Origin of the sequence: Vibrio sp. Y51_MX_L26 (assembly GCF_024181935.1) — a bacterium.
GTDB lineage: Bacteria > Pseudomonadota > Gammaproteobacteria > Enterobacterales > Vibrionaceae > Vibrio > Vibrio diabolicus.
Map to the genome: position 1 here is coordinate 165,583 of NZ_JAMZAS010000002.1, position 57,671 is coordinate 223,253.

52 protein-coding genes and 1 tRNA gene (2 of these 53 only partly in view) are annotated in these 57,671 nt (G+C 44.5%); 43 read left to right on the forward strand and 10 right to left on the reverse strand.

What is annotated here, in order from left to right:
* The 21 genes from aspS to NL645_RS07000 form a co-directional block, all read left to right on the forward strand.
* Positions 1–1,709, forward strand: partial view of an aspartate--tRNA ligase gene (aspS, locus tag NL645_RS06900; protein WP_253651466.1) — the 3' portion only. 70 nt of this gene lie to the left of the window's left edge; only the last 1,709 of its 1,779 coding nucleotides appear in the window; the start codon falls outside the window, past its left edge; its stop codon occupies positions 1,707–1,709.
* A gap of 142 nt (positions 1,710–1,851) precedes the next feature.
* Positions 1,852–2,598 carry a YebC/PmpR family DNA-binding transcriptional regulator gene (locus NL645_RS06905; RefSeq protein WP_012841981.1) on the forward strand — a complete coding sequence of 249 codons (747 nt, stop codon included), beginning with the start codon at positions 1,852–1,854 and terminating at the stop codon, positions 2,596–2,598.
* A 91-nt stretch (positions 2,599–2,689) separates the two neighbouring features.
* Complete coding sequence (gene ruvC / locus NL645_RS06910) at positions 2,690–3,211, forward strand: crossover junction endodeoxyribonuclease RuvC (protein ID WP_012841980.1); 522 nt, start codon at positions 2,690–2,692, stop codon at positions 3,209–3,211.
* A gap of 67 nt (positions 3,212–3,278) precedes the next feature.
* Positions 3,279–3,890 (forward strand): Holliday junction branch migration protein RuvA, encoded by a 612-nt coding sequence (gene ruvA, locus NL645_RS06915; RefSeq protein ID WP_005390750.1) that lies wholly within the window; start codon positions 3,279–3,281, stop codon positions 3,888–3,890.
* Between the two features lie 287 nt (positions 3,891–4,177).
* Positions 4,178–5,182, forward strand: coding sequence for a Holliday junction branch migration DNA helicase RuvB (ruvB, locus tag NL645_RS06920; protein WP_164666256.1), 1,005 nt, complete (start codon positions 4,178–4,180; stop codon positions 5,180–5,182).
* A 461-nt stretch (positions 5,183–5,643) separates the two neighbouring features.
* Positions 5,644–7,230: a cytochrome ubiquinol oxidase subunit I gene (gene cydA / locus NL645_RS06925; protein ID WP_012841977.1), complete on the forward strand. Its 1,587-nt coding sequence runs from the start codon at positions 5,644–5,646 to the stop codon at positions 7,228–7,230.
* A 17-nt stretch (positions 7,231–7,247) separates the two neighbouring features.
* Positions 7,248–8,384: a cytochrome d ubiquinol oxidase subunit II gene (gene cydB / locus NL645_RS06930; RefSeq protein WP_253651467.1), complete on the forward strand. Its 1,137-nt coding sequence runs from the start codon at positions 7,248–7,250 to the stop codon at positions 8,382–8,384.
* A gap of 12 nt (positions 8,385–8,396) precedes the next feature.
* Entirely contained in the window at positions 8,397–8,504 is a 108-nt protein-coding gene (gene cydX, locus NL645_RS06935; protein ID WP_000270284.1) for a cytochrome bd-I oxidase subunit CydX, read from the forward strand.
* Positions 8,497–8,799 carry a cyd operon protein YbgE gene (ybgE, locus tag NL645_RS06940; protein WP_041852976.1) on the forward strand — a complete coding sequence of 101 codons (303 nt, stop codon included), beginning with the start codon at positions 8,497–8,499 and terminating at the stop codon, positions 8,797–8,799. Before cydX ends, ybgE begins: the two co-directional genes overlap by 8 nt.
* A 172-nt stretch (positions 8,800–8,971) precedes the next feature.
* Entirely contained in the window at positions 8,972–9,391 is a 420-nt protein-coding gene (gene ybgC / locus NL645_RS06945; RefSeq protein ID WP_243327126.1) for a tol-pal system-associated acyl-CoA thioesterase, read from the forward strand.
* Positions 9,381–10,079, forward strand: coding sequence for a protein TolQ (gene tolQ / locus NL645_RS06950; protein WP_005378301.1), 699 nt, complete (start codon positions 9,381–9,383; stop codon positions 10,077–10,079). Before ybgC ends, tolQ begins: the two co-directional genes overlap by 11 nt.
* Positions 10,080–10,082: 3 nt before the next feature.
* Positions 10,083–10,526, forward strand: a complete 444-nt coding sequence (locus NL645_RS06955; protein ID WP_253651468.1) for an ExbD/TolR family protein — start codon at positions 10,083–10,085, stop codon at positions 10,524–10,526.
* Positions 10,527–10,539: 13 nt separating this feature from the next.
* On the forward strand, positions 10,540–11,607 hold the full coding sequence (tolA, locus tag NL645_RS06960; RefSeq protein WP_253651469.1) for a cell envelope integrity protein TolA: 1,068 nt from the start codon (positions 10,540–10,542) through the stop codon (positions 11,605–11,607).
* 12 nt (positions 11,608–11,619) lie between these two features.
* Positions 11,620–12,972 carry a Tol-Pal system beta propeller repeat protein TolB gene (gene tolB / locus NL645_RS06965; RefSeq protein ID WP_005390758.1) on the forward strand — a complete coding sequence of 451 codons (1,353 nt, stop codon included), beginning with the start codon at positions 11,620–11,622 and terminating at the stop codon, positions 12,970–12,972.
* 30 nt (positions 12,973–13,002) lie between these two features.
* Positions 13,003–13,527: a peptidoglycan-associated lipoprotein Pal gene (gene pal / locus NL645_RS06970; protein ID WP_005378293.1), complete on the forward strand. Its 525-nt coding sequence runs from the start codon at positions 13,003–13,005 to the stop codon at positions 13,525–13,527.
* Between the two features lie 15 nt (positions 13,528–13,542).
* A complete protein-coding gene (ybgF, locus tag NL645_RS06975) occupies positions 13,543–14,295 on the forward strand; it encodes a tol-pal system protein YbgF (RefSeq protein WP_047008561.1) in 753 nt (250 codons plus the stop codon).
* A 253-nt stretch (positions 14,296–14,548) separates the two neighbouring features.
* A complete protein-coding gene (gene nadA / locus NL645_RS06980; protein WP_005390762.1) occupies positions 14,549–15,610 on the forward strand; it encodes a quinolinate synthase NadA in 1,062 nt (353 codons plus the stop codon).
* 118 nt (positions 15,611–15,728) lie between these two features.
* The gene (locus tag NL645_RS06985) at positions 15,729–16,772 is read left to right on the forward strand and encodes a potassium channel family protein (RefSeq protein ID WP_253651470.1); all 1,044 of its coding nucleotides are present in this window, start codon (positions 15,729–15,731) and stop codon (positions 16,770–16,772) included.
* Positions 16,772–17,188 (forward strand): DUF350 domain-containing protein, encoded by a 417-nt coding sequence (locus NL645_RS06990; RefSeq protein ID WP_005390766.1) that lies wholly within the window; start codon positions 16,772–16,774, stop codon positions 17,186–17,188. Before NL645_RS06985 ends, NL645_RS06990 begins: the two co-directional genes overlap by 1 nt.
* Before the next feature lie 8 nt (positions 17,189–17,196).
* On the forward strand, positions 17,197–17,766 hold the full coding sequence (locus NL645_RS06995) for a DUF1190 domain-containing protein (protein WP_005390768.1): 570 nt from the start codon (positions 17,197–17,199) through the stop codon (positions 17,764–17,766).
* Positions 17,767–17,774: 8 nt separating this feature from the next.
* Positions 17,775–18,941 carry a glutathionylspermidine synthase family protein gene (locus NL645_RS07000; RefSeq protein WP_253651471.1) on the forward strand — a complete coding sequence of 389 codons (1,167 nt, stop codon included), beginning with the start codon at positions 17,775–17,777 and terminating at the stop codon, positions 18,939–18,941.
* Positions 18,942–19,014: 73 nt separating this feature from the next.
* Here NL645_RS07000 and NL645_RS07005 read toward each other — a convergent pair whose 3' ends face one another.
* Entirely contained in the window at positions 19,015–19,626 is a 612-nt protein-coding gene (locus NL645_RS07005) for a YecA family protein (RefSeq protein WP_005390772.1), read from the reverse strand.
* Positions 19,627–19,679: 53 nt separating this feature from the next.
* Here NL645_RS07005 and NL645_RS07010 point away from each other — a divergent pair, with 53 nt between their 5' ends.
* The 4 genes from NL645_RS07010 to NL645_RS07025 all read left to right on the forward strand — a co-directional run bounded on the left by NL645_RS07010 (position 19,680) and on the right by NL645_RS07025 (position 25,097).
* A complete protein-coding gene (locus NL645_RS07010) occupies positions 19,680–22,100 on the forward strand; it encodes an ATP-binding protein (protein ID WP_199803844.1) in 2,421 nt (806 codons plus the stop codon).
* Positions 22,101–22,618: 518 nt separating this feature from the next.
* On the forward strand, positions 22,619–23,068 hold the full coding sequence (locus NL645_RS07015; RefSeq protein ID WP_047008566.1) for an L-alanine exporter AlaE: 450 nt from the start codon (positions 22,619–22,621) through the stop codon (positions 23,066–23,068).
* 144 nt (positions 23,069–23,212) lie between these two features.
* A tRNA-Ser gene (locus tag NL645_RS07020) sits at positions 23,213–23,300 on the forward strand.
* 93 nt (positions 23,301–23,393) lie between these two features.
* Positions 23,394–25,097, forward strand: coding sequence for a site-specific integrase (locus NL645_RS07025; RefSeq protein WP_253651472.1), 1,704 nt, complete (start codon positions 23,394–23,396; stop codon positions 25,095–25,097).
* Positions 25,098–25,224: 127 nt separating this feature from the next.
* On the opposite strand, the gene NL645_RS07030 is transcribed toward NL645_RS07025, so the two are convergent.
* Complete coding sequence (locus NL645_RS07030; protein ID WP_229615910.1) at positions 25,225–26,163, reverse strand: hypothetical protein; 939 nt, start codon at positions 26,161–26,163, stop codon at positions 25,225–25,227.
* 191 nt (positions 26,164–26,354) lie between these two features.
* Positions 26,355–26,909: a recombinase family protein gene (locus NL645_RS07035; RefSeq protein ID WP_140184647.1), complete on the reverse strand. Its 555-nt coding sequence runs from the start codon at positions 26,907–26,909 to the stop codon at positions 26,355–26,357.
* Positions 26,910–27,140: 231 nt separating this feature from the next.
* Between NL645_RS07035 and NL645_RS07040 the strand changes: the two genes are divergently transcribed.
* From NL645_RS07040 to NL645_RS07060, 5 genes are all read left to right on the forward strand, one after another.
* The gene (locus tag NL645_RS07040) at positions 27,141–27,797 is read left to right on the forward strand and encodes a hypothetical protein (RefSeq protein ID WP_140318798.1); all 657 of its coding nucleotides are present in this window, start codon (positions 27,141–27,143) and stop codon (positions 27,795–27,797) included.
* 582 nt (positions 27,798–28,379) lie between these two features.
* Positions 28,380–30,017 carry a methyl-accepting chemotaxis protein gene (locus NL645_RS07045; protein ID WP_253651473.1) on the forward strand — a complete coding sequence of 546 codons (1,638 nt, stop codon included), beginning with the start codon at positions 28,380–28,382 and terminating at the stop codon, positions 30,015–30,017.
* A 463-nt stretch (positions 30,018–30,480) separates the two neighbouring features.
* Entirely contained in the window at positions 30,481–31,620 is a 1,140-nt protein-coding gene (locus NL645_RS07050) for an efflux RND transporter periplasmic adaptor subunit (protein ID WP_253651474.1), read from the forward strand.
* 2 nt (positions 31,621–31,622) lie between these two features.
* The gene (locus tag NL645_RS07055; RefSeq protein ID WP_046874752.1) at positions 31,623–34,784 is read left to right on the forward strand and encodes an efflux RND transporter permease subunit; all 3,162 of its coding nucleotides are present in this window, start codon (positions 31,623–31,625) and stop codon (positions 34,782–34,784) included.
* Positions 34,785–34,976: 192 nt separating this feature from the next.
* Positions 34,977–35,432 (forward strand): MarR family winged helix-turn-helix transcriptional regulator, encoded by a 456-nt coding sequence (locus NL645_RS07060; RefSeq protein ID WP_253651475.1) that lies wholly within the window; start codon positions 34,977–34,979, stop codon positions 35,430–35,432.
* Between the two features lie 46 nt (positions 35,433–35,478).
* Here NL645_RS07060 and NL645_RS07065 read toward each other — a convergent pair whose 3' ends face one another.
* Positions 35,479–36,435 (reverse strand): AEC family transporter, encoded by a 957-nt coding sequence (locus NL645_RS07065; protein ID WP_176320335.1) that lies wholly within the window; start codon positions 36,433–36,435, stop codon positions 35,479–35,481.
* A gap of 600 nt (positions 36,436–37,035) precedes the next feature.
* Between NL645_RS07065 and trpS the strand changes: the two genes are divergently transcribed.
* Positions 37,036–38,058: a tryptophan--tRNA ligase gene (gene trpS / locus NL645_RS07070; protein WP_253651476.1), complete on the forward strand. Its 1,023-nt coding sequence runs from the start codon at positions 37,036–37,038 to the stop codon at positions 38,056–38,058.
* 90 nt (positions 38,059–38,148) lie between these two features.
* On the opposite strand, the gene NL645_RS07075 is transcribed toward trpS, so the two are convergent.
* Both NL645_RS07075 and NL645_RS07080 read right to left on the reverse strand, forming a co-directional pair.
* Positions 38,149–39,105: an ATP-dependent dsDNA exonuclease gene (locus tag NL645_RS07075; protein ID WP_253651477.1), complete on the reverse strand. Its 957-nt coding sequence runs from the start codon at positions 39,103–39,105 to the stop codon at positions 38,149–38,151.
* Positions 39,102–40,430, reverse strand: coding sequence for a sphingomyelin phosphodiesterase (locus tag NL645_RS07080; RefSeq protein ID WP_253651478.1), 1,329 nt, complete (start codon positions 40,428–40,430; stop codon positions 39,102–39,104). Before NL645_RS07080 ends, NL645_RS07075 begins: the two co-directional genes overlap by 4 nt.
* A gap of 293 nt (positions 40,431–40,723) precedes the next feature.
* Between NL645_RS07080 and NL645_RS07085 the strand changes: the two genes are divergently transcribed.
* Together NL645_RS07085 and NL645_RS07090 are read left to right on the forward strand one after the other, a co-directional pair.
* A complete protein-coding gene (locus NL645_RS07085) occupies positions 40,724–40,990 on the forward strand; it encodes a hypothetical protein (protein WP_203342264.1) in 267 nt (88 codons plus the stop codon).
* Between the two features lie 155 nt (positions 40,991–41,145).
* Positions 41,146–42,774, forward strand: coding sequence for a methyl-accepting chemotaxis protein (locus tag NL645_RS07090; RefSeq protein WP_253651479.1), 1,629 nt, complete (start codon positions 41,146–41,148; stop codon positions 42,772–42,774).
* Positions 42,775–42,904: 130 nt separating this feature from the next.
* Here the strand turns inward: NL645_RS07090 and NL645_RS07095 are convergent, their stop codons facing one another.
* Both NL645_RS07095 and NL645_RS07100 read right to left on the reverse strand, forming a co-directional pair.
* Complete coding sequence (locus tag NL645_RS07095) at positions 42,905–43,675, reverse strand: tRNA isopentenyl-2-thiomethyl-A-37 hydroxylase MiaE (protein WP_104969257.1); 771 nt, start codon at positions 43,673–43,675, stop codon at positions 42,905–42,907.
* Between the two features lie 97 nt (positions 43,676–43,772).
* Entirely contained in the window at positions 43,773–44,537 is a 765-nt protein-coding gene (locus NL645_RS07100) for a hypothetical protein (RefSeq protein WP_006742886.1), read from the reverse strand.
* 313 nt (positions 44,538–44,850) lie between these two features.
* On the opposite strand from NL645_RS07100, the gene cysB reads away from it, so the two are divergent.
* Both cysB and NL645_RS07110 read left to right on the forward strand, forming a co-directional pair.
* Positions 44,851–45,825 carry an HTH-type transcriptional regulator CysB gene (cysB, locus tag NL645_RS07105; protein ID WP_006742885.1) on the forward strand — a complete coding sequence of 325 codons (975 nt, stop codon included), beginning with the start codon at positions 44,851–44,853 and terminating at the stop codon, positions 45,823–45,825.
* A gap of 53 nt (positions 45,826–45,878) precedes the next feature.
* A complete protein-coding gene (locus NL645_RS07110) occupies positions 45,879–47,075 on the forward strand; it encodes a methyltransferase (RefSeq protein WP_134646911.1) in 1,197 nt (398 codons plus the stop codon).
* Positions 47,076–47,168: 93 nt separating this feature from the next.
* Here the strand turns inward: NL645_RS07110 and ald are convergent, their stop codons facing one another.
* A complete protein-coding gene (gene ald / locus NL645_RS07115; protein ID WP_005378241.1) occupies positions 47,169–48,293 on the reverse strand; it encodes an alanine dehydrogenase in 1,125 nt (374 codons plus the stop codon).
* A gap of 156 nt (positions 48,294–48,449) precedes the next feature.
* Between ald and lrp the strand changes: the two genes are divergently transcribed.
* The 8 genes from lrp (at position 48,450) to NL645_RS23095 (ending at position 57,239) form a co-directional block, all read left to right on the forward strand.
* Complete coding sequence (gene lrp, locus NL645_RS07120) at positions 48,450–48,944, forward strand: leucine-responsive transcriptional regulator Lrp (RefSeq protein ID WP_005378234.1); 495 nt, start codon at positions 48,450–48,452, stop codon at positions 48,942–48,944.
* 152 nt (positions 48,945–49,096) lie between these two features.
* Positions 49,097–52,150: a DNA translocase FtsK 4TM domain-containing protein gene (locus NL645_RS07125; RefSeq protein WP_253651480.1), complete on the forward strand. Its 3,054-nt coding sequence runs from the start codon at positions 49,097–49,099 to the stop codon at positions 52,148–52,150.
* Positions 52,151–52,224: 74 nt separating this feature from the next.
* Positions 52,225–52,851, forward strand: a complete 627-nt coding sequence (gene lolA, locus NL645_RS07130; RefSeq protein ID WP_226421767.1) for an outer membrane lipoprotein chaperone LolA — start codon at positions 52,225–52,227, stop codon at positions 52,849–52,851.
* A complete protein-coding gene (locus tag NL645_RS07135) occupies positions 52,852–54,207 on the forward strand; it encodes a replication-associated recombination protein A (protein ID WP_275540438.1) in 1,356 nt (451 codons plus the stop codon).
* Between the two features lie 91 nt (positions 54,208–54,298).
* On the forward strand, positions 54,299–55,606 hold the full coding sequence (gene serS / locus NL645_RS07140; protein ID WP_253651481.1) for a serine--tRNA ligase: 1,308 nt from the start codon (positions 54,299–54,301) through the stop codon (positions 55,604–55,606).
* A gap of 206 nt (positions 55,607–55,812) precedes the next feature.
* Entirely contained in the window at positions 55,813–56,544 is a 732-nt protein-coding gene (locus NL645_RS07145) for an ATPase (RefSeq protein WP_237283761.1), read from the forward strand.
* Positions 56,538–56,978 carry a hypothetical protein gene (locus NL645_RS07150; protein ID WP_253651482.1) on the forward strand — a complete coding sequence of 147 codons (441 nt, stop codon included), beginning with the start codon at positions 56,538–56,540 and terminating at the stop codon, positions 56,976–56,978. The genes NL645_RS07145 and NL645_RS07150 overlap by 7 nt, the downstream gene beginning before the upstream one ends.
* 138 nt (positions 56,979–57,116) lie before the next feature.
* Positions 57,117–57,239: a hypothetical protein gene (locus tag NL645_RS23095; RefSeq protein WP_256875561.1), complete on the forward strand. Its 123-nt coding sequence runs from the start codon at positions 57,117–57,119 to the stop codon at positions 57,237–57,239.
* Between the two features lie 35 nt (positions 57,240–57,274).
* Here NL645_RS23095 and bioA read toward each other — a convergent pair whose 3' ends face one another.
* Positions 57,275–57,671, reverse strand: partial view of an adenosylmethionine--8-amino-7-oxononanoate transaminase gene (bioA, locus tag NL645_RS07155; RefSeq protein ID WP_253651483.1) — the final stretch only. Its footprint extends 884 nt past the window's final position; only the last 397 of its 1,281 coding nucleotides appear in the window; the start codon falls outside the window, past its right edge — the gene reads right to left on this strand; the stop codon is at positions 57,275–57,277.

Genomic DNA, 57,671 nt, shown 5'->3' on the forward strand with positions numbered 1-57,671 from the left:
TTAACCGTCGTCGTGATTTAGGCGGTCTTATTTTTATTGATATGCGAGATCGCGAAGGTATCGTTCAGGTAGTTGTTGATCCAGATATGGCGGATGCGTATGAAGTGGCTAACACACTTCGTAATGAATTCTGTATCAAACTAACGGGTGAAGTACGCGTTCGTCCAGAAAGCCAAGCAAACAAAGACATGACAACAGGTGAAGTTGAGATCCTTGCGACAGGTCTTGAAATCATCAACCGCAGTGACGTTTTGCCTCTAGACTTCAACCAAAAGAACTCTGAAGAGCAACGTCTGAAGTACCGTTACTTAGACCTTCGTCGTCCAGAAATGAGTGACCGCATCAAGCTACGTGCTAAAGCATCTAGCTTTGTTCGTCGTTTCCTAGATGACAACGGCTTCCTAGATATCGAAACACCAGTACTAACGAAAGCGACACCAGAAGGCGCGCGTGACTACCTAGTACCTAGCCGTGTTCACAAAGGCAGCTTCTACGCGCTTCCTCAGTCTCCACAGCTATTCAAACAGCTTCTAATGATGTCTGGTTTTGACCGTTACTACCAAATCGTTAAGTGTTTCCGTGATGAAGACTTACGTGCTGACCGTCAACCAGAATTCACTCAGATCGATATCGAAACGTCATTCATGACGGCTGAGCAAGTACGTGAAGTGACGGAAAACATGGTTCGCGATATGTGGCAAGAGCTACTAAACGTAGACCTAGGTCAGTTCCCAGTAATGCCATTCAGCGAAGCGATTCGCCGTTTCGGTTCTGACAAGCCAGACCTACGTAACCCACTAGAGCTAGTAGACGTTGCTGACCTAGTGAAAGACGTTGAGTTCAAAGTATTCTCTGGCCCAGCAAACGACGAGAAAGGCCGCGTTGCCGTTATTCGCGTTCCAGGTGGTGCATCTTTGACTCGTAAGCAAATTGATGGCTACGGTGAATTCGTTGGTATCTACGGTGCGAAAGGTCTAGCTTGGATGAAGGTTAACGACCGTGCTGCAGGCATGGAAGGTATCCAATCTCCAGTAGCTAAATTCCTAAACGAAGACGTGATCAACGGCATCCTAGATCGCACTCAAGCGGAATCTGGCGATATCATCCTATTTGGCGCTGATAAAGCGGGCATCGTTGCAGAAGCTATGGGCGCACTGCGTCTGAAGCTAGGTAAAGATCTAGAGCTAACTGACGAATCAGCATGGGCTCCACTATGGGTTGTTGACTTCCCAATGTTCGAAGAAGATGACGAAGGCAACCTACACGCGATGCACCACCCATTCACGTCACCTCTAGGTGTGACTGCGGAAGAGTTAAAAGCGAACCCAGCTGCGGCAAACTCTAACGCTTATGATATGGTTCTAAATGGTTACGAAGTTGGCGGCGGTTCTGTTCGTATCCACAACGCAGATATGCAAGAAGCCGTATTTGATATTCTAGGCATCACACCTGAAGAGCAACAGCTTAAGTTCGGCTTCCTGCTTGATGCACTGAAATTCGGTACGCCTCCACACGCTGGTCTTGCATTCGGTCTTGACCGTCTAGTGATGCTGCTATGTGGTACCGAGAACATCCGTGATGTTATCGCGTTCCCTAAAACAACAGCAGCGGCGTGTCTACTAACAGACGCACCAAGCATTGCGAACCCAGCAGCGCTAGAAGAGCTAGCAATCGCAGTGACTGCAGCGAAAGAAAAAGACGCAGAATAAGCGCACAACATTTGAAGAAAACTCCCGCAACTGCGGGAGTTTTTGTTTAAATAAACCCAAGAAACTTCCAAAGCAATTTCCCAAGCAACGCTTTTTAGCTCATGTTTGCTATTAAGCGTCAAAATACATTAAAAGGTGAATTATGGCAGGTCATAGTAAATGGGCGAATATTCGTCACCGTAAAGCAGCGCAAGATGCGAAGCGCGGCAAAATCTTTACCAAATTAATCCGTGAAATCGTTGTTGCGGCAAAAGAGGGAGGCGGTGAGCCAGAAAATAACCCACGTTTGCGAGCTGCAATTGATAAAGCGTTGTCTAACAACATGACGCGTGACACTGTCAACCGCGCTGTCAGCCGAGGTGCCGGTGGTGAAGGCGATGACAATATGGAAACCGTAATCTATGAAGGTTATGGTCCGGGTGGCACTGCGGTCATGGTCGAATGTATGACGGATAACCGAAATCGCACAGTATCTGGCGTACGCCATGCGTTCTCGAAGTCAGGAGGCAATCTGGGTACGGATGGTAGTGTAAACTATCTTTTCGACAAGAAAGGCGTGATCTCATACGCCCCAGGTTTAGATGAAGATGTGGTGATGGAAGTGGCGTTAGAAAGTGGCGCTGATGACATCGAAACATCAGAAGATGGCTCAATTGATGTTTACACCGCGCCAAGCGATTTTGGACTCGTAAAAGATGCCCTTGATGCCGCAGGTTTTGAGGCGGAGAACGCCGAAGTGTCGCTTATCCCTTCAACGAAAGCAGAACTGGATGTGGACACTGCGCCAAAACTGCTCCGTTTGATTGACGCTTTAGAAGATCTGGACGATGTTCAGGAGGTTTATCACAACGGTGACATCTCTGATGACGTTGCGGCCTCTCTAGAGTAAACTCAATGTGCAGTGAGCGGTATTCGCTCCGAAATTAGAAAGTAATAATAAGAAATTGAGGCCGCATTCGGCCTCATTTTTAGGAACATTCATGTCAATTATTTTGGGCATTGACCCAGGTTCACGCATTACCGGTTATGGGGTCATTCGTCAAAATGGACGCCATTTGCAATACCTTGGTAGTGGTTGTATTCGTACTTCAGAAAAAGAACTTCCGGGCCGTCTTAAGCAGATTTACGCTGGCGTCACGGAAATCATTACTCAGTTTCAACCGGACGTATTTGCGATTGAACAAGTGTTTATGGCTAAAAATGCGGATTCAGCATTAAAGCTTGGCCAGGCTCGTGGCAGCGCAATTGTTGCTGCGGTGAATGCAGAGTTGCCGGTATACGAATACGCCGCGCGTCTTATTAAGCAAGCTGTAGTCGGTACTGGTGGTGCGGACAAAGCGCAAGTTCAACATATGGTTCAGCAGATGCTTAAACTGCCCGCCAAGCCTCAAGCGGATGCAGCCGATGCTTTAGGTGTGGCGATTTGTCATGCCAATACGAACAAAACCCTCGTTGCCTTAGCGGGCAAAGCAACCAGTGCCAGAAAAGGGCGCTACCGATAAAATTAACTGGATGTCTATCCAGTTCTTTATTATCCTGTCGCAAATTCATTTCCAAAGAGTATTTATAGTGATTGGACGTCTTCGTGGCACACTGATTGAAAAACAACCACCTGAAGTGTTAATTGAAGTTAATGGCATTGGTTATGAAGTCCAGATGCCAATGAGCTGTTTTTACGAGCTGCCAAATGTTGGCGAAGAAGCCATTATTTATACTCACTTTGTCGTCCGTGAAGATGCACAATTGCTATACGGTTTCAACACAGTAAAAGAACGAGCACTTTTCCGTGAAGTGATCAAAGCCAATGGCGTTGGTCCTAAACTCGGTCTTGGTATTCTCTCTGGTATGACAGCAACGCAATTTGTTACTTGTGTGGAACATGAAGACGTTTCTACGCTGGTTAAGCTTCCAGGCGTTGGCAAGAAAACCGCAGAGCGATTGGTTGTTGAAATGAAAGACCGCTTGAAAGGGTGGGGCGCTGGCGATCTATTTACACCATTTACGGATGCTGCTCCTGCGGATTCTGGTTCGACATCCAACAACGCGGAAGAAGAGGCAATTAGCGCGCTTCTAGCTTTGGGTTACAAGCCGACTCAAGCGTCGAAAGTGGTGTCTCAAATTGCTAAACCGGACATGAGCAGTGAGCAAATGATCCGTGAAGCTCTAAAATCAATGGTGTAACGCTGGTTTCACAGTGAGCATTTGTTCAAGATAACTCACTCTCTAAGGTTAATGCCAGTCGCTTAACGATGTTTTTGTGTCATTCCAGCGAGCCTTGGTGAGACCAGGAATCTAATTGCAGCGCGCTGAGCGGTTAATGAAACAATTTTGACCATAAAGTGCTCGGATAGAAGATCCTGTATCACGCTCCTTCGTCGCTGTACAGGATGACGAGATACAGAAATATGCCACTTGCTGTTAAACGAGCGGCATTATTCTCTCAGGTAACCATTTTTCAAGGTAAAAAGATGATTGAAGCCGATCGTTTAATCGCTCCAGAAAACCCTGCCTTTCGTGATGAAGATGTCATTGATCGTGCTATTCGACCAAAGAAGTTGGCGGATTACCAAGGTCAGGACCACGTTCGTGACCAAATGGAGATCTTCATCAAAGCTGCTCAGTTACGTAGTGAAGCTCTTGATCACCTGTTAATTTTTGGCCCTCCGGGTTTGGGTAAAACCACGCTAGCAAATATTGTCGCCAACGAGATGGAAGTAAACATCCGTACTACTTCAGGGCCAGTTCTTGAAAAAGCAGGCGATTTAGCCGCGTTACTAACCAACCTAGAAGAAAATGACGTTCTATTTATTGATGAAATTCACCGCTTAAGCCCGATGGTTGAAGAGGTTCTGTATCCGGCGATGGAAGATTATCAACTGGATATTATGATCGGTGAAGGTCCGGCCGCTCGTTCTATTAAGATCGATTTGCCGCCGTTTACTTTGATTGGTGCAACGACCCGAGCGGGCTCTTTAACGTCACCATTACGAGACCGTTTTGGTATTACTCAGCGTCTTGAGTTTTATAAGATAAAAGACCTACAAGATATTGTGCAGCGCAGCGCGGATTGTTTAGGTTTGTCAATGGAACCTGAAGGCGCCTTGGAAGTGGCAAGACGTGCACGTGGCACACCACGTATTGCTAACCGCCTACTACGTCGTGTTCGCGATTATGCGGAAGTGAAAGGAAATGGTCACATTTGTGCAAAGGTTGCCGACAAAGCGCTGAATATGCTTGATGTGGACGCCGAAGGTTTCGATTATATGGACCGCAAACTGCTACTCGCAATTATGGAGAAATTTGGTGGTGGTCCGGTCGGACTCGATAACATGGCGGCAGCGATAGGTGAAGAAAAGGATACTATCGAAGACGTTCTTGAGCCTTATCTTATTCAGCAAGGTTATTTACAACGCACTCCACGTGGAAGAATCGCGACAGATCGTGCGTATTTGCATTTCGGAATTGAAAAATAAGATTCCCGCGCTGGGCCTTTGCGGCCCAGCGCTTCATTAAAGTTGACCAAACTCACATTTTTTGAATTTCTTCTCATACCAGTTTAGTAAGTAAAAAGCATTGATTGTTAACTCTATGTTTGCTCGCAACTGGTTAATTTCTCTCCTGATTACTCTCTCTTAACATCCGTATCTAATACTGGTTGATCTGGATCAATGTGATGGATTTTTGTTCAAATTCCGCGCATAAACATTGACGTATATCAAAGCGCATTCCGGCTATAAACCTTTTGAAACAATCTGTTTTTACAAGTAATATTAGCCCTAGCTATATTAGCTGATGCTTAACAATTAACTAACCAATGAAGCACATTTTTGCAACAATGAGTTGTGATAATTCAACATTTTTCAAGTGTAAATAACACTTGAATATGGATTGCAATATGTAGAGAGTGTCATTCAGCCGACACATAGGAGTTACCATGATTGACGTAGTTGATCTATCGCGGTTGCAGTTTGCACTGACAGCGATGTATCACTTCCTATTCGTACCATTGACCCTTGGTATGGCCTTCCTTCTGGCCATTATGGAATCGATGTACGTAATGACGAACAAGCAAATCTACAAGGACATGACCAAGTTCTGGGGTAAGCTATTCGGTATTAACTTTGCACTTGGTGTGGCGACAGGCCTTACCATGGAATTCCAGTTTGGTACGAACTGGTCTTACTACTCCCACTATGTAGGTGACATCTTCGGTGCGCCGCTAGCGATCGAAGCCCTTGTCGCATTCTTCCTGGAGTCAACTTTTGTTGGTCTATTCTTCTTCGGGTGGGATCGTCTATCTAAACGTCAACACTTAGCGGTTACCTGGCTTGTGGCGCTGGGCTCTAACTTCTCTGCACTTTGGATTCTTATCGCAAACGGCTGGATGCAAAACCCAGTAGGCGCGGACTTCAACTTCGAAACCATGCGAATGGAAATGGTGAGCTTCTCTGAGGTTGTACTAAACCCAGTAGCTCAGGTTAAGTTCGTGCATACGGTTGCTTCTGGTTACACTTGTGGCGCAATGTTTATTCTAGGCATCAGTTCATACTACCTATTAAAAGGTCGTGACATTGCGTTTGCTCGTCGTTCATTTGCCATCGCTGCTTCTTTCGGTATTGCGGCTATCTTATCTACCATCGTTCTTGGCGATGAATCTGGCTACGAGCTTGGTGAAGTTCAAAAAGTGAAGCTTGCTGCAATTGAAGCAGAGTGGCACACAGAACCAGCTCCAGCAGCGTTTACGTTGTTTGGTGTTCCTAACCAAGAAACCATGCACACAGATTACGCAATCAAGATCCCTTACGTAATGGGTATCATCGCGACACGTTCTTTTGATGAGCAAGTAACAGGTCTTCGTGACCTACGTGATGAGCACGTCGATCGTATTCGTGACGGTATGTACGCTTATGAACTTCTAGAGAAGCTTCGCGCAGGTGACAAGTCAGAAGAAAACATGACTGCGTTTGATGAAGTGAAGGGTGACCTAGGTTACGGTCTACTTCTAAAACGCTACACAGACAATGTTGTTGATGCGACAGAAGAGCAAATCCAAGCTGCTGCGGATGACTCAATCCCAACAGTATGGCCGCTATTCTGGTCATTCCGTATCATGGTTGCTTGTGGTTTCATCATGCTATTCGTTTTCGGTGCGGCATTTATTCAAACGTGTCGTCAGAAGATCGAACAGAAACAATGGATTCTTAAAGCTGCACTATTCAGCATCCCACTACCGTGGATTGCGATTGAAGCGGGTTGGTTCGTCGCTGAGTACGGTCGTCAGCCATGGGCTGTTGGTGAAATTTTACCAGTGCACGTTGCAGCTTCTGCACTAACTGCTGGCGAAATCTGGACTTCACTCTTCGCAATTCTGGCGCTATACACGGTATTCCTGGTTGCAGAAGTTTACCTAATGTTGAAATTCGCTCGTAAAGGCCCAAGCAGCCTGAAAACGGGTCGCTACCACTTCGAGCAAAATGCTGACTCTGTTGAAGACAAAGTTAGTCGCCAAGTAGAAGCGTAAGGTAAGGAGATAACAAGATGTTTGATTACGAAATCTTGCGACTCATCTGGTGGGTACTAATCGGTGTTCTACTAGTTGGTTTTGCAGTAACAGACGGTTTCGATATGGGTGTAGGCGCGCTTGTACCTATTATCGGTAAAAACGACACGCAACGTCGCGTCATGATTAACTCAATTGCCCCTCACTGGGATGGTAACCAAGTTTGGCTTATCACTGCTGGTGGTGCATTGTTTGCAGCTTGGCCTTTGGTTTACGCAACGTCATTTTCAGGCTTCTACTTAGCGATGATTTTGACACTAGCAGCGCTATGGCTTCGTCCTCTGGGCCTAGACTACCGCTCTAAAATTGAAGATCCAAAATGGCGCAATACCTGGGATATCTGTATCTCAATCAGTGGTTTTGTTCCACCAATCATCTTTGGTGTAGCGTTTGGCAACCTACTACAGGGTGTACCATTCCAATTGAGTGAGTTCTTGATGCCAACATACCATGGCTCATTCTTTGGTCTTCTAAACCCATTTGCACTGCTGTGTGGCTTAGTTAGTTTGTTCATGATTTTGATGCAAGGTTCGACTTGGCTACAAATGAAAACAACGGGCGAAGTGCATGTGCGTGCTCGCAACGTTGCTCAGTTGGCTGGTTTACTGACGGTTGCAGCGTTTGTAGCGGCTGGTTTCTGGATCCAAAATATTGATGGTTACGTCATTGTTGGCGGTATCGACAGTAATGCAGCTTCTAACCCTCTAAACAAAGAGGTAATCCGTGAAGCTGGTGCGTGGATGAAGAATTTTGAAAACTACCCACTACTATGGGCTGCTCCTGTACTAGGTGTCGCAATGCCGCTTCTTGCCGTATTGGCATCTCGTCTTGAAAAATGTGCGATTTCGTTCATTACTTCAAGTCTGGGTGTTGCTGGCGTTATCTTTACTGCAGGTTTTGCGATGTTCCCATTCATCATGCCTTCAGACTTAATGCCAAGCCACAGCTTAACAATGTGGGATGCAACGTCATCTGAACTGACTCTGAACCTAATGACAGGCGTTGCGTTTGTTATGGTGCCAATCATCCTTGGTTACACGTCTTGGACTTACTACAAGATGTTTGGTCGCCTTGATGATCAGTACATTGAAGACAACAAAAACTCACTTTACTAAGGAGCATTTACTATGTGGTATTTCGCATGGATTCTAGGTGTACTACTTGCTTGTGCATTCGGTATCATCAACGCTCTTTGGTTAGAGCACTCAGAAATGATGGACAAAGACAGTGAGTAATCTCGCTGATAAGGTAGCGCAACTTCACGCTCCGATGGATAAGACTCTGTTAAGAGTCTTATCTCTCATCCTTGGCTTTATGCATGTAGGATTGGTGATGTGGGATCCTGAAGCTTACCATCAAGCAATTGGTGGTTTTAACTCAATCATCGCACCAGCACTGATTTGGTCTGTATGCTCAAGCATGGTTTACGGTGTGGGCTTCAAACCGAGAAACTGGTACTGGCAAGCTTTGTTTAGTCCCTACTTTTCGTTAGCTATCTTAATTTATTTAACGGCACTTTATTTCTTTTAGGCTGAAATACGCTGTAATAAAGTCGGTTACTAAATCATCGAATAAAAGCTAGGTATTTCGCCTAGCTTTTATTTTTTCTACAAATTTCAAAAATATTCCCTTAGCTCGGTACCAATTGCTGTCGCTTCAGTTATAGTAATTACTTTAAAGAATTGAATATATTGGGACTCCCTTGCTAGGCACATCAAATCTCTTTCGCTGGCCGATCACCGTGTACTATGAAGACACCGATGCGGGCGGCGTTGTATATCATTCTAATTATCTAAAATTCTTTGAGCGCGCGCGGACAGAAATGTTACGTGCCAAAGGCATTTCTCAACATGTGTTACTGGAACAAAATATCGGCTTTGTTGTCCGACACATGGATATTGATTTCAACCAAGGGGCAAGGCTGGACGAGCATTTGACAGTATTAACCCGAGTGTCAGAAATAAAACGTGCTTCCCTGCAATTCTGTCAAGAGTTGGTCAATGATCAAGGCAAGATATTGTGCAAGGCCTCTGTTAAGGTAGCATGTATCGATAATAAGAAAATGAAACCAATAGCTATTCCAACCTTTATAAATTCGGAGCTAACAAATAGTGACTGCTGATATTTCCATTTTAGATCTCTTTCTTCAGGCTAGTCTGTTGGTAAAGCTTGTGATGCTGACGTTGCTTGGTATGTCAATTGTGTCATGGGCAATGATCATCAAGCGCAGCAAAGTGCTTTCTCAAGCCTCAAAGAATGCAGAGCAGTTTGAAGACAAATTCTGGTCGGGTACTGATCTTTCTCAGCTTTACCAAAAAGTAAAAGCGCGTAAAGACGAAATTGAAGGCACAGAAGAAATTTTTTACGCAGGTTTCACGGAGTTTGCTCGTCTACGTAAGAGCAACGCAAACTCACCAGCGTACATCATGGAAGGCACTGGCCGCGCAATGCGCGTTGCTGTCTCTCGTGAAGTTGATGAACTAGAAACAAGCTTACCGTTCTTAGCGACAGTCGGTTCTATCAGTCCTTACATCGGCCTATTTGGTACCGTTTGGGGCATCATGCACGCTTTTATTGCGTTGGGTGAAGTAAAACAAGCTACGTTGTCTATGGTTGCACCGGGTATCGCCGAGGCATTGATCGCGACAGCGATGGGTCTATTTGCGGCTATCCCGGCTGTAATGGCCTACAACCGCCTAAGCAATAAAGTGAGCAAACTAGAGCACACTTACGCAACATTTTCTGAAGAATTCCACAGCATCCTTCATCGTCAAGCGATGGCTGGCCGAGACAGCGCGGATAAGGAATAAAGCATGGCGGGTTATCAACCTAAAAAGCGAAAAATGACAGCGGAGATCAACGTTGTTCCGTACATTGACGTAATGCTCGTACTGTTGATCATTTTTATGGCTACCGCTCCATTTGTGACTCAAGGCGTCGATGTTGATCTTCCGAAAACATCGACCGCTGAATCTATGCAAGACCTTGCTGGCGAAACTGACAGTAGTTTTATCATCATCGAAATTGATAGCGAGGGTAATTTAGGCCTAAGCGTAAACGATGAAGAAGTTCAACGAGGTTTGTCGTTGCAAGATGTTATTGTGCGAGTGAAAGCGGAGCGAGAGGTTAAGCCAGATTCACCAGTTGCGGTAGGTGGCGACGCGGCAACACCATATGCCGATGTTGTGCTATTGCTGGATGAACTAAGTCGAGCTGGTATCCCTAAGGTAGGTCTAATGACCGATATCAGCGAATAGACATCAATTATCTATGAAAGATCACAAGAAGAAACCCAACCAATACGCCAAACCGATAGCGATATCGGTTGGTTTGCATGCAATTCTCGTTGCAGCCCTGCTTTGGGGGACGGACTTCAACATGTCTAAACCAGAGCCTACAGGGCAAATGGTTCAAGCTGTTGTCATCGATCCAAAACTTGTGCAGCAACAAGCGAAAGAAATTCGCCAGCAACGCGAAAAGGCAGCAAAAAAAGAACAAGAGCGTCTTGATAAATTGAGACGCGAAGCAGAGCAGCTAGAAAAAAACCGTAAAGCTGAAGAAGAGCAAATTCGCAAGTTGAAAGAACAGCAAGCGAAAGATGCTCAAGCGGCACGAGAAGCAGAAGCTGCACGTAAGAAAAAAGAGCAAGAGCGCAAGCAGGAAGAAGAACGCGTTCGCAAAGAAAAAGAGCGAGCTGCTAAGCTAGAGAAAGAGCGTAAGGCAAAAGAAGAAGCTGTGCGTAAAGCTGAGCAGGAGCGTTTAGCAAAAGAAGCGGCTATAGCAAAAGCTGAGCAAGAACGTCTAGCTCGTGAAAAGGCAGCAAAAGAAGCGGAAGAAAAAGCACGTCGTGAGCGTGAAGCCGCTGAAAAAGCTGAAAAAGCGCGCATTGCAAAAGAGAAAGCGGCAAAAGAAGCGGCAGAGCGAGAGCGCAAAGCGAGAGAAGCTGCAGAACGTGCGGAGCGCGAGCGTAAAGCGCAAGAAGCCGCGCTAGATGATATTTTTGCGGGCCTTGAGGATGAGGTTAGTAAAAATAGTGCTGCTCGAAATCAATTTATTGACGACGAACTTTCTCGAATGTCATCCATCTATACTCAAAATATTCAGCAAAAGTTGATTAAGGATGACTACTTGCTGGGAAAGGAGTGTAGGGTAAACATCAAATTGATTCCGACAGGAACTGATATGATGGTCTCTGGTGTTACCGTTTTGAGTGGCGATACTCGAGTATGTGCAGCGGCGAAGCGAGCGATAGCTCAGGTAGGGACGTTCCCTAAATCTTCAGAAGCTGCGGTAAACGAAAGACTAAAAGACATCAATATAACTGTTGCTTTGGACTAAAAGGAATAAGACGTGATTAGACGCCTTTTACTAGGAATGTTTGTACTGTTTAGCAGTATGACAAATGTGGCGAATGCCGCATTAGAGTTGGTCATTACCGATGGTATTGATTCAGCACGACCAATTGCTGTTGTTCCGTTTAAGTGGGAGGGCACTCAAGCGCTTCCAACGGATATTTCTGCTGTTATTGCCTCGGATTTGCAACGCAGTGGTAAGTTCAGCCCCGTTCCAACGAGCAAGATGCCACAAACTCCGTTCAGTGAATCAGAAGTCAATTTTGATGCCTGGACTAATTTAGGTGTAGATGCTCTGCTGACTGGCTCAATCAAACAAAATGCTCAAGGTGATTACGTTATCAACTACCAACTTGTTGATATTGTGCGTGGCCAGCTAACGGGCGGGAAAAGTAAAGCGCTTGGTAGCGATGGCGAATTAGTACTGTCAAAAGATCATGTGCTGTTCAATAAGGTCGCGACCGTTCAAGGCCCTCGCATGCGTGAGTACGCTCACCGCATCTCTGATTTGGTGTATGAGCAGTTAACGGGTGACCGTGGTGCCTTCATGACCCGTATTGCATACGTGGTGGTGAATGATAAAGACCGTTTCCCTTACCAACTTCGTGTGGCTGATTACGATGGCTACAACGAGCGCTTGGTTTTACGTTCTAAGCAACCATTAATGTCACCAGCATGGTCGCCAGATGGTAAAAAGCTTGCGTATGTTAGCTTCCAAAATGGTCAAGCAGAAATCTTTATCATGAACATCTACACCGGTGAGCGTGAGAAGATTACTTCATACCCACGTCATAATGGTGCGCCAAGATTTTCGCCTGATGGCAACAAGTTAGCGATTGTTCTCTCTAAGACAGGCTCGCTTCATGTTTATACATTTGACCTTAACACTCGTAAGCTGACGCAAATTACGCGTGGCAGATCAAATAATACGGAACCGTTCTGGCATCCGGATGGAAAATCGTTGATTTTCACATCGGATAGGGGTGGTAAACCACAGATTTATCAAGTAAATTTGGGCAGCGGTTCTATTGACCGTTTGACTTGGCAAGGCAGCCAAAATTTGGGTGGCCAGATTACTCCTGATGGGCGATTCCTAGTAATGGTGAACCGCAGCAACGCAGGATTTAACTTGGCGAAACAAGATTTGGAAACTGGTGCTCTTCAAGTCTTAACTAAGACCTTGCTTGATGAGTCTCCTAGTATTGCCCCAAACGGTGGCATGGTTGTGTATAGCTCGATTTACAACAAGAAAAACGTACTATCGATGGTGTCAATTGATGGTCGATTCAAAGCTAGATTACCGGCAACAAATGGGCGTGTTAGAGCGCCTGCATGGTCACCGTTTTTGTAGTAATAAGTTTGATTAATAAAGGAAAATAAGATGCAACTGAACAAGGTTCTAAAAGGGCTACTAATCGCGCTTCCTGTAATGGCTGTTACAGCGTGTAGTTCAAGCGACGACGCTGCTTCTAACACTGGTGCAGCAACAAACAACAATGGCGCAGTTGAAACAACAGTAGCTACGCCAATTGATCAAAGCGGTCAGCTAACAGAGCAAGAGCTAAAAGAGCAAGCGCTACGCGAAACTCAAACAATCTACTTTGCTTTTGATAACTCAACAATTGCAGCAGATTACGAAGAGATGCTTGCAGCTCACGCTTCTTACCTAAGCAAGAACCCAGCACTTAACGTAACTATCGAAGGTCACGCTGATGAGCGTGGTACTCCTGAGTACAACATCGCTCTAGGTGAGCGTCGTGCACAAGCAGTAGCGAACTACCTACAAGCACTAGGTGTTCAAGCTGACCAAATCTCAATCGTTAGCTACGGTGAAGAGAAGCCACTTCTTCTAGGTCAATCAGATGAAGTTTACGCTAAGAACCGTCGCGCGGTTCTAGTATACTAATTCGAGGTAATCCTCATGTTCAGTAACACTAAGCGCGCTGTTGCGCTTACGTTACTGGCAAGTGCAGCGAACTTTGCGTTCGCTGCACCAGCTCCAGTATCCGATCTCAACAGCACATCATCCGTCTCTAAGAGCCGTTCATCTGAAACGGAAGTAGAGCGTCTAGAGCGCTTGCTACAAAACCGCAATCGCGTTCAGCTCCAAATGCAACAGCAAATTGACCAAATGTCACAAGAGATCAGTGAATTACGTGGTCAATTAGAGCGAAATAGCTACGAAATGAAGCAAATGTTGCAACGTCAACGAGAGTTGTTTGTCGAGCTAGATCGTGTGCGTGGAGAAATCAAATCCGCGCCTGCGCAAGATGCGAAACCGGCTAAAACAGGTGGTCAGTACACACCAAATGTTGATGAGCAAACGGCATACCAAAATGCAGTCGACCTCATTCTCAAGAAACGTGACTACACTGGCGCAATTGCAGCGTTCCAGCAGTTCCAGAAAGATTATCCTGACTCCACATACTCAGCGAATTCTCACTATTGGCTAGGCCAATTGTACTTCGCTAAGAAGCAGGACAAAGATGCTGTAAAGAGCTTTGCTGCGGTGGTGTCTTATAAAGACTCCAATAAGCGAGCCGATGCTTTGCTCAAGTTAGGTGAAATCGCTGAGCGTAATAACAATGCAGCTCAAGCGAAAAAGTACTACCAACAAGTGGTTGATGAATACCCAGGTAGTGCATCTGCAAAACTTGCCAGCTCTAAGCTGTAAGACGTTATGTTTTAAAAAGGAAGCTTCGGCTTCCTTTTTCTTTTCCGTTTCTTTATCGGTGGTGATCGAATAAATCGAGAGGAATGGCATCGAGCCTTTTACCCCCATCTTGCAACGGATTCTTTCAATCAGAAATGCTACCTGTAACAAAGATATACGGCTAGATAGCTAGAAATCCCCGCGACAAGTTGGTTTTTGAAAATTAACGAGGTTACAATACTCGGATTAAAGGAAGTTGCGTAGAGCAAGAGCAATGAGCCATATATTAGATAAAATCGACACTGTTTACCCATTCCCACCGAAGCCAGTTCCATTAAGCGAAGAAGAAAAAGCGTCTTACATTGAGCGCATTAAAAAGCTGCTAAAAGAAAAGGATGCGGTACTTATCGCACACTATTATACCGATCCTGAGATTCAAGCCCTAGCGGAAGAAACGGGTGGTTTTGTTGGTGACTCGTTGGAAATGGCGAAGTTTGGTAATCGTCATCCTGCAAGCACACTGATCATTGGCGGTGTTCGCTTTATGGGCGAGTCGGCCAAAATCCTAACACCAGAAAAGCGAATTCTAATGCCAACGTTGGAAGCGGAATGTTCGCTCGATCTTGGCTGTCCAGCGGATAAGTTCAGTGAGTTCTGTGATGCTCACCCTGATCACACGGTTGTGGTTTATGCAAATACGTCTGCTGCTGTTAAAGCTCGTGCCGATTGGGTCGTTACATCAAGCATTGCGCTTGAAATCGTGGAACACTTAGACGCTGAAGATAAGCCAATTATTTGGGGACCGGACCGTCACTTAGGATCGTACATCGCTAATAAAACTGGCGCAGACATGCTGCTATGGCAAGGTGAGTGTGTGGTTCATGATGAGTTTTCAGCTGATGCGCTACGCAAAATGAAGAGCGTGTATCCAGATGCGGCTATTTTGGTTCACCCTGAATCACCAGCAAGTGTCGTAGAACTTGCCGATGCCGTTGGCTCGACGAGTCAGTTGATCAAAGCAGCGAAAGCGCTTCCTCATAAACAAATGATCGTTGCGACAGATAAAGGCATTTTCTTTAAAATGCAGCAACTTGTGCCAGAGAAAGAACTTATCGAAGCGCCAACCGCAGGTGCTGGCGCAACATGTCGCAGCTGCGCACACTGTCCTTGGATGGCAATGAACGGTTTGAAAGCGATAGAGAAAGCGCTTAGCGAAGGCGGTGAAGAACACGAGATCTTTGTTGATGAAGAATTGCGTGTTAAATCGCTCATTCCGTTAAATCGTATGTTGGACTTTGCTGAGCAGCTAAATATGCAAGTGAAAGGTAATGCTTAAAAAGTAGGCGTAACTGAAAGTAAATCTCAAAAACCAGCCGAATATGGCTGGTTTTTTTGTGTCTTACTATCAATGAGTTACTATTGATGCAATCAATGAATATCGAGGTTATAAATTTATGGCGGTGTGGTTAGTAGTTAAAAAGTGGCTTAGTTCACACCTTTTTAAATTGAGCAACCGAAGTCTTCTCATCTTTAGTGGCTTATATGTGAGCCTTTCATGGGGACTGCTCGTTCTCGCTGGTGAAACCGCATTAACAGACAACTTCTCTAACTTTATCTATTACCTTATGGTTACGGCGAGTACGGTGGGTTATGGCGATCATTCTCCAGTGACAGATTTGGGTAAATGGGTTGTTGTTCTGTTTGTGATCCCAGGCGGTTTGAGCCTATTCGCTGCATTATTGGGACGTGTCGCTGGAGCAGCGATGGATTACTGGAGAGCGGGTATTTTAGGAAAACGGAGAGTAAGAGTGGAAAACCATATTGTATTGTTGGGTTGGAATGGATCGAGAACGATGCACCTTATTCGCATGTTACAACATGAAGAAGAGGGGAAGCGTCCGATTGTTTTGTGCAGCCGTTCAGAAATAGAAAACCCGTTGCCAGGCGAGATCAGTTTTATCAAAGTGACCAGTTACACGGATTCACAAGAGATGAAAAACGCCAATATTGCTGAAGCAGCTTGCGTTATTGTTGATAACCTATCGGACGATATCACGCTGTCAGCCGCGCTGTACTGTGCTTCTGTGAATCCTTCCGCACATTTGGTCGCTTACTTTAAAGATGAGGCGTTAGGCCGTCTTTTAAGTCAACATTGTCCGAAAGCGGAATGCATACCTGCAGTTGGCGCGGAAATGCTGGCAAAAGCGGCGGTAGATCCGGGCTCAAGTGCACTTCACCAAGAGCTATTAGCTTCAACACGAGGTATGACTCAATACTCGGTCATTTATCCTGAAAGGCTGCCAGTAACTACTGTTGAGAGTCTCTTCGTTTTTCTCAAAAGGCGTCATCATGCCACGCTAATTGCTTTTGACATTGGCCATGGTATCCAACTCAACCCAGATTTAGGTGCAGAAGTACCACCGAGTACCAAGCTGTTTTACATTGCAGATGAACGTATTGAAGATTTTGCATGGAAAGAAATGAACAAGGAACAATAATGCACATGATTGCTGACCTGTTAGCAGGTTTTCCCAATTTTTTACTCTATTTTTCTGTTTCTATTATTTTCGTTTTGGCGTTTAAGTTCATCTACGTCAAGCTTACGCCTTACGATGAATGGCACCTGATCAAAGAAAAGCAAAATACAGCGGCAGCGATTGCACTAAGTGGCGCATTTCTTGGTTATTGTATTGCGATTTCGGGGGCTGCAAAAAACTCAGTCAACATTGTCGATTTTATGGTGTGGGGCGTTGTTGCAATGCTGGCGCAGATCATTGCATTTGCGATTGTACGTTTTGTTTTACTTCCAAAAGTGACTGAGCGTATCGAAAAAGATGAGCTGCCTGCCGGTATTGTATTAGCGGCTGTTTCTATATCGGTCGGTGTATTAAATGCCGCTTGTATGACGTACTAGGAGGGACGATGAAGCGGAGTTCTAACGTTAAACGTTCTTCCATGGACAAAAGTTTAAAGCTTGGGAAAATTATTCCCTTTGCTGCTTTTGGCGGTATTTTCTTCTTTGCGACACAAGAATCGAAAACCGAAGGCTACATTTTTTCTGACGCTGATGAATGCAAATCAAACTCGCCAGAGTTCAGTGAGCAGTGTGACATTGCTTATCAAGAAGCTTTGGCTCGCGCCGAACGAAATGCCCCTCGCTACAACAATGAGTTCGAATGTGAAAATGATTTTTACGAAGACGATTGTTACTACAGTTCCAGTTCCCGAGCTTATGTGCCTCACTTTGGGGGCTTCTTTTACAGTCGAGCACTGAGCGGTTTGAAAGGTTACAACAAGAGCTATTACTCTGAACCAATGTATCGCTATAAATCCAAATTCTATAATGGTGCCGGACAATTTTTTGGTTCCTATCGTAATCAGCCGACGAAGGTTGCGACCAGTAACCTAAATAAACGTGGTGGCGGAACTATTGGTAGAGCAATGTCTCGAGGCGGGTTTGGTAAAGCGGTATCGGTCAGCCGAGGCGGTTAATAAGCACTATGTTTCGACGAGAAATACAAGAACGAGAAAACTGGCGTGAGTTAGCACGCCAGTTTGGTTTTGGCTTCCATTCCATGTATGACCAACCGTATTGGGATGAGAGTGCTTACTATCAATTCACGCTTGAGCAAATAGAGAACGATATTGAAGCACCCACTGAAGAGCTGCATCAGATGTGTCTGGCTATTGTGGACGAGGTGGTTCGTAGTGAGCGGTTGCTGACGCAATGTGCGATCCCTGAATTTATGTGGGAGCAGGTCGCTTCTTCGTGGCACCGAAATGAACCCTCGCTCTATTCGCGTCTGGATTTTGCATACAACGGAACTCCGCCAGCTAAGTTACTGGAAAACAATGCGGATACGCCGACCAGCCTGTTTGAAACGGGTTTTTGGCAGTGGGTGTGGTTAGAGGATGTTGTAAATAAAGGTCTAATTCACCAGAGCGCGGATCAATTCAACATTCTTCAAGATTTTTTGATTGAGCGTTTTTCCGAGATAGCCAAATATCAACCCGGGCAAACCCTTCACTTTAGCTGCTGCAAATACACTGAAGAAGATAAAGGGACTGTCCAGTATTTAGAAGATTGCGCGCGCGAAGCTGGGTTAGCGACGGCGTTTGTTTATGTCGAAGATATTGGTGCGACGGAAGATGGTCAGTTCGTGGATGCAGATGACAGAGCGATTCGTTGGATGTTCAAGCTTTATCCGTGGGAGTTTATGTTTGAAGAGGAATATGCGAAATACTTAGCGACCGCGAAAGTGAATTGGTTAGAACCCATGTGGAAGTCGATTCTATCCAACAAAGCACTTTTACCGTTATTGTGGGAGCGCTTTCCGAATCATCCTAATCTTTTACCTGCCTATTTTGCTAACGATTCAAAAGCGAACGGTTTGAAAGACTATGTAATCAAACCACTATTCTCTCGAGAAGGCGCAAATATTGAGATCGTCAAAGGTGGGAAACGCATACTCAAAACGGCAGGGCCTTATGAATCTAAATTCAATATCGTCCAGCAGTATCGTCCGTTACCCAAGTTTGGGCAAAGCCATACGTTAATTGGCAGCTGGCTAGTCAACGATAGAGCCGCTGGGATTTCGATTCGGGAAGACACTAGCTTAGTCACGCAAGATATGGCGCGATATATTCCACATGTGATTTTAACATGATCAAAAAAGCTCTCCATCCAGAGAGCTTTTGTCTATTCAGCGGTTCAATCTTGATGGTCGACAGCGTTGTGTCTTATTGTTCTTCAGCTAATGCAACACCGCGCTGAGTAAGACCACATAGCATCACTGGCATGGCATTGAAGATCTCTTCAAACTGTTCTAAGCCTTCCATGCCTTGTTCTGCCAACGTTTCAATGGTCGTTTCTGGATCGTAAAGCATCGTAAGAGAAAGCAAAACACCGCCGAGCAGAGCATTATCTTCGCTGTCCTCTGGCATTAGCGTTTCCCAGTCATCACGAGCAAGTTGCCAACCTTGTAATACACCTTCACAGAAATCACGGGTCTGGCTTGTTACAATATCTTGTTCATCTAACGCGCATCCTTCAGGCCACTGCCAAGATCCTTCTAGAAGAGCAGGACGAGTTTGGTTCCACATTTGTACAATCTCATCAATGTATTGCTCTAATTGCTCACCGTCAGTAAATGGCGCTGTTTCTTCACCACCCCATAAGAATGGCAACCACTCTTGAGGCATTAATACGTTTGGCGCTGCAGCCATCGCTGTTACAAAGCCTTGAGTTTTTGCTAGGTTTAGTAGTTTACCGTCAAGTTCTGGGAGAGAAAGGATGTCTTGTAGTTTCAAAATAGAATACCATTTGTTAATGGGCTGGTTGATTGCGCTCATCTTACCAATCAATTTGTGATAAATCGATATTAGGGAATGATTCACAGACATCTATGGAAATTCGCTCATCACTTAGAAAAAAAAGCATTCTCGCCCTGACACTGTACCTGTGTTTCTTTATCGCAACGATTGGTTCTGTTGCCTATTTGGTTGTCGAGCCTCCGGTTAGGCAAAAGCTGGAGCAAAACCTAGAGTTACGCACCCAACTGCTTGCACTAGAGATTAAAGAGCCTCTCCTTAGCTCTACTGGTGTATTGAGCAGCCTAGCAGGACTCGCCCAGGGGACTGAAAAAATTCAATCTCTCAACACGACAATTCCGCATATTCTCCAATTGAGTGATGAGATGCTCGTCAGTGGTGGCGTATGGCCTAAACCAGAACTCAAAGCTGAACAATGGCGATATAAAAGCCTATTCTTCAACAAAAACAGTGATGGCGGTATTGACCAAATTCACTCCTACAATAATCCTGAATCTGGCGGCTATGATAATGAACCATGGTATAAGGCAGCTGCTGACGCGCCAGTTGGTTCTGTGAGTTGGTCTACGGTTTATATCGACACTTTTACTCAGGTTCAGATGATTACTGCGTCTTCCCCATATTATCAAAACGGTCAATTCGCTGGCGTTGTAACGGTAGACTTATCGCTTGATGCACTTTTTCAGTTTATTCGAGAGCACACGAACCTGCACTCTTTAGGTGTGGTGGTTCGCGATGCTGACTCGAACGTGATTATTGAGCACAACTTCCAACTAACAGACGAAATTTATGTCAGTGAGCTTGATTTTGGAGAGTTCGATTGGCGCATGGAAGTTGTCAACGCGAAAGCTAAAGTAGCCGATCAAGTGTTTGAACAAGTCATGAGTGTTGAGGGGAGGATCATTCCCTTCTTACTCTTGTGTGTACTGGTCGGGTATTACTTGCTGAATCGTTACATTGTCGAACCGATTGTCCGTATTGCGGCTAAGATTGATGACTCGAAAACTGGCGGGATCATAGACATTGATTACGATAGCGAAGATGAAATTGGACAGCTCATCGAGAAGTTCAATGAAAAAACCATCTATCTAGAGCAAGAGAGAATAAAAGCCCAGGCTTCGACAAACGCTAAAACGGCATTTTTAGCCACATTATCCCATGAGATTCGTACGCCAATGAACGGTGTATTAGGAACCGCTCAGATATTGTTAAAAACGCCACTCACCGATGATCAACGTAAGCACCTGAGAACACTTTATGACTCAGGTGATCATATGATGACGTTACTTAATGAGATTTTAGATTACTCAAAAATTGAGCAAGGACATGTTGAATTCGAAAATACGCCTTTCCCCATTGAGTCGATCATCGGCAGCATAAAAAGTGTTTATCAAACACTATGTGCAGAAAAAGGCCTTCGTTTTAGAGTCGTGTCTCATTTACCAACAGGGCGCTGGTACAACAATGACAAAGCCCGTCTGCGCCAAGTATTGTTTAACCTACTAAACAACGCTGTCAAGTTCACCGACCGGGGCATCGTAGAGGTAGAGCTGACCGAGAAATCGAGCAAGGCAGGTACCAAGCTTATTCTCGCGGTGAAAGATACGGGTATCGGTATTTCTCAAGAAGCGCAAAAACGCATTTTCCGTCCTTTTGAACAAGCGGAGTCCTCGACGACTAGGCGGTTTGGTGGTACAGGGCTTGGTTTGGCGATAGTAAAAGAAATTGCCGAGCATATGGGAGGGCATGTGATTGTGCAGAGTCAAGAGAATGTCGGGACAACCTTTACCGTCGAGATCGCGCTTACGCCTTGTGAGCCAGGGAAAGTGGAAGCAGTCAATGCACATAAGCTGAATTGCAAAGGTTTGAAAGCGCTCATTGTCGAAGACAACCGAACAAATGCGATCATTATGGAAACTTTCCTAAGAGCCAAAGGCTTTGAGTGCACAAGTGTTGAAAATGGTCAGCTTGCCGTCGATGAGGTGGCCGTTCAGTCATTTGATTTGATATTAATGGACAATCATATGCCTGTTCTTGATGGTGTTGGGGCGATATCAGCCATTCGAGCGATGAGTTCGCCTGTAAAGTCGGTACTGATCTTTGGCTGCACAGCGGATGTATTCAAAGAAACACAAGAGCGCATGATAAATGTAGGAGCCGACCACATAATTGCGAAACCAATTGTGGAGTCTGAATTAAATGATGCGTTATATCTCCATGCAGCACGGTTATACCAATACCAGTCGGACTTTGGTGATAATACAACGGATATCCTTGATGCGGAAAAGTGGCTACTAAACTTCTATGTTGCTCTAGATAATGGTCATCTCAACGAAGCGCTAGAGGCTATTTCAGCGATTATTGCTCAAGTCACCCCAGATGCTAATAAAGACGTTTCTTTAGTTGCCGAGCGAATAAGGCGTAACTTAAAGCGTCAGCAGTCTCCAAACCAAGATGATATCGACACATTAACGCTCTTGCTCGCATCATCATAGCTTAATCCATATAGCGCGATTCAACGCAATCATGAATTGTCTTTACTCTTCATACCTAACCTTAGCTGAATCGTCTGTTTTTTCCTTACTTTCAATGAGCTTAGCGCTGCTGTTGGATTCTGTCATAAGAGAAACGGTGCGGCTCTAAGTTGCGCTCACATCGGGAATACTCTGAATTTTTACAACTCAGTAGCATAAGTTATTAGAATGATCGTTTATTCCCCGAACTTTATCCTAACCTTCCATCCAAACAATCACTTATCCCACTTTTTGTGTAAGTTAAATCCGTATTTTTCTACCATTTTTACGCCATTTTAAGCGTGTTTAGTTGTTATTGGTGAAAAAAACTACTTTCATTTTAAAAAATGGTTATAAATTTACAACTTGATTTCAAATACAGTGCCATACGCTGCTTTTTATGTGATTTAATTGTCTTATTAACTGGTCATGTATTTGTTTGATGGTTGATAGTTTTATTTTGTTTATTGTTGGTAGTATTTAATTTTAGAGGTTAGTTAATGAAGTCTCGTGGACCATTTTGTATTCGTCACGCCGCAGCGGATACCTTTGCTATGGTTGTTTTTTGCTTTATCACAGGGATGATTGTCGAGATTTTGATTTCAGGGATGACGTTTGAGCAATCTTTAGCATCACGTACACTATCTATTCCAGTGAATATTGCTATTGCTTGGCCGTATGGCGTTTTTCGTGATTGGGTACTACGTCAGGGTAACAAGGTATCGCCGTCTTCATTTATGAAAAACGTATCTGATCTGGTCGCTTATGTGCTTTTTCAGTCTCCAGTTTATGCGGGAATTTTATTCGCAGTTGGTGCGTCTACAGACCAAATAGTGACCGCGGTGACAAGTAACGCCATTATTTCTTGCGGTATGGGTGTGTTGTATGGGTACTTCTTGGACATGTGCCGCCGTTGGTTCCGTGTTCCCGGTTATTCTCAAGGCATCTAAATGCCCCAGTTTTGCTCAATTTAGTTACTTAGTGAGCAATCGAGTGGAAAAGGGCGCTTTTTTTTATGTTTAGCCTTGACCATCAGGCACATAATCATTAAATTAGCGCCTCGTTAGCCAATGATGCTAACCAAAAATTGATTCGGTGAGTTGTCCGAGTGGCTGAAGGAGCACGCCTGGAAAGTGTGTATACGGCAACGTATCGAGAGTTCGAATCTCTCACTCACCGCCACATTCTATAAGCCTTTGTAGTGTAAGAACTTCTTATAATACAGGGGTTTGGTGTTTTAATGTAAGCTGCCTACTGGTACAAAGAGTAGGTACAATGTCGAACATCATGGCAAGTCCTTATAAGCATCCTCAAACTGGTGTTTACTACTTTAGAATGGCTGTCCCAAAAAAGCTGGTTCCTATAATCGGTAAGACAGTCTTCAAGAAATCTCTTCAAACGAAAAACCTTTCTGAAGCAAAGCAGCGATTTCCTCAGCATCTTGATGATGCGCTCAAGCAAATCGAGTTCGCTAATTTAAAGCTATCTAATTCATCTGATATTGAGCTTAATGTCCGTGATTGCGCGATCATTGCCGAGCGTTGGTATCTGCGAGTCAAAGATGAGGTTGATGGTAATGGTAACTATGATTGCTATCTTCGATATGAATGGTATGGCGTTGAGGGCGATAAGCGTCTCCACGTATTCGGCTTGTCTGACACATTTGAGTTTAGTGGTCTAGATGCGTCAAAAGCTACTGAAGAGGAATACCAAGAGCTTTTGGAAGGTTTTAAAGACTTCATTGAGGAGCAGCTAAAAATAGAAGGTTTAGTTGTATGTGAGACAAGCGCTTCATATAGACGTTTGGTCTGTGCCTTTTACGATTACGCCCGTCGAGTTGAGTCTCTCTGCTTGGCTCGTCACAAGCGAGACTTTGGGTATGAGCCAGTAACCAGTTCAATCGCTAGTGAGCCCATTTCAGTACCTAGGCCTGATAAGATACCGTCTAGGGCTTTGAAACCATCTCAGAACTCCATTTCGAGTCTATTGAAGCGTTACCTTGAGTCTGCATCTATTAATGGCAAAGCTTCTCAATCCTTGGCAGAGGTTGAGTCACAGATAGAGCGTCTTATTGAGATAATAGGGGATCTAGACGTTGCTGATGTAACCAGAGGTCATATCTCAAAGTACAAAGATACCTTATTACAATTGCCTAAATCTAAATCCAAAGAGATTAGAAATAAATCAGTGACTGAGCAGCTTGAGCTTGTTAAAACAAAAGGGCTTGAAACAATCGCTCCTTCAACCGTTAAGACTATTCTCAGAAAGACTTCTCCTGTATTTGGCTATGCTGTTGAGCTTGGTTTGATAGACGTCAACCCATACAGAGGCGTAACACTTCCTAAAGTACAGAATAAGTCTGCGGTAGCGGAAGCTAAAGGGTTTACTCCTAGCGAGATCAATCAGTTATTTAAGCTAGATATATTCACTGATGTTACTGCTAGTAAGCCTTATGGCATGGCTTGTTATTGGGTGCCTCTTCTATGCAGATATACGGGTTCTCGGATTGAAGAAATGGTTCAACTTAGAAGTTCAGATATACAACGATCAGACGAAGGTATTCACTTTATTTATGTTCGTGAGGGTGAAGAGCAGAACGTAAAAAACGTTAAGTCAGTTCGACAAGTGCCGATTCATGATCATCTCATTGATTTGGGTTTTTTGGATTATGTGGCGTCCTGTGGAGAGTTTCTATTCCCTGAGCACAAGCCAAACAAACACGGTAAAAGGTCTGGTGCTATTGGTAAGTGGTGGAGTAAACAGGTCAAGAGGTTAGGCATAACCAAGCAGCCATCACACTCGTTTAGGCACTCTTTGAGAACAGCTTTGCGTGGTCTAGGAGTAGTTGATTCTGTTAGTGATGCTATCACTGGTCACGCTCCGGCTAATATCGGAGCAACATACGGTACGGTTGATATGAAGGCTAAGAAGAAAGCAATAGACTGTTTGCCTAGGTTGGCTGTCCCACGTCTTTGGTAGTTTTTCGTTAATGTCTTTACACTGTTGTGTACACCTAAAGTCTCCCCACTGTACACACGTGTACACCTTGGCTTGAATTAGCCCGTAGGCCTTGTGGTATAAGGCTTACGAGCTCACAATGTCATTTCTATAACTCGTAGTTTTCTGTTACGTTAGGGGCTTTATTTCCACTATTTTTATCTTGAATACTTCCTTCGATAGTCCCAGCTTTTTCCAACCACTTACTCCGTTGAGATATCGAGATACCTAGTTGAGAGCCCCTAGCGAACTTCCTTAAGCCTTCCCTGAAGATATCCTCTCCAAAGAACTCAACGAGGCGGCTGATGCTCTTTGAGACGTCTTTAATTTGCTTTTGCTCCCACTGCTCATCATCTTTGTCAGGCACATACTCCTTACCCTTAAAAGCATCTGAGAGTCGTCTAATCTTCGGGAAACCCTTAGAGTCCCAACAGCTTTGGGGTAGGTAATAACGTGACTCCAAGCCAAACTTGAGGCTTTCAACAAAGCTCTCTAAGTCGTTCATCTCGATGTCATTCCCTAATGCTTCTTTGCAAGCTTTTAAGCCGTTAGCGATGTGTCCAGCCTGACCACGGCTACACCCAACAAGCTCCTCTATTTGAGAGACGCTTAGGTCAAACTCTCGGTTAACAATTAGCTTGCGAAACTTAGCTTGCGTTGCTTCATCTTTAGTAACTCCAACCCCATGTGCTTGGTTGACATCTTGGGCTGCTGAGAATGCCTCAGCGTAGGTACGGTTTTCTATGATCAACGAGTTAATCATCAATTCAGCATCGGGGTTTTCTTCAAGGTACTTCAAACAAGCTCCAGTGCGGTGGAAACCATCCACTACGTAATACTTGTCATCAATCACAAAAACAGTGATAGGTTGCCTTATCGGCTGTCCATTACGAAGGTCTTCAAGAATCTCCTTGCTTTGGCTCTCTTGCTTAATCTCTTGCGCTGAACGTTCTCGTTTGTCTTTTATGAGTTCAACGTCACGGGCTTGCATCGCGGGATCGAGTATGAGAGTTCGAGGGTCTAAATACGCAAATCTGCTATCTGCCATGAATTGATTCATAGTGTGTTATGTACCTGTAGGTCTATGATTAATTATTAATGTTTCTCTTTTTGGTTTGACTGGAACCCTAGGAGGGGGGAGGGTTCGGGGTAATACATATCGAATACGATTGCGGCGTACCGTTACGCACACACAAAACGGGATTTATAAAACTTCATTTTTTTGGTAATTACGGTGTACTAAGTCTTTGCTAAGGCTCTTTGGACTGTGGATAAGGAGACTCCTATTTCGGAGGCAATCTTTCTCAAGGAAAAACCTTGTGAACGTAGCTCAGCGATACGCTGGTGGTTAGTTGTGTTAGTTGGTCTACCTTTATATTTCCCTGCTGCTTTAGCTTTCTCAATGCCTTCCTGACGTCTTTCCTGAATCATTGCTAACTCGAATTGAGCTACAGCTCCTAGCATGTTCAGCATAAGCTCAGACATATGATCACTTCCACCAGCATTAAAGCTTAGGTTTTCCTTGTGGAATCTCACGCTAACACCTTGGCTAGTCCAGTCGTTTATTAGTTGCTTCAAATCAACCAAATTACGAGCTAGGCGGTCGATGCTATGAACGTGGATTGTATCCCCTTCTCGAACGTAGTCTTTAAGAGCTTCTAATGCTGGTCGTTTAGTTGAGCCACCACTGCATTTATCTGTAAAGCTCTTATCAAAGGTGATAGCAGAATCTGTAAGTTGACGGTCTGTATTTTGGTCTGTGGTCGAAACACGTAGGTAAGCTATGTGTGCCATTAGGTGTACCCGTTTAACTCTAAGATGTTAGAGATTTTATTGTGGTCACAATTCAAATTCAACCCTATTGGGTACTGTTTGATCAAGGTTTGACCGTAGTCGTTTGGGTATACCTAATCAGTACGCTTTACAATTAGAGAGAGGTTTAGAGTTAATGGTTATTAGTATGTTACTTTAAGCATATAATCCCCTTTGGTTTGAGTCTAATAATTAAGTTTAGGGAGCAACGAAGTGAGTCGAAATCTTATACTAATTACGGTAACACTAATCCTATTCCTACCTATCGCAGCATACATGTATCAATTCGGGATTGGCTTTTGGATTCAGTCATCGGAATGGGCAGAGCTAGGTAGCTATATTGGTGGAGTCTATACCCCCATACTCGCACTTTTAACACTTATCGTACTGTGTACACAAATATACTTACAGGTGATTCAGCATCGTCAGAACTTAGTCAGCTTACAAGAAGCGCAGTTAACCGAATACCTTAACGAACTCAATTTTGAACTTGATAAGAGCTTCACTGAAGATATTACCGTGCGCTCTGCGCTACTTGGTTTATTTAATGATAAGAGCATCATAGCTATAAGCGAAATGGACCTTTCATTAGCATACGAGCTTAATCAGCAACACCATAAGCTCTATTCGATGTGGAGCGGTTGTATGGCGTGTCTGGAATACATAAAAACATGCTCTAATCTAACTGGGCTTCAGTCTGCTCACTATGGTATTCAGAAAAACAAAGTCATAGCCTATATGGGACCACAAGTCTGTAGCTCACTGGACAAGCTAAATTATGCCATGCTTTCGATACTAGATGAACTACAGGAAACTGAGCAAGCTTCCACCCGTGAGTACGAGTTCTGGGTAGACAAGCATCAGGCATGAGTAATTCAAAGCGCTGTATTAAGTACGCAGGCGTAGAGGAATCAGACTTACCAGACGTGCTCCATATTTAGTAGACAACTTACTAAATATTTTCCGGTCTCTACTTGGGTTGTACAAAAAGGTGGTACAAAACTTGAAATTGGACTAACATTAAGTGTTTGTTATTAAATGATTTATACTTGGTAGCTTGCAATCGAGAGTTCGAATCTCTCACTCACCGCCACATTTGAGCCCTAGCAGAAATGCTGGGGCTTTTTCGTATTACGCGACAAGTTCAATCCCAGAGCTGTATATCGTATTGATTCTCAATTACTCATTGAGTCGGCAAGCCCTTCAAAAAGCCTCCTTTTTTATTCATCTTTTGTTACACATTTTCCGTACAGGTAGTGCGTTTTTATTCGCATGTTGTGATGAGCGTTCCTTATTAAATTTTCCATAAAATCAATTAATTGTTGAAATTAGAACGCTTGTCAAAAAGTCATCAGATATCATGTTTAATAGAGTCTTTTACCTAATGGGATACTCTATTTGTTTGATATAATTTCTGGCAGTTTGTATACCATAATTAAAGAGAGTCTATTCATGTTCCAGAACTTAACGATCAAGCAGAAGATAGTGATTCCGCTGTCACTGATTATTGGATTGTTTATTGTGAGCTCTGTATTAAACGTTATGACAAGTTGGAAACAATCTGAGTTGAGTGAAACACTTAACGAACAGATAGTGCCGAACTTATTAACGATTGAGGATGCTTACCGCGATCTTTACCAAGCTACATCTGCAATCCAAGGTGTTGCTCTTTCTGATACTCAAACCGATATTGACCACCACATCGGTGAATACAAAGACAACGCATACAAGGCGCTGCCTCGTATGGAGAAAATGCTTGAGCTATCGCAAGCTGGCGTGATGCCTTCTTCGCACGGTAATGAAGTGAGAAAGCTTGTCTCCCTAGGTGAAAAATGGTTGGCGAGTTATGAAGCGATGTTGCGTTTACCTCAATCACAATGGCTTGGTTACTACAACGAACACAAACACACCTTTGAAAATCAGTTTATCGAGGTAAGAGCGCAACTTAATGTTGTGAAAGATGCGATAGAAGAAAAACAAAGCTTATTGAAAGATGAAATCTCAGCAGCTGCATCAAGAGCAGAGTTAATTCTTGAAGCGGGCATTGTGATTGTTATTCTGGCCGCTATTGCGATGGCATTTTTGTTGTTGCAAACCGTCGTGAAGCCTATCAACGATATCAAAAATGCGATGACAGAAATTGCTTCTGGTGAAGGTGATTTAAGCCAGCGAATCGATGTGAAAACACAAGACGAAATTGGCAATTTAGCGAACGCGTTTAATCAGTTTGTGTCTAAAATCCAAGCGACAGTTTCTCAAGTAATTGAAAGTTCGAATACCTTGCGTAATGAGATGGAAAATCTTAGCTCGTTGACCACGACCATCGCGAACTCGACCGTTTCACAGCAAAAAGACAGCGAGGCGGTAGCGGCGGCAGTGCATGAAATGCAAGTCACCAGCAGAAATGTCAGCGATAGCGCTAACGAAGCTGCGGTTGCGAGCCAAACAGCGAATGATGAACTTACCAATACCAATATTATTTTGGATCAAACCGTTAGCTCAATTCGTAGCCTCGCAAGTGAAATCGAAAGTGCAAGCCACGTCATTAACACATTGGATCATGATGTGAGTAACATTGCTTCTGTATTGGATGTCATTCGTGGTATCGCAGAGCAAACGAACTTATTGGCGCTTAACGCAGCGATTGAAGCGGCTCGTGCAGGAGAGCAAGGGCGAGGCTTTGCTGTTGTCGCAGATGAGGTCCGCTCGTTAGCCAGTCGTACACAACAGAGCACGGGTGAAATCCAAACCATGATTGAAAAGCTACAATCTGGTGCGGGACAAGCCGTAGAAGTGATGCGTGGTAGCCAAAATAGCAGTGATGAAACAATTCAATCGGCAGGGAGAGCGAGTCAATCCCTTTCTGAAATCTTAAACGCGATTTCACGTATGAACGAGATGAACACACACATTGCAACGGCTGCAAGCCAGCAAAGTACGGTAAGTGACGAAGTAAATAGCAACGTACAAGGCATTGCAGATAGCAGTACATCTATTGTGGAAATCGTCAACCAAGCGCAAGCATCTTTAGCCATGTTATCAGAGCAAACCCAGCGCTTAGATCATCAGGTTAGTCAGTTCAAAGTATAAGCTTGAGAACTGCAGTCTCACTGACGAAATAACCCGCTTCTTAGCGGGTTATTTTTTAGATAAGGGTCGAACCTGACTTGTGAAGGCTCGACTATATTTACATTCCTCTTTTACTTAACTTTGTATACCAGAGGTGCAAATAATCCTAGACAGCGGTGACAAACTCTGCACAGCGTGATGATGCTTTTATCATCACTTTTGCTGCTTTTTAACCATTGCAATTGCTCACAGGAAAGTGTGATTTCCAACCCAAAATCTTCAAATTTGAGAACTTCATTACACCTTTACCATAAACGTTTTTCGTAAGCGTATAGAACTGTAAATTTTGTTGTATGTACAACACTGGGTAATTATCATCCTAATTAATTTGTTCTGGATATACATCCGTTAGTCATCATTAAGTCATTCTAGAAGTTTTTAGCAAGGAATCTTGAAGGCTTGTAGGTAAAAGAGAGAAAAATTCATGAGACGTAAAACCACGCTATCTCTGCTGATTGCGTCGAGCCTTTTTGTGGTTGGATGTCAACCTAGCGAAGAAGGATCGAGCCAAGGTAGTGGTCCTGCGCCCGCAACCGAAGTTGAAGTGTTAACGGTGGAACCAACTCGCCAAGCGTTAACTGTCGAGTTGCCAGGTCGTAGCCGTGCATTCAAAGAAGCGGAAGTTCGTCCGCAAGTTACAGGCATTATTTCAGAGCGAAATTTTGTTGAAGGCGGCCTTGTTGAACAAGGACAGTCCCTATATCAAATTGATGATTCATCATTTCAAGCGGATTTGCTGAGCGCTGAAGCGGAATTAATCCGAGCTCAAGCAACGGCAGAATCGACCCATGCCACAGTGAAGCGTTACAGAACCTTGATCACCAAAAAGTCCATCAGCCAACAAGATTTGGATGAAGCAGAAGCAGCATACAAGGAAGCGCAAGCACAGGTCCTAGTCGCAAAAGCTAAGATCAATACGGCAAAAATCAATTTAGATTACACGCAAGTGAAAGCTCCGATTAGCGGTGTGATCGGTAAATCGAGTGTGACGGCGGGTGCGTTGGTTACGGCTAACCAAGCAGCCAAATTAGCGACCATTCAGCAGCTTGATCCTATCAACGTTGATATTGTGCAATCATCCGCGCAACTGCTGCGTTTAAAAGCGGCTCTTTCCCAAGGTCATATGCAAGAAGATGACTCTGCGCAAGTTACATTGATGCTTGAAGATGGCAGCACGTACGAACATAAAGGCACGATGAAATTTACCGAGGTCAATGTGAACGAAAGTACGGGCAGCGTGACGCTTCGCGCTGAATTCCCAAACCCTGACGGTTTGTTACTACCAGGAATGTTTGTTCGTGCGACGGTCATTACTGGTGTTGACCCTGACGCGATTCTGATACCACAAAATACCGTTTCTCGCGATGCGACAGGCAAAGCGACAGTGATGATGGTGAATGGTGAGAACAAAGTGGAAGCGAGACCAGTGAAGACAGCCGAAGCGATCAATAATCAATGGCGTATTATTGATGGTTTAAACGCGGGCGATAAAGTCATTACTGCTGGGTTACAAAAGGTAGGTCCAGGCAGCCCAGTAACTATCCAAAACGGTGAACAGGAGTAATCATGGCACGATTTTTTATCGATCGTCCGGTATTTGCTTGGGTTCTCGCAATTCTAACGATGTTGGCGGGGGTAATGTCATTATTCAATTTACCCGTCTCGCAATACCCAACGATTTCACCGACAACGATCACCATCAGTGCTCGTTATCCAGGTGCATCAGCGAAAACCGTTGAAGACTCGGTAACGCAGGTTATCGAGCAAAATATGACGGGATTAGATTATCTTCGCTACCTATCATCGAGCAGTGATGCATTCGGTAATGCGACAATTACCCTGACGTTTGATAGCGAAGCTGATCCTGATATCGCGCAAGTACAGGTGCAGAACAAGCTGCAATTGGCATTGACATCATTGCCGATGGAAGTACAAAACCAAGGTATCGTCGTGAATAAATCCAACACGGCGTTTCTCATGGTGGTGGCAGTTTATTCTGAAGATCCTGACTTTACAGAAAACGATATCGGCGACTTTGTTGTAACGAATATTCAAGACCCGATAAGTCGTGTAACTGGCGTAGGACAAGTGCAGGCGTTTGGTGCGCAGTATGCGATGCGAGTCTGGCTGGACCCATTTAAGCTTACGCAGTTCAACTTGACCGCAATCGATGTAGCAAATGCTATCAGTGAACAGAACGCGCAAGTTTCTTCAGGTCAACTTGGTGCAGCACCTGCGCAGGAAGGTCAGCTGTTGAATGCAACGATTTCGTCTGCAAGTCGTTTGAGCAGTGTAGAAGAGTTCCAAGACATCATTCTTAAGTCTGACGCCAGTGGTTCGAATGTTTATTTGAAAGATGTAGCTCGCGTTGAACGTGGTGCAGAAAGTTACGATATTCGAGGCCAATATAATGGCTTCCCAGCATCGGGGTTAGGTATTTCATTAGGTACTGGCGCAAACGCGCTTGAGACCGCCAATGCAGTAAAAGAGCGCTTAGACCAACTGAGTGCAACGTTCCCAGAAGGGTTGCAGATTGCTTACCCATTTGAAACAACGCCATTCGTCAAAGCCTCGATTCAAGAAGTGGTTAAAACGCTATTAGAAGCCATTCTTCTTGTGTTCTTAATCATGTACCTGTTCTTGCAGAACTTCCGTGCGACGATCATTCCAACGATCGCAGTGCCTGTCGTACTGCTTGGCACCTTCGCTATTTTGTACGCGACTGGATTTAGCGTAAACACGTTAACCATGTTCGCGATGGTTCTGGCTATCGGTTTGCTGGTGGACGATGCCATCGTTGTGGTGGAAAACGTCGAGCGTGTGATGCATGAGGATGGGTTAGAGCCCAAAGAAGCGACCAAAAAATCGATGGGGCAGATCACTGGTGCTCTGATTGGTGTGGGGCTGACGCTTTCTGCGGTATTCGTCCCTATGGCGTTTATGTCTGGTTCTACAGGGGTTATTTACCGTCAGTTCTCGATAACGATTGTGGCGGCGATGACACTTTCAGTTTTGGTAGCGATAATTCTGACTCCAGCATTATGTGCAACATTACTGAAAAAAGGCGATGCTGAGCTTCTAGAAAAGAAAGGCTTCTTTGGCTGGTTTAACCGCAAGTTTGATGCGATGACAGCTGGCTATGAAACCGGCGTTGCTAAACTCCTAAAGCGCACAGGTCGTATGTTGGTTGTATTCTTGGCAATGAGTGCAGGTGCGGGCTGGCTGTTTATGAACCTTCCGACGTCATTCTTGCCGGATGAAGACCAAGGCACGGTATTCTCAATGGCCATTTTGCCGCCTAACTCAACGCAAGAGCAGACGGAAAAAACACTTGAGAAAATGCGCGACTTTTACCTTGTGGATGAGAAAGACAACGTGAAATCTGTCTTCTCCGTTGCGGGCTTTAGTTTTGCAGGCCAAGGCCAAAACATGGGGATGGCATTTATCGGTCTGAAAGATTGGTCAGAGCGTGAAGCGCCGGGTGCTGATGCAGCTTCCATTACGGGTCGAGCGATGGGGTACTTCTCAACCATCAAAGAAGCACTGGTCTTTGCATTTGCACCTCCTGCGATTCAAGAATTGGGTAACTCGACAGGCTTTGATTTCTATCTTCAAGATTCGTTGAACAAAGGTCACGACGCATTAGTCGCTGCGCAAGGTCAACTGCTTGGCATGGCTGCACAAAACCCGAAACTTGTCGGTGTTCGTCCGAACGGCCAAGCAGATGCGCCAATGTACAAAGTGAACATTGACCACGTTAAACTGCGTGCTCTGGATGTTAGCATTAATGACGTCAACCAAATCCTGTCAGCGGCATGGGGCGGGGCGTACATTAACGACTATATTGATCGCGGTCGAGTGAAAAAAGTCATGATGCAAAGTGATGCGGAATACCGTATGCAGCCAAAAGACTTCGATTCGTGGTACGTGCGCAACTCAAAAGGTGAGATGGTGCCTTTCTCTGCCTTTGCGAGCGGAGAGTGGACGTATGGTTCACCTCTTTTGCAGCGTTTTGATGGTTTGCCAGCGATGAATATCCAAGGCGGCGCAGCTCCTGGCGTCAGTACTGGTGAAGCTATGGCAGAAATTGAAGCAATGGTAGAAAAGCTACCAGAAGGCTTCACGGTGAACTGGAATGGTATTTCGTATGAAGAGCGCCTTTCCGGAAACCAAGCGCCAATGTTATATGCGCTGTCTATCCTCGTCGTATTCTTAGTTCTCGCCGCTTTGTATGAAAGTTGGTCAGTACCTTTCGCCGTGGTGTTAGTTGTGCCTCTTGGTGTGCTTGGTGCTGTGCTCGCGGTAATGACGCGAAGTATGGACAACGATGTATTCTTCCAGGTGAGCTTATTAACGACGGTCGGCTTGGCAACTAAAAACGCCATTCTGATTGTTGAGTTTGCGAAAGATTACTACGAGAAAGGCGCTGGCCTTATCGAAGCTACCCTGCATGCCGTTCGTGTTCGTCTGCGCCCTATTATTATGACATCGCTTGCCTTTGGTCTAGGTGTAGTACCGCTTGCTATCAGCTCTGGCGTGGGCTCAGCAGGTCAAAATGCGGTAGGTACTGGTGTACTTGGTGGCATGATCAGTGCGACGATCTTAGGTATATTCTTTGTGCCAATTTTCTTTGTGGTGGTTGAGCGATTGTTTGATCGACGTGCGAGAAAAGAATCGGAGGCAGAGCTGTCAGAGACTAATCCTAAACCGGCTCAGCAAAGCGAGTAAGACTTGGCTGCTGTAACTGAGTTATACTGGTGATAATAAACACGATAAAAGGGCGCTTCGGCGCTCTTTATTTTATGTTTTCACTTGGTGGTTACCGTCTTTGACGCAAACTTGAAGGGGGAGCGTTTTGCCTTATGCAGAATCTGCTTACTCCTTCCGACCGAATGAAAGCCTAAAGAAGAACAAACGACGATGAAAGATCAGAAAATCTCCCCAATTTCCGTTTTGGATCAAAGCCCTATGTTTGCCTGCGGTGTGATGCAGCGAATGTATCGCAACCGTGCTCAAGCTGAGCTCTCTCGGCAAAATTTAATGACACTCGAGATGGCAAGTGCACTGGCCGCTTTGGAAGAGTTTCAACCCATGAGTCAGCAAGCGCTGGCTGACGCGGTTCGAACTGAGCGAAGTGTAGCAAAGCGAATGGTGGATAATTTGGAAAAGCGAGGGTTTGTTCAAGTTTCTAAAAGTAAATCGAATCAGCGTCTCAAAATGCTAAGTATGACAAAAGAGGGGGCAAACGCTTTAAAGCAAGTGCATCAAATCATGACGAACTTACAGAAAGAATTTTTTGCTTGTTTGTCTGAATCAGAAGCGAGTGAGTTTTTTCGTTTGGTAAGAAAGCTCACTTTTGCAAATCACGACCAGTAGCTTATCTTAATGCTATCTAACGCGCCTTTACTTTATCGGTGATCAATTATATTAAGTCGTAAAACTTAAGAAATAGAATGCCCAACGTACACGTGATGGTAGAAAGTACCGTAGTGAGTGCGATGATATTTGCGGCTAATGTGGCATTGCCTCCCATCGAACGTGCCATGACATAACTGGCCGCTGCCACTGGGGAAGCGTTCATAAAGAAAAGAATACCTAACTCAATTCCTCGAAAACCTACTAAGTAAGCACCAATAGTGATCATTACGGGTGCCACGATCAGCTTGTAACTGCTTGCAAACCAAGATGGACCTTTCTCTTTTCTCATCAAGCTAAAATCGAGTGAGCCGCCCGTACACAACAGCGCTAAAGGTAATGTCATTTTGGACAAGTAGTCCCCTGCATCAATAACAACATTCGGTACTGGAATAGAGAGCAAATAGAAAGCCATCCCTAGGACGATTGAGATTATCAGTGGATTCCTCGTCAGTGTTCGGCCCATCATTTTTGCGGCTTGTGGGACAGAAGTTGCGCCTTTGGGAGATAAGCAAATTACCGCTTGGACGTTGTAAATAAACGTGGTGACCGCGACATAAAGCGCTGCTAACGCCACACCTTGAGAACCATACGCATTGGCAACGTAAGCGATGCCAATAATCCCTGTGTTTGCTCGAAACCCACCTTGGATAAGAACACCTTGGTCAGGCGATGCTTTGAACAGAAGCTTGACCGAAAGGTAGGTGAAAATGAAAAACGAAATGCTAGCGATGACGCCGAAATTGACAAAGCCACTCGCCGCGGAAAAATCGTGTTCTGAAGCCACAATACTGACAAATAACATCGCAGGTAGCGTAACTTGAAACACCAGTTTAGAGCCCACTTCGATAAAATTATCGTTGATCAGTCCAATGCGTTTGAACACCACGCCAAGTATTAACATTAAGCAGATAGGGCCGGTTATCGACAAAGAGAATTGCAACTGATGTAGAACAGCTTCCATGTAAGTACCCGCAGCAAAAGAAAAATATTCCTGCTGTCTATTAAGCCATAAACTCTGGGAGACAGGACAGAAAAGTGATGAAATTTTCCTCTTTTGTTGGTTCCAGAACCATTTGCATTCCAAGTTATGGACGAGGTCCCAGTTTAACAAAGCTGTACTGGTTCTATGCGCGATATGTTGGTTTACTACTTGCCGTGATGCATCCACATGCGTATTGAATAAAAGGGTTGGTCATTGTGGTTATGGATAGGAGTTCATCGATGAAAAGGAAACACAACAAAACCGTACTTTGTGCATTTGTCTCAGGTTCGGTGTTTGGTGCAGCTTTAGTCATTGCGATGTCTTTACCAATGTAATCGTTTCTGTAGGCTCTTTGAATCCTCACGCTAATTCAATACAAAAACAGATTGAGTTCAGCTTGATGTACTGTTAGTTTGAAAACATGAAAATACACGTTAGCCCTTCATCAACAACCTTCTTTTGGTGGCGCTCTAAATAGAGCGGCACGGAATACTCACATTCTTAAGCTGCTGGATGGTAGCTAAGAGTGTTTGATCTTTTTATCTCCAGTAGCGATCTATTAAATACTTGGAGATAAATATGAACACCATTCAAAGTACATCGCAGCGCGAAATTATCCTTACCGGCGATCGAGCGACAGGTCCATTACATCTCGGGCACTATATTGGTTCATTGCAACAACGAGTCAAATTGCAAACGGAGCACGAGCAAACGATCTTAGTCGCAGACATGCAAGGTTTGACGGATAACGCCCACAACCCATCAAAGGTATCCTCCAATATTCTCAATGTCGTTGCGGATTATCTGGCCGTTGGTATCGACCCCACACAAACCACGATCACGTTGCAATCTCAAATACCAGCGTTAGCTGAGTTAACGATGTATTACAGCAATCTTGTCTCTATTGCGCGTTTAGAGCGTAATCCCACGGTTAAAAATGAGATTCAAAGTAAAGGCTTTGAACGCTCTATTCCCGCTGGTTTTTTAACGTATCCAATTTCTCAAGCTGCCGATATTACGGGGTTCCACGCGACGTTGGTTCCGGTAGGTGATGACCAACTGCCGATGTTGGAGCAAACTAATGAAATCGTAAGAAAAATAAACCACCTGGGTGGAAAAGATATTCTTAAAGAGTGCCGTCCATTACTTAGTGATGCCCCTCGTTTGCCGAGTACTGATGGCAAAAATAAGATGTCTAAAAGTATGGGGAATGCAATCAACCTAGGGGCGTCTGAAAAGGAGATTTCTGCGGCGGTGAAATCTATGTATACCGACCCCAATCACCTGAAAATTGAGGACCCTGGCCAAGTCGAAGGGAATATTGTATTTACCTACCTCGATGCTTTTCATCCTGATAAAAACTATGTCGAACAGCTAAAAGACCATTATCGACGAGGTGGGTTAGGTGATGGTTTGACCAAGAAAGTGTTAGAAGAATGCCTACAAGAGATGCTTCGCCCTATTCGAGAAAAGCGCGCTATGTATTTGAATGATAAAGCACAACTGATTGATATTTTAAAACATGGTAGTGAGCGTTCTCGCGAGAAAACCGAAAAAGTGCTATTTGATGTGAAAGATGTATTTGGTTTGAATTTGTTCTGAATTAAAAAACAAGGTTCTGAATAAAAGGCACGGCTGTTTATTCGTAACGTGCCTTTTGGACTTTCAATTCCCATCAATGAAAGCTGACATTTAAGAAGAAAAGAACTCGCGGCGAAAATCCGCTATTTCTTGTTGGTAATAACTGTGCCATTCCGGTTCTGATAAACTAGCATGGCTGGTGGCTCTCTCTTTTCTGAGTCTGGACTCAAGTTGTTGCAATGCTTGTTGGTAATCTCTGACTTGCTCTTTTTGCTGGGCAATTTGTTGCTGACGATCGTGAATCTCTTCGCTTTCGTCCTTCGTTAAGTAAGTTTTTTGCAGCTCTGCGATGATGGTTTGGCGATCTGGAAAGCTCATGCTATTGGGTATTAGGGCGACTGCACGCTCATATTTTGCTTGGTCGTTTGTAAGCCCGATAGCCTCTGCATTTTCTTGCCAGTCTATGATGAGTTGCTCGAAAGCTTGCAAAAAGCTTTCTGGACTTTGCGTGTTGAGCTGTTGGGCCTCTAAATTGAAATCGTATAGGGCGAACTCATCCGCGAAAATAACATCAGCCAACTCGCCCCAAACGCCTCTCGCCTCGGCTTTCAGTTGTGCAATACGTGAGGCTAGTGGTTGTTGCTCATCAAACAACAAATTACCCACACTTTCTTGCCATTGACTGTTGAGTTGATGGTAGCTCGCCAAAAGTTGAAATCGTGCTGAAGATAAATAAGGCTCGAGCAAGGCTAACTGTTCCTCACAGTCGCGGTTCGACATGCACTCATGCCAAAATGACTCAAGCTCTGCGACGAGTTCTCTCCCTTTGAGCAGAGTTAGTCTCTCAGTCGTTATTTGAGTCGCAGAAGGGAGCTCTGCGGTCTGTGGTGAAGCATCTGCACTGGGAGCGATATTGCTTGTTTTTAGTGATGTACTGGGGACGTTCTTATTTTGTGTCTTTGGAGCAGAAGCGGACACGGCTGCTTCTTGCTGCCCATCTTGACTGAAAGTTAAAAACATCATGCCCGCCATAATGGCGGACATGATTATCAACGCGATTTTCTTCATGGCTTGATTGTTGCGCTAACTGGGAAATGGTCAGAAAGGTTGTAGTGTTTCCATAAACTTTCTGAAGTTGTACGCGGCACGTCCACACGGTTGTCATTGAATGATTTCACGCCGTATTCGCTACTCACCATGACATAGTCAAGGTATTCCACGTTTTCGCCGCCTGATAACGCTTCACCTGCGAAGTTATTGATACGGGGATCAAAGGTTGACTCCGTGTAACCTGAATACTGAGGTTCGATGGCGCTTAAGTTGGCGATCATTTGTTGGTAGTCACCAGGGAACTTTCTTTTGTTTACGTTAAAGTCGCCGCTGTATACCACAGTTTCGCTTGAAGGAATGTTGAGAGATTTAGCGAGTGCGCGGATTTGTTTGAACTGGCGCTGACGATACTCGCGAGCGGTGTCTGTATCGAAAGATGCGGTATGGGTAGCAAACACATGGTAAGCCTGACCACCTTTAATAATTTCCGCATAATTCACGCCTTTGTCGGCAAAGCAGTCTGTGCCAGAGCAATCGGGGAAGACATATTGCGCTTCATTCACGATAGGATAGCGACTGACAATGATCACCCCACCATCATGAATATTAACGCCTTCTTTATCTAACATCTTAGTTTGGTACGGATATTCCTTAGCTAACTCACGTAGGAATGCTTCACGACCGCTTGCAAACACTTCTTGCAGCGCTAATACATCATAACCTTTGACGTGTTGAGGAATCAGTTCGTAACGATCACCGATGTGCGATGCAATAGCCGTAAGAGCCCAGATGTTGTAAGTCATCAACTTAAGGTTTTGTTCTTCGTTATCGACAGATTCATTTACTTTGCTTGGCGTGATCGTGTAATAAAGATCGTCGTATCGAGCGGTACTGTCTGACTTAAATGCCAGTTCGGTTTCTCGGATGCCAAAAGCGTTAGTGTTGGCACGATGAATATTACGATCATCTTTAAGAGATAAATCGACATCGGCCGCTGATAAGCCATATTCAATGGTTGAATTATACCAATGACCTTCCATGACCTGATTGAGTGTTATGCTTTCACCTTTAGGGCTAGAAACCACAGTTTCAAAACGGTAAGTTTGGTTTGATTTCACGCCTTCCCAACGATTGAAGCTCAATACAGGTTTGGTTTCCCACGGACCAAGTACTTGTACATGTTGCTGCCACTCTTCTCCGTATTGAAGTAAATCACTGCCTTCGTGCTTTACTTGAATAGTTAAAGGCTGATCAGAGTTATTGGTTAGATAAACATCTGTATCTGCAATGCTTGGCAATGTCACCAAGCCACTTAATAAAAGACCCCACTGCGATAGTTTCATCTTATTTTTCCATCATTTGAACTAGAGCAATCATTCTTGTTTATAAATATTACTTGCACGTTAAATATGGATGACATCGAAGCCAGTACTGAAAATTGTTATCAGAATGTGATCTTTATTCAATGGTGAGGAGTCGGGGGTAGAGAGTTAATGGTTGCTTAAGCGGCTGTAAATAATAGCGATGGTTAACGAACCGTACTCACTGCAATCAAGTTGTCATCTTCGCTCTATAAGTTGTGCGGCGTCATTCATCCAGCCACATGGCTAGAACTTAAATTGATAGATGGAGCACCATGGCTAGAGCAGTAAATCCAATCGATGAAACCATCATTAAATTACTACAAGACCAAGGTTTGATTAGAAGCGAAGCAGAAGCTCGTTTAAAGAAAGAGGTATACCGCTTACAGCCTAATGAGATTGAAAAAGTCAAAAACTATGCCCAGCACTTTGGCATCAACGCTAAAGAAAAACTCATCGATGAGATCTTAGAGTTGCGCCGGGAAGCGCTCATAAAAAAATGTAGACACAATACGGAGCATGCGAGCATATCTCTAAAATAGCGAGTGATAAAAATATCAATTACCGGTCAAGATTTGATCTCTCAGGCCGATGTATATAAGAGCGCTCAATGATATCGAGCGCAAATAACAGTGTGTTTTAGAGGTTAAGCTTTCACTTAAGTGAGAGGTTTGGAAAGGCTGCGGGGAGAAAGTGCATGCGTATTAAAGACTTAAGTGTCGTAAAGAAAATATCGGTTAGTTATTTAGCCGTTTTTGCCGTGTTTGGTTTAGTGTCAGTAATGTTGGTACAAGGTTTGTTAACACTGAATAAAGACATCTCAGTGCTAACAGATAAAAGTTTACCTTCTGTTGCGATTTTGAAAGGTATCCAAGTTGATATTACTAAAGTGCGCAAAGATGAGTTCTCTTTATTGCCAAACGCAAATCACCCCAAAATTGGTGAGTGGTTAAAAGGCCTCGACCAATGGCGTTCTGATGTGCAGGCTGGTATTGCAGAATACGAAAAGCTCGACCTTAATCCGCGTGAAACGCAGTCTTTTAACGTTTTTAAAGAAACTTGGAATCAATACATCAAGGAAACGAAGACTTACAACGCACTGCTAAGCCAAGGTGATGCTGAAAGTGCAAATGATGTGATTTTATCGAGTTTCGATACTTACTCAAAAGCGTTGAGCAGCTTGGATGATACCCTCGCGTTGAACGATGAGTTGGTGAATTTGATTGGCGAAGAAGTACAAAATGAAGCGGCATTTACACAATACAGCGCTGCTGTTGGTGCGCTTGTCGTCGCATTGGTCATGGTAATGTCTGCCATGTTGCTTTCTCGAGTCATTTGCGGGCCTGTTGATCGAGCATTGGAATTCGCTTCTAAAATCGCCAAGGGTCAATTGAATAATCAAATCGACGAAAGTGAATTGAGCAAAGACGAGTTAGGAACGTTGCTCAAAGAGCTTGTCGGTATGCAAACAAACTTACATTCGCTGGTTTCTGAGATTAATGACTCAACGATTCAGCTAACGGCAGCAGTAGAGGAAGTGAGTGCTATTTCTTCTCAGACCGCTTCTGGTATGCAAAATCAACAAATTGAACTTAGCTCGGTGGCTTCTGCGATGACAGAAATGCAAGCTGCTGTAAGTGAAGTGGCACAAAATACCGAAGTTGGCGCGACCTCTGCTTACTCGGCAACGGAAGTGGCTAAACAAGGAACGGCGACGTTACAACAAACTATCGCAGTAATTGAGCGTGTATCACATACGATCCAAGAGTCAGATGAACTGGCACGTGAGCTTGAATCTAGCTCAAACAATATCAATGTGGTCGTAGATGTGATCCGCGGGATTGCGGAGCAAACAAACTTGTTAGCACTGAACGCCGCAATTGAAGCCGCTCGGGCCGGTGAACAAGGACGTGGGTTTGCTGTTGTGGCAGATGAGGTTCGTTCTCTGGCGCAACGCACTCAAGACTCCACTTCACAAATTGTGGAAATTGTTAATCAACTACAAGAGAGCAGCAGCAAAATAGGGCATTCAAGCCGTGATTGTCAGGAGGGGATTTCTCAGTGTGTTGAGCAAGTCAATGACGCTGATAGCCAGATAAAAGAAATTGAACATTCTGTCGATAACATAGCGCAAATGAGCACACAAATCGCAACGGCTTGTAGTGAGCAGAATTCTGTATCCGAAGAGCTGAATCGCAGTGTGGAGCATATTAATAGTGCTTCAACAGAGATGGCTGAGGGAGCTTCGCAAACGGCTGTGGCTTGCCAGCAGATCAGTAGCCTAGCGCACAACTTGAAAACTCGAATGGGTTCATTCCAGCTCTAGTTGTTGTGTTTCAGCTTTATTCCTAACCTCATTGCTACAAAAAAATAAGCCGGACGAAATGTCCGGCTTATTTATATAGACAGAGAATAAATAAGTTCAGAACATGCTCAATCTTGGGAGAATATGCTCGCTAGGCTGGAATACCACTATGGAACTTAAAATCTGTATCTGGCGTAGAAATTAAATCCGCCTCAACTCGGCCAAAATAGGCTATGCGTTCGCTGATGTCTTTCCCCGCGATTTGCTCTGCCAATACAAGATAATCTTGATAGTGGCGTGCTTCTGAGCGCAGTAAAGAAACGTAGAATTTTGCGATATCGTCATCCATATGTGGTGCTAGTTTGGCAAAACGCTCACAAGATCGGGCTTCGATGTACGCACCAATGATGAGCTTATCGATCAGCGTTTCCGGTTCATGAGTCTTCATATGCGAAATGAGCCCTTTAGCATAGCGACTTGCTGGAATATTTTTATACTCAATTCCACGGTGTTCCATGATCTCTAAAACTTGATAAAAGTGGTGCAATTCCTCTTTAATCAAAAGCACCATTTTATCGATCAAATCTTGGCTGTAAGGTGAGTTGGACTTAGCCATGATCGCTTTGGAAATATTGCTCTTACCTTTTAAAGTTTCTAGTGAGCCTACATTGCGATAAGCAAAATCTTCATAGGGTTTAAACCAGTCAAGCAGAGCATGTGAACTGGATTGGTCAACGGCATACTTACGAATTAAAAACATCGCAGATTGGCCAGCTTTTAGCTCACACAGTAGGTGGTCTAATAAAATGGTTTGAAGGTTTTCTGGTTTCTTTGCTTCCTCTACCCATTCATCAGGTGTGCTGCATTGCAGAAATTGGTTAATGGGAGCAAGAAGATCTTGATAGGCGTCTAGATTCATCATTTTAGTTTTAGTACTTCACATTCTAATTGGGCATATCCGCTATCTTACGGATAGAAAAAAGGCTGCGATCGCAGCCTTTATTGACCTTAAGTGAATGTTACCACTTTTTCTTCTCGCCGAAGAGTGCTTCCATGTCATTGTCGCGCTCTTTATCGGCGATCTGCTGCATTTCGGCATCACTTTTATCTTGGCGTTTTTTATCTAGGTCGCCCAGCATGTCTTCAAGCTTCTGTTTCGCTTGAATCGAGTAGGGGTCGCTCTTTGTACTCAATGCATCGATACCTTTGCGTAGCAGTTGAAGTGCTGTACCAGGTTGACCTCGAGCGATTGAGTCGTTTGCTCTTTTAATGACGTTTTCGATGTTGATACGAATCTGCATCGTTTCTAAACGCGCATTTTCAGCGACGTAAGTCTGGGTGTCGATACGGCCTTTATTGTGTTCGTTACGGATAGTATCGCGGAGGCGTTTCACCAACTTAAGCATGACGATGGCTTGTTTATCACTGCTCGGCATTTTGAACGTGGTACTCTCACCAGTGGGACCATTCTCTTTCAGTTGCTCAATCTGTTGCTTCATGTTTTCGATACGTTGAGCAAGTTGCTTATTCTTCGGGTCAAGCTCATGCATGCTTTCTAGCGCGTCAAGAATACGATTGTTTAGACACAGCAACAGCTCCTTACTAAAAGGGATATGGTGCGCATGACCAATCAACTCTTCAGTGCCATCAATCAAGGCAACATAGCGTGCGGACTCCTGTCTTTTCGCAGTTTCTACCTTGACCTTATACTGCAACATAATGTTATAGCCTAGGATCAACACCAGTAGGATGGCTACCAAAGCGATTATTAAACCAATATTCATATCTTTGCGTCTGCTTTACTTTTCTACGGCTAGCGTTAAAGAATACATGAATCTTATCTTACTCGGCACCCTATTTGTTTGATTATTTTGTCTCTCCCACGTTTTAGCTACTGATAGAAGTCACATCATAGAACTTCAGTCATTTATTGGCTCAACTTTGTGCATATTGTTTCTATGTTGAGGATTATCAGTATGTGATTGAGGTATAAGTTAGAAATTACTGTTCATTTCGATTTGAACGCGTTATAACTAATTATTATATCGCTCGTCCGAGTGGCCAATAAATTATCTCATGAACAAGTAAGGGATTACGATGAAACTGCAGCAGCTGAAGTATATTGTTGAGGTTGTAAACCATAATCTGAATGTATCCGCAACGGCAGAAAGCTTGTATACCTCTCAGCCAGGTATCAGTAAGCAGGTTCGGTTGCTGGAAGATGAGTTAGGCATTCAGATTTTTGAACGTAGCGGTAAGCACTTAACACAGGTGACACCTGCTGGTGAAGAAATTGTACGTATCTCTCAAGAAATTCTCGCTCGTGTAGAAAGTATCAAAGCTGTAGCAGGGGAGCACACCCACCCAGAAATGGGGACGCTGAATATCACCACGACACACACGCAAGCGCGTTATGCTTTGCCGGATGTCATCAAAGGTTTTACTTCTCGCTACCCAAAAGTGTCATTACACATGCATCAAGGTACGCCGTCACAAATGTCTGAGGCGATTGCCAAAGGTACGGCGAACTTTGCGATTGCGACAGAAGCACTTCATTTATATCAAGATGCCATCATGCTGCCTTGTTATCACTGGAACCGTTCAATTGTCGTGCCTAAAGATCATCCATTAGCGAAGAAAGATAAGGTAACGATCAGCGATCTTGCCGCTTATCCATTGGTCACTTATGTGTTTGGTTTTACGGGCCGTTCAGAGTTAGATACCGCATTTAATCGTGAGGGTTTAACCCCGAGAGTGGTGTTCACTGCAACTGATGCGGACGTTATTAAAACGTATGTTCGCATGGGTATTGGTGTTGGTGTGATTGCGAGCATGGCTGTGGATGAAGAGCAGGACAGCGATTTAGTCGCAATAGATGCGAGCCATTTATTCGGGGCTAGTACGACAAGTATTGGCTTCCGTCGCGGCACATTCCTGCGCTCATACATGTTCGATTTTATGGAACGCTTTGCTCCTCATTTAACTCGCCCAGTGGTAGAGCAGGCGATTTCGTTGAAATCTAATGCAGAAATCGAAGAGATGTTTAAAGACATCGAGCTCCCGGTGAGATAACACTTCATTGATGTTTCGATTCCCTCTACAATGCGCTCGTTGTAGGGGGAGTTATGAAAACGCAATTTCAATTTATTAATGACTGCTTATTGGAAAACGAATCGCTATGGCGGTTTGAACCATTTAAAAGTAGCATCCACACCTCATTACCTTGGCAAGAGCAACACCCTCAGTTGTGCCAGTGGTTAGTGTCTCTTTCTCCCTCTCAAATCGAAGAGTATAAGGCGGAACCTGAACTCGCCTTAAAAGCGATAAGCGCGTTCGTGCCTCAACTCGAACAACTCGCTTATCACACGCGTTTAGAGTCTTTAACCTTAAATGGTTTGGCACTCGCTCGTGGTTTAGACAACGGCATTCCCGGACGTAAGCTGGAGCAAATCAGCTCGATGGGTGAAGCTGCAATTCAACAACACTGTGGCGAAGAATGGTTAGAGTGGTGTTCAGGGAAAGGTTATTTAGGACGAATCCTGGCAACACAAACCGATCAGCCTGTGACCAGTTTCGAATATCAACAAGTACTGTGTGATTCGGGGCAACAAGCTGCGAATGAACACCATTGGAAAATGACGTTTATTCAAGGTGACGCGTTCGATAGCAAAGCAAAAGCGGTATTCAAGCCAACGCAACACGCGGTGGCACTGCATGCGTGTGGTGACCTCCATGTTCGCCTAATGCAGTACGGCAGTGAGAATGGGATTGCTGCGATGACCATCTCACCTTGTTGTTATCACTTGATTAAGTCGGAACAATACCAGCCGATGTCGAAACCGGGGAGGGTTTCTTCTCTCTCATTGTCTAAGCAAGAACTGCGTATCCCGTTACAGCAAACGGTGACAGGGGGAGAGCGTGTACGTCGCCATCGTCAGCAGGAAATGGTGTTTCGTCTTGGCTTCGATTTGATTACTCGACGAGCGTTAGGCATGGCAGAGTACCAACCTGTCCCCAGTATTCGTAAGTCGCAATTAAGTGAAGGCTTTGAATCTTTGTGTCGCTGGGCGGCGGAGCAGAAAGGTATCGTTCTTTCTCAAGAAATCGATTTCGATCATTTTGAAAAGTTAAGCGAACAACGCTTCTGGCAAATGGAGAGAATGAGCTTAGTGCAACTGGTTTTTCAACGTCCATTGGAGATCTGGCTCGCATTGGACAAAGCACTTTATCTTGAAGAACGTGGTTATCGTGTTAGATTGTCAGAGTTTTGCCCTAAATCAGTTACACCTAGAAATATTTTAATTTGCGCATATAAGAATTAGTTATTTTTTATAGCTAAACGCTCTATATGAAAAAGCCCACTTATGCGTGGGCTTTTGTAAACAAAACGTGACAAATTGTGTTTTATTTTGTCATTAATTGAACATAGCGATAGCTTGAGTTGGTTCAACGTATTCCAAGTCAAAGCTTTCCGCTACTTCTTTACATGTTACTTTCCCGTGAATAACGTTTAGACCTTCAAGGAAGCCTTTGTCTTCTAGAAGTGCTTCACGGTAGCCTTTGTTTGCGAGTTTCACAATGTAAGGGAGTGTTGCATTGTTCAATGCGAAAGTTGAAGTACGTGCAACCGCACCAGGCATATTTGCTACGCAGTAGTGAACCACTTCATCCACGATGTAAGTTGGATCTGCGTGGGTTGTTGCGTGAGATGTCTCGAAACAGCCACCTTGGTCAATAGCCACGTCAACCACTGCCGCACCAGGTTTCATCTTAGCAATGTGCTCTTTTGTTACCAGCTTAGGCGCTGCTGCTCCAGGAATTAGAACGGCACCGATAACAAGGTCAGCTTCTAGAACATGCTTCTCGATAGCGTCTTCAGTAGAATAAACCACTTTAGCGCGACCTTGGAATTCTTCGTCAAGCTTACGAAGTGTATCTACGTTACGGTCTAGAATGGTTACGTCAGCGCGAAGGCCAACAGCCATACGAGCTGCGTTTGCACCAACAACACCACCACCAACGATGACGACTTTCGCTGGCTCAACACCAGGAACGCCACCTAGAAGTAAACCACGACCCCCGTGTGATTTTTCTAGAGTTTGGGCTCCAGCTTGGATAGACATACGACCTGCCACTTCTGACATTGGTGCTAACAGTGGCAAACGACCCATATTATCTGTTACAGTCTCATAGGCTATACAGACAGCTTTGCTCTTGATTAGCTCATCAGTTTGTGGAAAATCTGGTGCTAGGTGTAAATAAGTAAATAAAATTTGCCCTTCGCGGAGCATTGCTCTCTCTACTGCTTGGGGTTCTTTTACTTTTACAATCATGTCTGCTTGCGCGAATACGTCTGCAGCATGAGGGAGAATGGATGCGCCGACAGCGATGTAATCATCGTCTGAAAAACCAATGCCGGCACCTGCATTGGTCTCAACTAAAACTTGGTGACCATGTGAGATGAGTTCTCTCACGCTTGCTGGGATCATACCAACACGATATTCGTGGTTCTTGATTTCCTTAGGTACGCCAATGATCATCCTGTATCCTCTTTCTATAATGGTTGTATTAACTGTTTGTAGGGTGTTATTGTCGAATTAATAACTAGTATAGTTATAGATTTGTAAAATTTGGCACCAAATATTAAAAAGTTGTAGTATATTTTTTTGCAAGGAAGTAATAAGGTGGAATAAAAAATGGCAGACAACTATAAAAAGCCGTCCAAGGAACTAGACCGTATCGACCGCAACATTCTTAATGAACTGCAGAAAGACGGTCGTATTTCAAACGTTGAGCTTTCAAAACGTGTGGGACTTTCTCCAACGCCATGTTTGGAGCGTGTACGTCGCTTAGAGCGTCAGGGTTACATCACAGGATACACTGCATTATTGAATCCGCAGTTCCTGGATGCGTCACTATTAGTATTCGTTGAGATTACACTAAACCGTGGTGCGCCGGATGTATTTGAGCAGTTTAACTCAGCTGTTCAAAAGCTAGACGACATACAAGAGTGTCATCTTGTATCAGGTGACTTTGACTATCTTCTTAAAACCCGTGTATCAGATATGGGTGCTTACCGCCGACTATTGGGCGATACGTTACTACGCCTACCCGGCGTAAATGACACTCGCACATACGTTGTAATGGAAGAAGTGAAACAATCTAACCAGCTTGTGATCAAAACTCGTTAATTTCTTGCAAAGAAAGCGGTATATGCTTCCGCTTTCGCCAGAGAGTAATTGGGTTTTTCTCTTTGATATGGTTAAATCAATTTACCGAGCGGCTTGATGCCGCTCGGAATGTTTTGCAATTTCCTATTTCATTTCCATATTCAAGTTGATTTATGTTCAAAGAGAACGCAAAGAAAGTCGAAACCATTATCAAAACCAGTGAAGAGCCCCAGTCTTCACGCTTAAATGGCTTCCAACGCTTAAAAGAGTGCTGCTTTATCGTTGGCGTTCTTAGCTCGGTATTGCTTGCGGTTGCACTATTTACCTTCAGTCCGGCCGATCCTTCCTGGTCCCAAACCGCATGGGGAGGGGAGATCGACAATGCTGGTGGCCTTTTCGGCGCTTGGCTTGCGGACACACTATTCTTCACATTTGGCTCTCTCGCTTATCCCATCCCTTTCTTGCTAGCTGCGGCTGCATGGGTGATTTGCCGTAAACGAGGAGAAGATGAGCCAATTGATTTCATGTTATGGGGTACGAGGTTACTCGGCCTTGTCGTCCTTATAATGACTAGCTGTGGTCTAGCCGATATTAATTTTGATGATATTTGGTATTTCTCGTCCGGTGGTGTCGTCGGGGACGTGTTGTCTAGCCTAGCTTTACCTACATTGAATGTACTTGGCACGACATTGGTACTGCTGTTCTTATGGGGAGCGGGTTTTACTCTCTTTACTGGCATCTCATGGCTTAACATCGTTGAGTGGCTTGGAGATCGTGCATTAGCACTAATTGCGGCGCTTGCAAATAAGATAAGAGGCTCTGAGCAAGAAGTTTTAGAACCTCAGCTAGATGAGTTCGTGGAAGATAAAGTCTCTACGCCTAGACATAACGTAGACCATGACATTGATGATGAGCCGCTTCCTCATTTAACGGCGTTCGATGTCGATGAGCCGAAAGAATCGGCGCCTGTACATGAGTATCCTATTTATATGCCGCAAGCTAAACCTGAGAAGCCAGCGGAACAAATGATGGTGGAACCAACGCCACCACGACGCAAGGCTACGGTTAATGCTGCGCCAGTTTATGCTCAACCTGAGCACCAAACGCAACCTGTCCATGCGGTGAATACTGATAACGTTGATCCGCTTCTGGAGCGTACCAAGCAGCTGAATGTCACGATAGAAGAGCTTGAAGCTGCAGCGCAACAAGCAGATGACTGGGGAACTGAAGAACAGGTAGCCCCATCATTTGCAGACACTTACTCTTCCTATGTAGAGCAACATACAGCTACAGAAGAACCGATCAGTGTTGAACCAGATTATGCGGAGTACGAACAATTTGAAGCAGAACAAGTACAGCAGCCAAGTCTTGAGCATCCTGTGCATGAAGAGCCTGTAATTGATTCCGCTGCGCTAGATAGCATCACGGAGCAAACAGAATCGAGTCAACACATTGAACCTACGATCTCTGATTTTGACGTGTTAGACGATGAAGACGAAGTGGAGTCACAGTCTGTACAACAAGTACAGCCAGCTCCAACAACACCTCATCAGCAAGTGGCAACACCTTCAACAACATTTGAACCTGCACTTCAAAAAGCGGAGGTTGAAGAGGTTCAAGACGGCGACGAAGATGTAGCGGCATTCCAAGACATGGTTTCTAGTGCGCAAGCCAAAGTAGCAGCGACACAGAACCCCTTTTTGGTACAGAAAGAAGAAAACTTGCCTGTTCCAGAAGAACCACTTCCAACGCTCGAGTTGCTTTACCATCCAGAAAAACGCGAAAACTTTATCGACCGTGATGCTCTAGAGCAGGTCGCTCGATTGGTTGAGAGCAAGCTAGCGGACTACAAAATCAAAGCCGACGTGGTGGGGATTTATCCTGGTCCAGTGATCACTCGTTTTGAGCTTGATTTGGCGCCGGGGGTAAAAGTAAGCCGTATTTCTGGTCTTTCAACTGACTTAGCGCGTGCATTGTCTGCAATGGCTGTACGTGTTGTAGAAGTAATCCCTGGCAAGCCTTACATCGGTTTGGAACTGCCAAACATGAGTCGTCAGACGGTCTATTTATCTGATGTAATCAGTAGTCCTCAGTTTGAGCAAGCAACGTCACCAACAACGGTTGTGTTAGGTCAAGACATTGCGGGCGAAGCTGTTGTGGCCGATCTCGCGAAGATGCCTCACGTGCTAGTAGCAGGTACAACTGGTTCTGGTAAGTCGGTGGGTGTGAACGTGATGATTTTGAGCATGCTGTATAAAGCAGGTCCAGAAGATGTGCGCTTCATCATGATTGACCCGAAAATGCTAGAGCTTTCTATTTACGAAGGTATCCCTCATCTTCTTTCTGAAGTTGTGACTGATATGAAAGACGCATCAAACGCTCTACGTTGGTGTGTGGGTGAGATGGAACGTCGGTATAAATTGATGTCGGCATTGGGCGTTCGCAATGTGAAAGGCTTTAACGAGAAGTTGAAGATGGCGGCAGAAGCGGGTCACCCAATTCATGATCCATTCTGGCAAGAAGGCGACAGTATGGATACGGAACCGCCATTGTTAGAAAAACTGCCGTATATCGTTGTTGTTGTCGATGAATTTGCTGACCTGATGATGGTGGTGGGTAAGAAGGTAGAAGAACTGATTGCACGCTTGGCACAAAAGGCGCGTGCGGCAGGTATTCATTTAATTCTTGCGACTCAGCGTCCATCGGTGGATGTTATCACTGGTCTGATTAAAGCGAATATTCCAACTCGTGTTGCGTTTACGGTATCGACTAAAACAGACTCCCGTACGATTCTAGACCAAGGTGGTGCAGAATCACTGCTTGGTATGGGTGATATGTTGTACTTACCACCAGGCTCAAGCCATACGACTCGTGTTCATGGTGCGTTTGCATCAGATGACGATGTTCATGCTGTTGTAAACAACTGGAAAGCGCGTGGTAAACCGAACTACATTGAAGAGATCATCAGTGGAGACCAAAGTCCAGAAAGCTTATTGCCAGGCGAGCAAATGGAAGCGGATGAAGATGTAGACCCACTCTTCGATCAAGTCGTTGAGCACGTGGTTCAATCACGTCGAGGTTCGGTTTCCGGTGTTCAGCGCCGATTTAAGATCGGTTACAACCGTGCCGCCCGTATTGTTGAGCAACTCGAAGCACAAGGTATCGTGAGTGCACCGGGTCACAACGGTAACCGCGAAGTTTTGGCTCCTGCGCCACCAAAAGATTAATGAACTTGTGTTACTCACCTCAGTCCAACAGAGGTGAGTAACTTTAGGTCTTTGACCCTCTGATAGGTATCTGAATGAAAAAACGATTTTCAGCGAAATTTTTCTCAGCGCTAGTTTTAAGCGTTTCTTTCTTCTCAGTTGCGAATGCAGCATCTCCCAAAGATGAACTCAATAAACGTCTCGCAATGAACGAAGGTTTCAGTGCCGATTTCTCCCAGCAAGTGATCAGCCCTGAAGGTGAAACGGTAATGGAAGGTGAGGGCACGGTTGAAATCGCTCGTCCAAGTTTGTTCCGTTGGAGTACGACTTTCCCTGATGAAAACCTTTTAGTATCTGACGGTAAGACGTTGTGGTATTACAGCCCATTCATTGAACAAGTAAGCATTTACTGGCAAGAGCAAGCGACCGAGCAAACACCATTTGTGCTGTTAACTCGCAATAGAGCAAGCGATTGGGATAACTATAAGATTTCTCAGAAAGGTAATGAGTTTACGCTCATTCCAACGGCAATTGACTCTACTCAAGGCCAATTCCAAATTAATATTGATACAAAAGGTGTAGTGAAAGGCTTTAACGTCATCGAACAAGATGGTCAGAAAGGGCTGTTTACTTTTAGTAATGTTAAGCTTGGTAAACCAAAGGTAGACAGATTTACATTCACAATTCCAGATGGCGTGGAAGTGGATGACCAAAGGAATTAATTGGTAGTGAGTAATTACACGTTAGATTTCTCAGGGGACGAAGATTTTCGTCCCCTTGCTGCTCGTATGAGACCACAAACTATCGAACAGTACATTGGACAGCAGCATATTTTAGGTCCGGGTAAACCCCTACGCCGAGCGCTAGAGGCTGGACACATTCACTCGATGATTTTGTGGGGACCACCAGGCACAGGCAAAACGACATTAGCGGAAGTGGCAGCAAACTATGCCAATGCCGAAGTTGAGCGTGTATCTGCGGTGACGTCTGGCGTTAAAGAGATCCGTGCTGCGATCGACAAAGCGCGTGAGAACAAAATGGCAGGTCGCCGCACTATCTTATTCGTGGATGAGGTGCATCGCTTTAACAAATCACAACAAGATGCGTTTTTACCGCATATTGAAGACGGTACGGTTACGTTTATCGGTGCGACCACAGAGAACCCTTCGTTTGAGTTAAACAACGCATTACTCTCGCGTGCTCGCGTTTACAAGTTGACTTCTCTTGGCCAGAGCGAAATATCGCTGGCGCTTGATCAAGCGATTAACGACAAAGAGCGCGGCTTGGGTAATACACCAGCAAATTTCGCCGACAACGTTCTAGATCGCCTAGCAGAGCTAGTTAACGGTGATGCTCGCATGTCTCTCAACTACCTTGAGCTGCTATACGATATGGCAGAAGACAATGCGCAGGGTGAAAAAGAAATCACGCTTAAGTTGCTTGCGGAAGTGGCGGGAGAAAAGGTCTCTCGCTTCGATAACAAAGGTGATATCTGGTACGACTTAATCTCTGCGGTTCACAAATCCATTCGTGGTTCAAATCCAGACGCCGCTTTGTATTGGGCTGCACGTATGATCGCCGCAGGTTGTGATCCGCTCTACATCGCTCGCCGATTACTTGCGATAGCATCGGAAGATGTTGGCAATGCGGACCCTAGAGCCATGCAAGTTGCACTCTCCGCGTGGGACTGTTTTACCCGTGTTGGTCCGGCAGAAGGTGAACGTGCGATTGCACAGGCGATCGTTTACTTAGCGTGCGCGCCAAAAAGTAATGCGGTGTACGTGGCATGGAAACAAGCGCTCACAGATGCTCATAACTTACCTGAATATGAAGTGCCTCATCACCTTCGAAATGCACCTACCAGTTTGATGAAAGACATGGGTTATGGAGCAGAGTATCGTTATGCTCACGATGAGCCGGGTGCCTATGCAGCCGGTGAGCAATATTTGCCACCAGAAATGGCGGATCGTAAGTATTATCAGCCAACAAATCGCGGTCTAGAAACCAAAATCGGCGAAAAGTTAGATTACTTGGCTAAATTAGACGCAAATAGCCAACAAAAGCGCTATGAAAAGTAGGCGTTTTTGGATACATTTGTTCAGTAAATTTTTTTAACGCGTACGCTTGGAAAGTGCGCGTGATTTCACAACAAAAAGCATAGGATTAACAATGCTGGATTCTAAATTACTTCGTACAGAGCTGGATGAAACAGCTGCTAAACTGGCGCGTCGTGGCTTTAAGCTAGACGTAGAGACTATTCGTAAACTTGAAGAACAACGTAAGTCCATTCAAGTAGAAGTAGAAAATTTACAATCCACGCGTAACTCCATCTCCAAACAAATCGGCCAAAAAATGGCGGCTGGCGACAAAGAAGGCGCAGAAGAGATCAAGAAACAAATCGGTACTCTAGGTAGCGATCTTGATGCGAAGAAAGTTGAACTTGAGCAAGTAATGGCTCAACTAGACGAATTCACGCTTTCTGTACCAAACATCCCAGCAGATGAAGTGCCAGATGGCAAAGACGAGAACGACAACGTTGAAATCTCTCGTTGGGGTGAGCCTAAGACTTACGACTTCGATTTGAAAGACCATGTTGACCTAGGTGAAATGGGTGGCGGTCTAGACTTCGCAAGTGCAGTTAAGATCACTGGCGCACGTTTCATCGTGATGAAAGGCCAATTTGCTCGTCTACACCGTGCAATTGCTCAGTTCATGCTAGATCTTCACACAGAAGAACATGGCTACACTGAAATGTACGTACCTTACCTAGTAAACACTGACAGCCTATTCGGTACTGGTCAGCTTCCTAAGTTCGGTAAAGACCTTTTCCACACAGAGCCTCTAGCGGAAAAAGTAAACGACGAAGAACCACGTAAACTGTCTCTAATCCCTACGGCAGAAGTACCAGTAACGAACCTAGTTCGTGACACGATTTCTGACGAAGCGGATCTACCAATTAAGATGACAGCTCACACGCCATGTTTCCGTTCAGAAGCGGGTTCATACGGTCGTGATACTCGTGGTCTGATTCGTATGCACCAGTTCGACAAAGTTGAGCTAGTACAAATCACTAAGCCAGAAGATTCAATGAATGCGCTAGAAGAGCTAACAGGTCACGCTGAGAAAGTTCTACAACTTCTTGAGCTTCCTTACCGTAAAGTGGTTCTTTGTACAGGTGACATGGGCTTCGGCGCTCGTAAAACTTACGACCTAGAAGTTTGGGTTCCTGCTCAAGAAACTTACCGCGAAATCTCTTCATGTTCTAACATGTGGGACTTCCAAGCTCGTCGTATGCAAGCGCGTTTCCGTCGTAAAGGCGAGAAGAAACCTGAGCTTGTACACACGCTAAACGGTTCTGGTCTAGCTGTAGGTCGTACCATGGTCGCTATCCTAGAAAACAACCAAGAAGCAGACGGTCGCATTGCAATCCCTGCAGTACTTCAGAAGTACATGGGCGGCGCAACGCACATCGGTTAATGCATTAGCCACTAGAACACCAAAACCCAGCCATAGTGCTGGGTTTTTTGTTATTTGCGTCGAGTGAAAATACGTTGTTATGTAATTAGCACACGCAATAGTGAAGAGCTCGCCCAGAATCTAGCAGTACGAGACAAATGATATTTTTCTAAACGGTTTTTCACGTGACAAGCTAATGGCATCATTTGCCCTTGTTGTTAAACGTTATGCCAGTAAATCATCTTTCATTGCTTGTTATTTTTGCGCTTACTTTGCTCGTTAGTAAGAGTGTTATCGCAAGTGAACTTATTCAGCCTCAATACTTAGATAGTGAGCGAACCGATCGCTTTTTCGCGCGCGAAATAGCACAACCTTCCAAAGAAAATATGCAACTTCGTAACTCACTCGATTGGGGCTATGAACTTGAATTGAAACGTGCATCTGATGAAGAAAAACTAGTATCTAATTGCCAAGACTTAGCTACGGCATACTCTACGGGCTTTACTGCGGCAAAAGCCTATGAATACGGCGCGTTTAAAGCATATTTAACTCAGTGCCAAACATGGAGTGAGATGGCAAAGTTAGCTGCCTCTAAGCGCTCATTTATATCAGACTTTAAGTTAGACGATACCTTTCCTAATTTCGCTCCAAGTGCACTTGCTTTTGTTATTTCTGACGAAAGTGCAGAGAAAGCAAAGACACTATCAACGTGGGATGAAGCAGGCCATATCCAAAGAACTCAGGTCATCAGTGAAGTCAGAGCAGAGTATTACGATTCGACTGATGGCTTTCAGGTTATTACCGTTACCGCAAAAGGTGATTACAACGCTGACGGCATCGAGGATATTGTTATTGAGAAAGAGAATAGTGTACTCAGTGGCTCGTATTCATCTTCACACGGATATGTATTAACCCGTATGTCTGAACAAGCGCTATTTACAGTGTTGGCTGAATGGTAATGAAACGATTGGCGGTCACTTTGGGTTTAAGTGTTGCGATGATGAGCACGTTTGCTGTTGCTAACACCTCGCCCAGAAAAGTCTTTGAATGCTCAGTGAACCAAACTATGAACTTTAGTATTTTTATAGAGCAAGGCAAAGGTGGGATTATCTTTGATGAGTCCATTGAGAATCAAAGCTCTGTTTTACGGCGGATAAAACCTCAAGATTATCGTGTTGAACATTATCATCGAGCGTTGGTAGATGAGAAGTCTTTGGAATTTAGTATTGGTGAGCGCGTCATATTAGTCAGTGAGTACTTTAGTGAGGAGTTTAATGAGGCAGAGAAGATACTCAGTGTTACTTTGAGAGAGCCTGAGCAAACGCAGTATTTTGAATGTGAGGAAGGGAGTATGAGTAACCTTGCATTGCTTTTCCATGAGAGTGCCGAATAATCGATTACAGAGTGATTATTACCAAATCGTAATAGTGTTTTCGAATTTACCCTAATTATCTTGTTATTTGTAGGCGATATAGTCATCCACCTTAACACGGTAAGTAGATTTTTCTCATTCAAGTAACGAGGAGGGCTTGTGGCCGTAGGGTGGGCAAACGACGATAGCGTCAGCCAACAAATTCAACATATCATCGACGAGCGAGTAAAGACAGTCAACTTCGATAGCTTTGCTTTTCTCGTAAATAAAGAGACGGTTTGAGTCTCATACTCAAACCGTTTTCATGTTGAATTGAACTATGAAGCGAAGCAGTCTTTGCGTTGTAACGCAGCATCAATCGCATTCACTAACTTTTCAATATCTTCCGGCTTGCTGATGAACGGCGGCATCATATAAATCAGTTTGCCAAATGGACGAATCCAAACACCGTGCTCAACAAAGAGAGCCTGGATGGTTTCCATATTCACAGGTCGATGCGTCTCCACTACGCCAATAGCACCCAACCAACGGGTGTTTTTCACCAAGTCGTATTCTTCAAGTTTTGGTAGTAACTCAGAAAACAGCGTTTCAATTTGTTGGGTTTGTTGCTTCCAATCACCTTGCTCGATCAATTCCAAACTTGCAGTAGCTACAGCACAAGCGAGTGGATTCCCCATAAAGGTTGGACCGTGCATAAAACAACCAGCATCACCA

What these genes read in the sequence shown, in the direction of transcription:
- NL645_RS06905 (WP_012841981.1), top strand. Translation starts at nt 1,852, where the DNA reads ATGGCAGGTCATAGTAAATGGGCGAATATTCGTCACCGTAAAGCAGCG.
- ruvC (WP_012841980.1), top strand. Translation starts at nt 2,690, where the DNA reads ATGTCAATTATTTTGGGCATTGACCCAGGTTCACGCATTACCGGTTAT.
- ruvB (WP_164666256.1), top strand. Translation starts at nt 4,178, where the DNA reads ATGATTGAAGCCGATCGTTTAATCGCTCCAGAAAACCCTGCCTTTCGT.
- cydA (WP_012841977.1), top strand. Translation starts at nt 5,644, where the DNA reads ATGATTGACGTAGTTGATCTATCGCGGTTGCAGTTTGCACTGACAGCG.
- cydB (WP_253651467.1), top strand. Translation starts at nt 7,248, where the DNA reads ATGTTTGATTACGAAATCTTGCGACTCATCTGGTGGGTACTAATCGGT.
- cydX (WP_000270284.1), top strand. Translation starts at nt 8,397, where the DNA reads ATGTGGTATTTCGCATGGATTCTAGGTGTACTACTTGCTTGTGCATTC.
- NL645_RS06955 (WP_253651468.1), top strand. Translation starts at nt 10,083, where the DNA reads ATGGCGGGTTATCAACCTAAAAAGCGAAAAATGACAGCGGAGATCAAC.
- tolA (WP_253651469.1), top strand. Translation starts at nt 10,540, where the DNA reads ATGAAAGATCACAAGAAGAAACCCAACCAATACGCCAAACCGATAGCG.
- pal (WP_005378293.1), top strand. Translation starts at nt 13,003, where the DNA reads ATGCAACTGAACAAGGTTCTAAAAGGGCTACTAATCGCGCTTCCTGTA.
- ybgF (WP_047008561.1), top strand. Translation starts at nt 13,543, where the DNA reads ATGTTCAGTAACACTAAGCGCGCTGTTGCGCTTACGTTACTGGCAAGT.
- nadA (WP_005390762.1), top strand. Translation starts at nt 14,549, where the DNA reads ATGAGCCATATATTAGATAAAATCGACACTGTTTACCCATTCCCACCG.
- NL645_RS06985 (WP_253651470.1), top strand. Translation starts at nt 15,729, where the DNA reads ATGGCGGTGTGGTTAGTAGTTAAAAAGTGGCTTAGTTCACACCTTTTT.
- NL645_RS06990 (WP_005390766.1), top strand. Translation starts at nt 16,772, where the DNA reads ATGCACATGATTGCTGACCTGTTAGCAGGTTTTCCCAATTTTTTACTC.
- NL645_RS06995 (WP_005390768.1), top strand. Translation starts at nt 17,197, where the DNA reads ATGAAGCGGAGTTCTAACGTTAAACGTTCTTCCATGGACAAAAGTTTA.
- NL645_RS07000 (WP_253651471.1), top strand. Translation starts at nt 17,775, where the DNA reads ATGTTTCGACGAGAAATACAAGAACGAGAAAACTGGCGTGAGTTAGCA.
- NL645_RS07005 (WP_005390772.1), bottom strand. Translation starts at nt 19,626, where the DNA reads ATGAGCGCAATCAACCAGCCCATTAACAAATGGTATTCTATTTTGAAA.
- NL645_RS07010 (WP_199803844.1), top strand. Translation starts at nt 19,680, where the DNA reads ATGGAAATTCGCTCATCACTTAGAAAAAAAAGCATTCTCGCCCTGACA.
- NL645_RS07015 (WP_047008566.1), top strand. Translation starts at nt 22,619, where the DNA reads ATGAAGTCTCGTGGACCATTTTGTATTCGTCACGCCGCAGCGGATACC.
- NL645_RS07025 (WP_253651472.1), top strand. Translation starts at nt 23,394, where the DNA reads ATGTCGAACATCATGGCAAGTCCTTATAAGCATCCTCAAACTGGTGTT.
- NL645_RS07030 (WP_229615910.1), bottom strand. Translation starts at nt 26,163, where the DNA reads ATGGCAGATAGCAGATTTGCGTATTTAGACCCTCGAACTCTCATACTC.
- NL645_RS07035 (WP_140184647.1), bottom strand. Translation starts at nt 26,909, where the DNA reads ATGGCACACATAGCTTACCTACGTGTTTCGACCACAGACCAAAATACA.
- NL645_RS07045 (WP_253651473.1), top strand. Translation starts at nt 28,380, where the DNA reads ATGTTCCAGAACTTAACGATCAAGCAGAAGATAGTGATTCCGCTGTCA.
- NL645_RS07050 (WP_253651474.1), top strand. Translation starts at nt 30,481, where the DNA reads ATGAGACGTAAAACCACGCTATCTCTGCTGATTGCGTCGAGCCTTTTT.
- NL645_RS07055 (WP_046874752.1), top strand. Translation starts at nt 31,623, where the DNA reads ATGGCACGATTTTTTATCGATCGTCCGGTATTTGCTTGGGTTCTCGCA.
- NL645_RS07060 (WP_253651475.1), top strand. Translation starts at nt 34,977, where the DNA reads ATGAAAGATCAGAAAATCTCCCCAATTTCCGTTTTGGATCAAAGCCCT.
- NL645_RS07065 (WP_176320335.1), bottom strand. Translation starts at nt 36,435, where the DNA reads ATGGAAGCTGTTCTACATCAGTTGCAATTCTCTTTGTCGATAACCGGC.
- trpS (WP_253651476.1), top strand. Translation starts at nt 37,036, where the DNA reads ATGAACACCATTCAAAGTACATCGCAGCGCGAAATTATCCTTACCGGC.
- NL645_RS07075 (WP_253651477.1), bottom strand. Translation starts at nt 39,105, where the DNA reads ATGAAGAAAATCGCGTTGATAATCATGTCCGCCATTATGGCGGGCATG.
- NL645_RS07080 (WP_253651478.1), bottom strand. Translation starts at nt 40,430, where the DNA reads ATGAAACTATCGCAGTGGGGTCTTTTATTAAGTGGCTTGGTGACATTG.
- NL645_RS07085 (WP_203342264.1), top strand. Translation starts at nt 40,724, where the DNA reads ATGGCTAGAGCAGTAAATCCAATCGATGAAACCATCATTAAATTACTA.
- NL645_RS07090 (WP_253651479.1), top strand. Translation starts at nt 41,146, where the DNA reads ATGCGTATTAAAGACTTAAGTGTCGTAAAGAAAATATCGGTTAGTTAT.
- NL645_RS07095 (WP_104969257.1), bottom strand. Translation starts at nt 43,675, where the DNA reads ATGATGAATCTAGACGCCTATCAAGATCTTCTTGCTCCCATTAACCAA.
- NL645_RS07100 (WP_006742886.1), bottom strand. Translation starts at nt 44,537, where the DNA reads ATGAATATTGGTTTAATAATCGCTTTGGTAGCCATCCTACTGGTGTTG.
- cysB (WP_006742885.1), top strand. Translation starts at nt 44,851, where the DNA reads ATGAAACTGCAGCAGCTGAAGTATATTGTTGAGGTTGTAAACCATAAT.
- NL645_RS07110 (WP_134646911.1), top strand. Translation starts at nt 45,879, where the DNA reads ATGAAAACGCAATTTCAATTTATTAATGACTGCTTATTGGAAAACGAA.
- ald (WP_005378241.1), bottom strand. Translation starts at nt 48,293, where the DNA reads ATGATCATTGGCGTACCTAAGGAAATCAAGAACCACGAATATCGTGTT.
- lrp (WP_005378234.1), top strand. Translation starts at nt 48,450, where the DNA reads ATGGCAGACAACTATAAAAAGCCGTCCAAGGAACTAGACCGTATCGAC.
- NL645_RS07125 (WP_253651480.1), top strand. Translation starts at nt 49,097, where the DNA reads ATGTTCAAAGAGAACGCAAAGAAAGTCGAAACCATTATCAAAACCAGT.
- lolA (WP_226421767.1), top strand. Translation starts at nt 52,225, where the DNA reads ATGAAAAAACGATTTTCAGCGAAATTTTTCTCAGCGCTAGTTTTAAGC.
- serS (WP_253651481.1), top strand. Translation starts at nt 54,299, where the DNA reads ATGCTGGATTCTAAATTACTTCGTACAGAGCTGGATGAAACAGCTGCT.
- NL645_RS07145 (WP_237283761.1), top strand. Translation starts at nt 55,813, where the DNA reads ATGCCAGTAAATCATCTTTCATTGCTTGTTATTTTTGCGCTTACTTTG.
- NL645_RS07150 (WP_253651482.1), top strand. Translation starts at nt 56,538, where the DNA reads ATGGTAATGAAACGATTGGCGGTCACTTTGGGTTTAAGTGTTGCGATG.